This window comes from Streptomyces sp. NPDC038200 (assembly GCF_055600785.1).
In genome coordinates this window covers 55,089-110,158 of sequence record NZ_JBVJYH010000026.1, presented here as the reverse complement: position 1 = coordinate 110,158, position 55,070 = coordinate 55,089, and the positions used below count along the sequence as shown (strand labels likewise).

Genomic DNA, 55,070 nt, shown 5'->3' with positions numbered 1-55,070 from the left:
ACCGTGACGACGCCGTGCGGCCAGGCGCCTGGGTGGACCTGCGCACCGAGTTCGGCACCCGCTCGGTGGTCTGGTGGCTCAACGGCGAGCGGGTGTTCTCGGACGGGCGGGGCGTGGGACGCGCGTGGCACGCCTACCTGATCGTCAACCTCTCCGTCTGCGCCGGGCGCTACCATCCACGGCCCGCCCCCGGGACGACCGAGATGAGCTTCGAGGTGAGCAGCCTGGTGGTACGGCGCCCGCACGCGGGCGGCTCCCCGCACACGGCGGTCGCCGCCCGCGGCTCCGGGGCGGAGCCCGCGGAAGGAGGCGGAGAGCAGGAGCCGGCGGACCCGTAGGTGTCCGGGGGCGGGCCCAGCGCCGTGGTGGTGTCCACGCGTCCGCCGACGGAACCGTCCCCGGCCCGCTCTCCGCCGACGGAACCCTCCTCGGCCCGCTCTCCGCCGACGGAACCCTCCTCGGCCCGCTCTCCGCCGGCGGAACCGTCCCCGGCCCACTCGTCGGGCAGCCCTCGTTGTCCCGAGCACGCCGGCGAACGCGCAGGGAGTCCCCGGAGTGGGCACCCGGCAGTGCCCCGAACAGCTGCTTTCCGGCCGTCATCCGGCCCTGTCCCGCATCCGGCGGCCGACGGGTGCGGGAAGGGTTGGGGAGCGTCCCGGCGTGGGGCGCGCGGCCGTCGAGGAGGACCGACGTGAGCAGCAGACGGGGCACGGACGAGTGCGACGTCGTCGTCGTGGGCGCCGGTCTGTCGGGACTGGCCTGTGCCCGGGACCTGTCGGCGAGAGGGCTGCGGGTCAGAGTGCTGGAGGCCGGGGACCGGGTCGGCGGCCGGATGCGGACCGACCGGGTGGAGGGCTGTGTGGTGGACCGGGGGTTCCAGGTCTTCAACACCGCCTACCCGCAGGTGCGCCGCCGCCTGCCGCTCCGGGAGCTGCGGCTGCGCCCCTTCACCCCCGGTTTCCTGGTGCACACCGGCCGGCGGCGGCTGCGGTTCGCCGATCCGACGCGGGCGCCCCGGCAGGCGCTGCGCGGGCTGGCCGGCGGGGTGGCCGGCCCGCGTGACCTCGCGGCGCTGGCCGCGCTCACCGGCCGGGACATGCTCGCCCCGGCCGCGCTGGTCCGGCGGTCACGGGACACGTCCACGCGGCGCGCGCTGTCCGCGGCGGGCTTCAGCGAAGGCTTCGTCGAACGCTTCTTCCGCCCGTTCCTGTCCGGAGTGTTCCTGGAGGAGGACCTGGCGACCTCCAGCCGGTTCTTCCACCTGGTCTGGCGGAGCATGGCGCGCGGCACGCTCTGCCTGCCCGCCGAGGGCGTGTCGGCCGTGCCGGAGCTGCTGGCGTCCGCGCTGCCCCCCGGCGTCCTCGCCCTGGAGTCGTCGGTGACGGCCCTCACGGACGACGGTGTCCTCATCGACGGCGGGCGCGAGGTGGCGGCACGGGCCGTGGTCGTGGCGTCGAGCCCCACCACCGCGGCCGGGTTGCTGCCCGGCCTCACCGTGCCGCAGTACCGCACGGTCACCACCTACTACCACCTCGCCCCCCGCTCTCCGCTGCGGGAGCCGACCCTGCTGACGGACGCGCGACGCCGTTTCGCGAACAGCTGTGTGCTGACCGAGGTGCATTCCGGTCACGCTCCCCGGGGGTACGCGCTGGTGGCCACCTCCGTACTGGACGCGGACACCGAGGGACGGGAGCGGACGGTGCGGGACGCCCTCGCCGAGTGCTACGCGACCGACACGGGAGGCTGGGAGCTGCTGACCGTGCGTACGGTCGCCGAGGCGCTGCCCGCGATGGAGCCGGGACTGCCGCTCAGCCGCCGCACCCGCCAGGCAGCGGGGCGGTACGTGTGCGGCGACCATCGGGCGACGGGTTCGGTGCAGGGGGCTCTGGCATCGGGGGCGCGGGCGGCCCGGGAGGTGGCGGCGGACCTGTCGGGAGCGTGACGGCCTGAGGGCAGGTCAGGGCGGCCGAGGCCGCCCGCCTGTGTCACGAGCACGCAACGACCCCGCTCCGGCGCAACCGCGGGTTGGCCGGAAATCGTTTGTGCCTGCGACAGTCACAGCCCACCACTGTCCCCTCACCGTCGATCAGACAGGATCCGCCATGGCCACGCCCCGCAAGTCCGACCGTCACAGACCCGGCACCGTCCTCCGTGCGACCGTGCTGGGCGCGTCCGCCGCCGTGTGGGCGCTGACGCTCACGGCCTGCGGCGGAGACGGTTCCCCCACGGCGTCGCCCGCCGGCGGGCACACCGCGACGGCACAGCAGGGCGGCAGCGGCAGCGGTACGAAGACCGGTACCCCGACGGCCGGGGCCGAGCCCGCCGATGCTCCCAGCACAGGCGCGGGCGCAGGCACGGGCAGTGTCGGGACGTCAGCTCCCGCGGCCCCCGCGGCCGGTTCCACGGCACCGGCCCCGGCCGAGCCGGCCGCCTCCGGCGCCACGGACGGCGGCAGCGGCTGTGACCACAAGATGCCCCTCTCGCCCGACGAGGTCGCGGTCTACCGCTACACGACGGAAGGTGGTTCCCTGAGCCTCATCGTGAAGCACGGCAACTGGGGTTGCGCACCCGCGGACTCCGACGGCGCGCCGTTCGAGACCACGGGCAAGGAGACGTACCTCCCCCTGGACCAGGCGGCCTACGTCACCGTCACCAACCCCGTCGTGGAAAGCACCGAGAACCAGCGCATCGGCGTGCAGGAGTTCCTCGACTGGCTCGAGGCGCACCCGAACAGCGGCCTGGTCTTCACCTATCACCTCGGTGCCGACGGGGCGATCGACAGCCTGGAGGAAGAGTTCACCCCCTGAGGGGTCACGCGGTGGGGGCTCCTTCCCGGTCGGAGGGCGGCCACACGTAGGGCAGATCGTCGGGGACGCCGGGGAACACCGGCGCGTAGGTGTCCCGGTCCTTGCGGACGAGCGCGGACTGATGGCTGCGATGGAAGGCCTCGTCACCGAGCCACGGCGGCAGTTCCCCGGCCGCGGCGAGTGCGGACTGGTCGCGCACGGAAGCGCCGGGCCGGGCGGCCGCGTATCCGGCGATCAGCGACGCGGCACAGCTGTCCTGGTGCCCCTGCTCCCGCCACACGCGGCAGATCTCCAGTCCGTAGCGGACCAGGGCCTCCTCGTATCCGCTCCACATGCGCACGGCCGGATGCCTGCGCCAGCCGTATCCCGGGACGGTCAGGCCACGCAGGACCTGGAGCGCCTCGACGCGCTGCTTGCCGAGGCGTCGGCGGTCGAGGAGCAGGCCGGAGCGCCGGAAGTCGGAGTCGGGCAGGAACGTCTGCATGGGCGCCGTCCTGGAGGGGGTCGGGAGGTGGGCCGGCTTCCGGGTGCTGGCCGGGCGCCGTGTCGTCGTGTTCCTGGTTCCTCCTTCGGGTTCTCGCTCCCCGGGGCGGTGCCTCTTGCCGCGGTGCTCCTGCTGTGTAGGTTCGCGCACCGGCTCACGGGGCTTGCCGGGTCGCCGCGTGGTCGGCCTCGCCTCCGGCGCCGAGCAGCCCGGTCGGTGTCAGTGAGGTCTCGGCCTCCAGGCGCGGCAGGTGCCGGCGGGACAGCCGCAGCACCAGCGGCGGCAGAACGGCCCGCACCGGCTGCACCAGCCGCAGCCAGGGCGGTGCGTACACGGCTGTGCGCCGGTGTTCCACGCCGCGCACGATCCGGGCGGCGACCTCCTGCGCGTCGTGCACCCGGCGGGCCGGTGGCGGCATGTGGCCGCGCAGTTCGCGCAGCACGGTGTACCGGTCGGCGTCGCGCACCATGTCGGTGTCGGTCCAGTTCAGGTAGGCGATGCCCACGGCGACACCGTGCCCGGCCACCTCGGCGCGCAGCACGTGGGTGAAGGCTTCCACGCCCGCCTTGGAGGCGCAGTAGGCGCTCATCAGCGGCGCGGCGCCCAGCGAGGCGAGCGAGGCGATCTGCAGGTAGTAGCCGGCCGTGGACCGCAGGTCCGGAAGGAAGACCCGGGCCGTCTGGGCGCTGCCGGTGAGGTTGACGTCGATGACCCGGCGCCAGTCGGCCGGGTCCGTGTCGGTCAGCCTGCCTCCCTCCGCGATGCCGGCGTTGGCGATGACGACGGAGGGGGCACCGAGCCGGTGGCGTACCTCGCGCGCGGCCCGCTCCAGGGCCGGCAGATCGGTCACGTCCGCCCCGACGGCCAGTGCGGGCGTAGGCAGCCGTGCGGCCAGCTCCTCCAGTCGCTCCCGCTCGTGACCGAGCAGTGCCACGTTGGCTCCCCGCCGGGCGACCTCACCGGTGAGGGCGGCACCCACGCCGCGTGCGGCACCCGTCACCACGACGGTCCGGTTCCTCAGGGGGCTGCTTCGCACGGGCTTCGCCTTTCCTTCTCGGGGCGCCGGTCAGGCCCCGGTGGTCCCTGGACGCGCCGTGTGGTCGGGGTGTCCGGGGGTGCGGCGGGCCTCCTTCATCTCCGCCTCGTACAGATGGTCCCGACCCTGGGCGAGTTCGGTCACCGCGCTGCGCTCCAGCTCCAGGAAGGGCCGGTAGTAGGTGTCGTTGTAGGCCTCGACGATCTGGAACGTCCAGTGACCGGGGATCACGTTGCGGCCCAGGATCTCGGCCTCGACCTTCTCCGCCCACTCGGGATGCCCGGCTTCGCGCAGCAGCCGTACCGCCCGGTCCAGTTCGAGGTCGGCCCCGCCGGTGAGCTGGTGGAAGCTGTACAGATGGCCGCGGGCGCGCTCCGTGGTCTCCAGCGCCTTCGACAGTGCTCCGAGAGCCTCGACGGTCCGGTCGTCGACGCCCTCGGGGCGGCGGTGCCGGCGGTCGGGCCCCTCTCGGTTCTCGTTCATGCGCACTCCCTGGATGCTGTGGCCGGATGCCTGGTGTTTCTCGCTTCCTCCTCTCCCCGACGACCGGATGCGCCACCGGCTCCGCGGGTGACCGGACGCGCCGCCGGCTTTCCCGGGTGACCGGACGCGCCGCCGGCCGGGTGTCCGGTCAGCGTCTGCGTCCGGTCCGGTCCCGGCGGGCGAGGAGGCGCTGGGCCCCGGCGAGGCCGGGTGCCCGGTGGGCCCGCAATGCGGCTCGTGCGGCGTTGGCGCCGGGGGCTCCGTGCACCCCACCGCCGGGATGGGCTCCGGCGGAGGCCAGGAAGAGACCCGGGACGGGGGTCTCCGGACGCCCGGTGCCGGGCAGGGGGCGGAAGAAGAGCTGCTGGTGGAGGGCGGCCGTGCCGCCGTTGATGGCGCCGTCCGCGAGGTTGGCGTCGAGTGCCTGGAGCGTGGGCGGCGTGAGTACGCGCCGGGCGCGGACGAGGGAGCGGAACCCGGGGGCGAAGCGCTCCACCTGCCGTTCCACGCGGTCCGCCATGCGCTCGGCGTCCGCCGGTCCCCAGTCGCCGGTGATCCCCTCCTCGCCGGCGTCCGCCCGGATGTCGCGCGGGACGTGTGTGTACGCCCAGGCGGACTCGGTGCCTACGGGGGACCGCGAGGGGTCCGCCAGGGTCATCTGCCCGAAGAGGGCGAAAGGCCGGTCGGGCACCTGGTGCATGGCGATCTGCGCCGCGAAGCGGGTGAGTTCGTCCATGCCGTCGGCCAGGTGCACGGTGCCGGCCCGGCCGGCCTGCTCGGCGCGCCACGGCACCGGGCCGTCGAGGGCCCAGTCCACCTTGAAGGTGGCGAAGTCCCACTGGAATCGCCGCAGGTCCTCCAGCAACTGCGCGGGCAGGTGCTCGGGGCCGACGAGGTCCCGGTAGAGGACGGGCACGCCCACGTCGGCCAGTACGGCTCTGCGCGCGGTCACCGCCTCACCGGCGCGGGTACGCACCCCCACGGCACGACTGTCGCGGATGGTGACGCGCTCCACCCGTTGTCCGCAGCGGATCTCTCCGCCGTGTGCGCGCAGGCGCCGGACCAGCGCCTCGGTCAGGGCGCCGGAACCGCCGACCGGCACGGGGAAACCGTACGTCTGCCCCAGCATCGCCATCAGCCAGCCGAAGCCGCCGCTGCCCGCCGATTCGGGGGCCAGATCGGCGTGCAGAGCGCTGCCGGCCAGCAGCAGCCGGCCGCCCTCACCGCGGAACTCCTCCTCCCCCAGCCGGCGCACCGGAAGGGAGAGCGATCGGGCGACGCGCAGGCCCCCCGCCGCCCGCAGGGTCCACAGCAGCCGCGCCGATGCCCGGACCGGGGGGAAGGGGGTGAACAGGGCGTTCAGCAGGTCCGGGCGCAGCGACTGCCAGAGGGCGAACAGGCGCCGCCAGGCCGCCCCGTCGCCGGCGGCGAACGACTCGGCGGACGCGGCCGTCGTGTCGATCCGCCGGTCCAGCACGGCACACCGGCCGTCGCCGAGGGGATGCGCGAGCACCTGCGGCGCGTGGCTCCAGCGCAGCCCGTGGTCCTCCAGGCGGAGCGTGGAGAGGATCGGGGATGCCGCGGCCAGCGGGTAGAAGGAGCTGAAGAGATCGTTGACGAAGTCGGGATGCACGCCCCGGTCATGACGGACCGCGCCGCCCGGCTCCGGCTGTTCCTCGAGCACCTGGACGCTCCATCCGGCGTCCGCCAGCAGGTTCGCGGCCACCAGCCCGTTGGGGCCCGCCCCGATCACCACGGCGTCAGGCACGGCCGGTCCCCTCCGCGGCACGTGCCTCCGGCGCGGGCGTCTCCCGGGGTCCGTTCCCGGCGTCGTCGCAGCAGCGGGCGAGCCGGGCGAGCATGGAGCGGTGGCGCACTTGGATCAGCGCCTCCACAGCGGCGTTGTGCAGCAGGCCGCCGGCTCCCTGCAGCGGGTGTTCGTCCACGAGGACCAGGCAGTGTTCACCCCACTCCCGCAGTTCGATCGAGAAACGCGCCGTACCGAGGAACCCGGCCATGATCTCCAGTTCCAGGAGAGATCCCTCCCGGCAGTACCGGACGACGGTCTCGTTGGCGAGCCGGAGCGGGCCCAGCGGGATCTCGTACGCGATGGACGCGCCCTTCTGCGGCCAGGAGCCCTGTTTCGGCCGGGAGACACCGGTGCCGACCACCCAGTCGGCGTACCGGTGACCGTCCGCCAGTACCTGCCACACCGTGGCGGGATCGGCCTTGATCAGACGATGACGAACTGCCATGCACGCCTCCGGATCGCGAACTGGCCAGCGGCGTCTCCGGGTGCCCCGCGAGAGGGCGCCCCAACCGTCTCGCCGCCTCAGGCGTGTGCCGGCGGCCCTGCGGGCAACCGGAGGTCAGAGAAACGCCGGGACGGGGCGGGCACGCCCCTGGAGGAGGTCTGCGATGGTGTGGTGGGGCTGGGTGGTCTTGGTGGTCGCGGCGGTCGGACTGACCGTCGCGGCGACACTGTCGGTCCAGGCCAAACGCCGTGCCGGGACGGTGATCGCGGTGCGCGGAGGCCGCAGGTCCGGCCGAGGAGGTTCCAGGTGATCACCCTGATGCTCGCTTCGGACCTGGCGGGGCGGGAGGTCGTGACCCTCGGCGGCGACGCGGTGGCGCGGGTCAAGGACACCGTCTTCGACGCGGCGGCCGGCCGGATCACCGGCTTCACCCTCAGTGGCCGGGGACTGCTCGCGGGACCGCTGAAGCAGAGCCTGCCCTTCTCCGCGGTACACGCTCTGGGACCCTCCGCCGTGATGATCCCGAGTTCGGCCGTCCTCGACGACCGGGACGTGGTCCTGGGCTCCGGCGCGGCCGGCGGCGGCGCGGTGATCGGCGCACCGGTGATCACCGATCAGGGCACGGAGATCGGCACCGTGCACGATGTGGTCGTCGAGGCCGGTACCGCCGGGCACGTCATCGGCTTCGAGATCGCCGCGCACGACAACTTCGACGCCCGACGGCGCAAGGTGTTCGTCCCGCGCGGACAGACACTGTCCGTCTCCGACGAGGCCCTGGTCGTCCCCGCGCAGGCACGCCACTTCGTCGCCGACGATCTGCCCAGCTTCGGTGCCCAGGTGGAAGCCTTCCGGGCGGGCGCCCGACTGCCGGACGCGGACAGCCCCCTGAGCGTGCCGCGCGCGGACATCCCTGCAAGCGGCGAAGGAGACCGCTCATGATGCTCTTCACTCAGACCCGGGGGTTGCCCGTGATCACCGCCGAGGAGGCGGCGACCCTGGGCACGGTGGACGACCTGACCATCGATGCCCGGACCAGGAGCATCGCCTGTCTGCGCCTGTCGGGAGCGCCGAAGGACCGTGCGGTCGTCGGCTGGGGCGCGGTGGAGGCGGTGGGGCACGACGCCGTGATCGTGCGCTCGCGGGTCGCCGCCGAGTCCGGGCCGGGCGAGGTGCCGGAGCACCGCGACGCGGTCGGGAGCCGCGTCCTGACCGAGCACGGCGTGGAACACGGCACCGTCAAGGACGTCGGCTACGACCCGGGGTCGGGCAGGATCCTGACCCTCTACACGGCCCTCGGGGACATCGCGGGGGACGATCTCATCGGCCTCGGCTCCTACGCCGTGGTCGTCCGCGCCGAACGGGACTGATCCCTCGCGCGACTCCCGCACCGGGCCGGCTGCGCGCGAGGTGCGGGATTCACCCGGACGGGTCCGTGTGCGGGGGCGCGCGCCGGGCAGCCGCCGTCGTACCGGAGCCGGTTCCTCCTCCCGCGCTCCGGACGGTGGGTGCCGCGGCCGACACCCGAGCAAGCCACGGCACCCACCAGGCACCCACCGGAGCGGAACGCGACTCTGGGGCCCCGCCGGAGCGGACCATGGCCCGGTGCCTGCCGGAGCGGAACGCGACGTGCCTTCCGTCCGGGGCGGCGGGTGAGCGGAGCCGGCAGCGCACTCTCCTCGGCGGCCGGTTCCGGAATTCCCCCGGGCCGGTGGTGACGGGCGCGGGGCCGACTCGTTTGACCGACGGAACGATCAGCCTTTTTGTCCCGTCAGCCCTGAGAGTCACATGATCATGCCGAAGCGTCGGTCGCCGCTCTCCGGCCACGGCGCAGCCCGGTCGACAGCGGTCGCCGACGTCGGGTCGTCCGAGGAACACACACGCACCCCGGACTCCGGGCCCCCGCCCTCGCCCGCCCCCCGCCCGTCCCGTGGCCGCCCCTCGGGCCCGCCGCTGCAGCGCAGGCGGCGGGTGTGGGCCGTGACGGCGCCCCTGGCCCTGGTCGCCGCCCTCGGCGCGCTTCTTCTGACGGTTCCGGCCGAGGGCGGGCAGCGGAGCGAGGCCCCGCACCCGGCGGCCGGACCCCACGCGGAGCACCTGCGCCGGGCCCGTGCCGACGCGTGGACGCACACCGCACGCCTCGGTCTCGCCGTCTGGCCGGCGCGCGGCCGGCGCACCGGCGACACGGGGCTGCTCGCCCGCGCGCTGCGTGCCTGGACCGACCCGGCGTGGCGGGGCCGCCGGTCGGCGGAGCCGGGGGCACCGGCGAGGGGCCCGGGGGCCTCGTTTCGGCTGTTGTTCGCGGACGACGTCGACGGACGCGCGGTGGTCGTGCTGCAGGACGGGGTGCGCACGGTGCGCTACGGCGAGCCCCTGCACGGCGGAACACCGGAGCTGGACACAGCCCTCACCGAGGACGCGGACGTGACGACCGCAGCCGTCGTCGTGGCTCGTTCCCGCCGGTCCGTACGGCTGCTGCTGGCCCCGTGGATCACCGACGCCGCCGTCCGTGACCTGCGGGCACCGGCAACGCGGCCGCATGCCGTCACGCGCGACGGCAACGGCGTCACCGAGCCGGTCGCGGTGACCGTGGGCGGCGGGCCGTGTCGCGGTGTGCCGGTCGTACAGGTGCGCGTCTCGCCCCGGATCGCCGGGGACCACGCCCTCCTGCTCGCCGATCTGGGCGGACTGGTACCGGCCCGTCTGACGTCCGTACCCGCCACGCGGCCGGCGGTCCGGGCACGACCGCCGCGTGCGGTGACGGGCGTGGCGGACGTGCGTGACTGGGCGGCCTCGGCCTGTCGTCTGGCCGGGCTGCGCGGAAAAGGCGTACGGGGTGTCAACCACTGGGTGTTCGCCACGCAGACGCTGCCCGAGCGGTCCGGTACCGCGACCTGGGTCTGCGCCCGCGCCGACACCTGGCGGGGCACGGGCGACGTGGAGTACCTCGTCGTCGGCACGGGCGGCACCCGCGCGCGAGTCGTGGGACGCGGCCGCGACACGGCGCAGTGCAGCCGTTCCGGGCAGAACGTGCTGGCGCACACCGAGTGGCGTGCTCCCTCGGGCACCGCGTACCTGCTGGCCGCGGGGAGCCGGACGGTGACGCGTCTGGAGGTGACCGCGCCGGCGCGGAGCACCGTCGACGGCCGGCTCCTGGCGATCACGGCTCCGCGCGGCCGGCCCGTCGAGGTGACGGGCCGGCTGCCCGACGGGACGAGAATCGACTCTCCGCTCAGCCCTGACGGGCCGGGAAGCTGAGGTTCCCTCTCAATCCTGACGGGCCTCTGAGCGGGGCCTCCTGTTCAGCCCTGACGGGCCTCGAAGCGGGGCCCCCTGTCAGCCTTGACGGGCCTCGAAGCGGGGCCCCCTTCAGCCCTGACGGGCCTTGAAGCGGGGATCCCTCTTGTTGATCACGTAGGTCACTCCCCGTCGGCGCACCACCTGGGCGCCGGGGCGGGACTTCAGTGCCCGCAGGGACTTACGCACCTTCATGTCCGACTCCTCCTTCCGTCCTGCGTACCGGTCTCTTCAGCCGCGTGCGGGCGCGGTCCGGCCGTAGCGCCGTTCGAAGCGCTCGACGCGGCCCTCGGTGTCCAGCACGCGGGAGGTGCCGGTGTAGAAGGGGTGGCTCGCCGAGGAGATCTCGACGTCGATCACCGGGTAGGCGTTGCCGTCCTCCCACTGGACCGTCCGGTCCGAACCGGCGGTGGAGCGGGTCAGGAACGCGGTGCCCGCGGCCCGGTCGCGGAAGACGACGGGGCGGGACACGGGGTGGATACCAGGCCTCATGGGTTGTCCTTCCTGGGCTGTCCTGGGAACGGGGCGGACGCGGTCAGCGTTCCTCTCGGAAGGGGACGTGCTGTCCGGCCACCGGGTCGTACTTGCGCAGGACCAGCCGGTCGGGGTCGTTGAGTCGGTTCTTGCGCGTCACATAGGTGACGCCGGTCCCGGCCGTCGACTTCAGCCTGACGACGGGACGCACGGTGCTGCGTGCCATGGGGCCCTCCTTGTCCAGGACCGACACCACTGGTTGATCAGTGCATGTCAGTCACAGGGGCTACAACGGCGCCACCCCCCAGGACATTCCCGGCCGGGCACTCCATCGTGTGACCGTGACCACACGGTTTCCCGACAACTCTGGGTAGCGGCTTGCGTCGCACGGCTCGATGCGGGACTGTTGCCGGAAGACATCTGTTGTCCGTAGCAGAGAGGTGGTGGGGCGCGTCCGAGGCGCGTCCCCGCGTGTGTTCGGTACCAGCGGCTCGCCCGTAGATCCTCGCAACGCCGCGGTCAGCGTCGGCGCTGCCTGGGCTCATGCCCCGTACCCGGTGATCGTCGCGGACCGGGACGGTGACCTGGTCGAACTCAACTCCGCTGCACGGCTGTTGTGGTCGCAGGCGGTCCGAGGCGACTCGCTCCGGGACACCGTGCCGACCTGGCTGGCCGAGGCCCACGGCAGGTTCGCCGACGGCGTTCCCGACGGCACCGGAGAGGCCTCCGGCGCCGTCGCCGACCGCTTCTTCGAGGCTCACCCCACCTCCACGGACGACGGTGACGTGGTGTGGTGGCTCATCGACGACACCGACCGACGGCTGGCGGAGGCGGCCCTGGCCGGCGCCCGGCAGCGCTCCGCCCTCCTGGCCGACGTCTCCAGCCAGTTGCTGTCGACGCTGAACGTGACCCGGTGCATGGAGGCCACGGCACGCATGGCCACCGACCACCTCGCCGAGGCAGCGCTGCTCGTCGCTCCGCCGCAGGGCCGCCGGCACCAGCTGACGTACGCCTACCGCGGCGGGCCGGTGAGCCGGGTGACCGCGCCCGTGGACGTGCACGCCGTCCCCGGACTGGCCGAGGCCCTCCAGGGATTCCCGCCCGTGCCGGCGCGCTGGATCAACCCCGCGGCCCTGCCCAGCTGGGTGCGCCCGGCGGACTTCACCGAACCCGTCGGCTCCGTCATCGTCGCCCCGCTCCCCGGACACGGCGTGCCCGCCGGTGCGCTGATCCTCCTCCGGTCCAGCCGGGAGCAGGCGTTCAGCGGCGACGAGGAACTCTTCGCCCGGCTCTTCGCCGCCCGGGCCGGGGCCGCCCTGTCGGCCGCCCGGCTGTACACCGAACAGGCCTCCATCACCGCCACGCTGATGCGGGAACTGCTGCCGCCCCAGCTGGAGAGCGTGCACGGAGTGGAGTACGCGGGGGCCTACCGCCCGGCGCGGGACAACGAACGGATCGGCGGGGACTTCTACGACGTCCACCCCGGCACCGGTCCCGCCGAGGAGACGCTCGTGGTCCTCGGGGACGTGGCCGGCAAGGGCCTGGACGCGGCGGTCCTGACCGGCAAGATCCGCAACACGCTGCAGGCGCTGCTGCCGCTGGCCACCGACCACGAACGCACCCTGACCCTGCTCAACTGCGCGCTGCTCTCCTCCCACCACACCCGCTTCGCCACCCTCGTACTGGCCTCCGTCCGCCGCCTCGGCAGCAAGGTGGAGCTGCGGCTGAGCAGCGCGGGACACCTCGCCCCACTGATCGTCCGCAGCGACGGCACCGTCGAGGAGACCGCCACCCGCGGATCCCTCATCGGCGCCCTGCCGAAGGTCACCTCCGCCACCGCCCATGTGACGCTGCGGCCCGGGGAGACCTGCCTGCTGTACACCGACGGTGTCACCGAGGCCCGTGGCGGCCCGCTGGGTGACGAACTCTTCGGCGACCACCGGCTCAAGCGGATCCTCGCCGAGTGCGCGGGCATGCCTGCCGAGGCCATCGTCGAGCGGATCCAGATGCTGACCGCCCAGTGGGTGGGATCGGGCAGCCACGACGATGTCGCCACCGTCGCCATCAGCGCGCCCCGGGCCACGGATCTGACGGTGGTGGGTGGTCAGGGCCGAGCCGGCAGCACGACGTACAGGAGGAATGGGTGAGCGCTCCCCCGGCGATTCGTACCGACGCCTTGGTGGACGAGTTGTGGCAGGCCGTGACCGACGGCGACGAGTACACGGCCGTCGACGTCGTCCGCCGCGCCCGCGCCGACGGGACGGACGAGGAGACGCTGCTGCTCGACGTGATCGCCACGGTGCAGCACAGGGTCGGCGCGGAGTGGGTCGCCGACCGCCTGACCGTGGCCCAGGAACACGCCGCGACCGCCATCAACGAACGCGTGATCACCGCCCTCGTGCACGACCGGCCGCCCGCCGATGCCGCGGACCGCGTGCCCAAGGGTCGCGTCACCGTCAGCTGCGTCGACGGGGAGTGGCACGCCCTCCCCGCCCGCCTGGTCGCCGAGGTACTGCGGCTGCGGGGCTGGCGCGTGGACTTCCTCGGCGCCCAGACGCCCACCCCCCACCTGGTCTCCCACCTGCACAGCACCGGTTCCGAGGCGGTGCTGCTGTCCGGTTCGCTCCCCCCGCACCTGCCCACCGCGCACGCCGCCATCACCGCGTGCCAGGCCGTCGGCGTCCCCGTCATGGCGGGTGGTCGCGCCTTCGGCCCGGACGGCCGCTACGCCCACGCGCTGGGCGCCGACCGCTGGGCGCCCGACGCCCGTGGCGCGGCGGCCCTGCTGGAGGAGAAGCCGGCCCAGCCTCGTCCGGCGGCGGCCCGACAGGTCATGGACGACCTGCCGCATCTGACCGACCAGGAGTACACGTTCGTCGCCCAGTCCCGCGGGCGCCTCGTCCGGCAGACCCTGACCAGCATGGAGAATCGATTCGCCGCGCTGCGCGCCTACAGCGACACGCAGCGCGAGCGGACCGCGGAGGATATCGCCCACATCGTCGACTTCCTGGCCACCGCCCTGTACGTCGACGACGCGGACCTCTTCACCACGTTCCTGCGCTGGACCGCCGACGTCCTGGAGGCGCGCGGGGTGCCCGCGCAGTCGGTGGTCACCGCACTCGGTGTGCTCGGCGAGCATCTGCGGGAATTCCCGCGCTCCCTGCGCCTGATCGACGCCGGCACCGCCGCCCTGGCCGACCGTCCCCGCCACCCCGCCCCCTGCCCCCACACAGAAGCATGACCGACCTGCCACCACCCGCCCTGCGCCTCACCGTCACCCACGGAGCCCTCGGGCTGACCGTCGACGTGTCCGGCGACCTCGACCTCGACACCGGCGACCACCTGGTCGAGACGGTCACCGAGCACCTGGCCCGGCATCCCGAAGCACCGGCCGTCCGCCTGGACTTCGGCGAGCTGTCCTGGATCGACTCGGCGGGTCTCTCGGCGTTGCTGATGGTCCATCGCCGTGCCTGCACCGCCGGCTGCGCGCTGTTCCTGGACCGCCGTCCCGCCCTCCTGGAACGCCTCCTGCTCCAGACCGGCACCCTCGATCACCTCACCGCCCGGCCGGACCAGGACGAGGACGCCACCGGCGCGAACGCGACCTGAGCCGCGGCCCGGACCGGCCGGCACGAGGAGGCCGGAACCGGTACATGGCCCCGCGTCAGGAATACTTGTCCAGAGGCAACTTATGGCCCGGACGGGGTAGGAGAACCGCGCGAGGCGAGGCGGCACGGCGCCGCGTGGCCATGGACCGAGGGCACGAGGACGAAGGAATGCAGTGGGAAAGCAGGGCTACCGTGAAGGTGACCTGCCATGACCGAGTCTTCGAGATCACCGTGCGCGGCGAGGTCGACTACGAGGAGAACGACCTGCTGCAGGCCGCCTGGGCCGAGATGGAGGAAGCGGCGCTCCCCGTGACCGTGGTGGACCTCTCCCAGGTGACGTTCGCCGACAGCGGGCTGCTCAACGCCCTTCTCGACTCCCGGCGCCGCCACCGGGCGGCCGACCGCGAGCTGATCCTGCTCGGCCCCTTGCACCCGACGGTCGAGCGGCTCTTCACGCTCACGGGCACCTTGGAGCACTTCACCGTCACCGATTCCCGTGCCCGGGCCATGCGCGCGGGCGAGACCTGAGGCGTACGACGGGCGAGCGCGGGCATCCGCGAGATGCACGCACGTTCGGTGAAAGGAAGGAGAGGCCGTGTCGTTCCTCTGGGCCATCATCGCGGGACTTGTCATCGGCCTGTTGGCCAAGCTCGTCATCCCCGGACGTCAGCCCATCCCGCTGTGGCTGACGGTCCTTCTCGGAATCGTCGGCGGTATCGCGGGCAACGCGCTCGCCTCCGCCTTCGGTGTGCGGGACACGGGAGGCATCGACTGGATCCGGCACGTCCTCCAGATCGGTGTGGCGGCGGTCCTGATCGCCTTCGTCAGCCCGCTGTGGGCCCGACGGCATGCCTGATCCCCGTGCGTCCGGCCCCGTCGGCCTCGGCCGACGGGGCCGGAGCCGTGCACGGCGGACGCTCCGGGGAACCCGCCACAGGGATATCGCTTTTCTCCCCCACCGGAGGAATGGCCGCTAGCCGCTCGTCACAGCCGGCGAAGACGGCCGGTGACGGTCCCGTCCGGGTCGTCGGCCAGGGCGATACGGGCGATGATGCGCTTGCCCACCGGTTCCCGCCGCACCTCGAAACCCTGGACGATCGCCATCACGATCTCCAGCCCGTGCTGTCCGACCCGGCCCGGGTCGGCGGCCCGCGCCACCGGTAGCGCCGGATCGCTGTCCCACACGGCCACCTCGACCAGTCCGCCGACGACCCGCAGTTCCATCAGCACCGGACCCGGCGCGTACTTGCGGGCGTTGGTGACCAGTTCGCTGACGACCAGGCGGGTCAGCTCCATCGCCCGCTCCGACACCGGCAGCCCGTACTCGCTCTGTACCCGGGCGAGGAAGACCGCCGCGTGCTGCCGGGCCTCGGCGATGCACGGGCCCTGTCCGTCGAGTGGAACGATCTCCTGGATCGGCTCCGAGCCGGTCACACCCTCACCGCCAGGCCCTGACGTCACCGGCTCCATTCGCGTGCCCCCGTTCATGTGCCACGCATACCCGCCGACAGGCAGGACATGCCGGGGCCGTTGAGGCGATTGCGGCGCCCTCTCGGTGCCACGTCCTCGCGTCAGCGCACGGTGACGACCGCGTCCGTGTTCCGCCGGATCACGCGCGGCGTGTGAAGCCCTCCTGACACCGTCCACACGGCGCCTCCACAAAACGGCGCTCGCGGTGTCGGGGTGCAGGCGGTCTCGGGGTATCAGGACTTACGTGGCGCCAGAACGCCATGTATGCGCAAATCCGCAGGCAGTTGCCGTTTGACAACTATAGCCACGAGACAACAAAGTAACCGTGTCGGTCGGACGTGGGGAAGGATCTGTGATGTTCCGGTGGACGCAGGCCGCTGCGTGTCCCGGCCGCTCGCACCCGAGAGTGCCGACGGCCCGGGCGCCGCGCTCTGCGCCTCAGGCTGTCCGGCTGTCGGCGTCGTCCTCGTGTATCTGTGTGGACGCCGCGGCGCAGAACGCCTCCAGCCCCTCCAGCAGCGCGGCCCGCTTGGCGGCCGGCATCAGCGTCAGGACTTCCTGCAGCTCCCTCTCCCTGCGGGCACGCAGGTCGTCGAGGAAGGCGCGCCCTCGGCTGCTCAGGTACAGCCGCACCTCGCGCCGGTCGGCGGGACTGACCACCCGGTCCACGAAGCCGGCGGCCTGCAACCGGTCGCACAGCCTGCTGGTGGACGGCGGGGTGGAGGCGAGGGAGTCGGCGAGGGTCCGCAGGTTGATGCCCTCGTGGTGCTCCAGGATCAGCAGCACGCGCAACTGGGACGCGGAGGCAGGCGCGGTGGAGGCGCGGCCCCAGAGCACTTCCAGCAGCTCACCGGCCGTCGAGGTCACACGGGCGACCTCGTCGGGCCGGGGCACGTTTCGGAAGGCAGTCACAGTCACACTCTCGCAGGCTCTGGGACGGTTGCCAGCCTACTAGGGGTGCGAGCCGACGAGAGATGTCCTGCACGACAGACGCGGACGAACCAAGCGTCGCCATGCGGCCGGGATCCGACTAAGGATGGGTGTTTCCTTCATCGTGAACAGATTCGTGACCGCCGAACGCGCCCTGCGTACGGCGGCACCGCACCAGTTGCCCGACGCCGTGCGCCGCGTGCTCACCGAGCACTACGCGGCCACGACCGTCGAGCTGTTCATGGTCGACTACGGCCTGGCGGTGCTCCAGCCGGTTTCCGCGCCGCCGGACTCCCCCGAGCCGCTGCCCGTCCACGGCAGCACGGCCGGCCGTGCCTTCGGCTCGCAGGAGCCGTTCGCCGAGCCCGAGCGGGACGGCCTGGTCCGCGTCCATCTCCCCGTGACCGTACGGGGCGACCGGCTCGGCGTGCTGACGGTGACCCTGCCGGGCGACGAGCTCGCCGGGGACGGGCTGACGGAGCTGTCCGAGATCGCCGAAGTACTCGGCCACGAGGTGGTCGTCGCCGATCGGGACACCGATCTGTACCTGCGGGCGCGGCGCAAGGACCGGCTCACCCTGGCCGCCGAGATGCAGTGGCAGCTGCTGCCCGGCTGCTCGCGCACCGGCCCGGAGTACGAGCTGGGCGCACAGCTCGAACCCGCCTACGCGATCTTCGGTGACAACTTCGACTGGTCCGCGACCGCGGACCACCTCATGCTGTACGTCACCAACGGGATGGGCGAGGGGATAGAGGCCTCTCTGCTGACCAATCTGGCGATCAACGCCCTGCGCAACGCCCGCCGGGCGGGCCTGTCCCTCGCGGACCAGGCGGCCCTGGCCGACCAGGCGGTCTATGCGCACTACCGGGGCCGGTCCTATCTCTCGGTACTGATGTTTGATTTCGAACTCGCCACCGGGCGGGTGACGGTCGTGGACGCCGGGTCTCCGCAGATGCTGCGGCTGCGCGGCGGCGCCGTGGAACGGGTCCCGTTCGACGCCCAGCTGCCGCTCGGCATGTTCGAGGAGACCGACTACGTGGCCCAGGAGTTCCGGGTCGAGCCCGGCGACCGGCTGGTCTTCGTCAGCGACGGTGTGTACGCGGTCGCCGACTCCCAGGGCGAGGCGTACGGGGACGTCGCTCTCGCGCGGGCGATCCAGTCCACCCGGCTGCTGCCCGCCGCCGAGGTTCCGCGCGCCATCCTGCGGGAACTGACCGGCCACCGCGGCCGGCCCGTCCCGGACGACGACGCACTCGTGGTGTGCATGGACTGGCGCGGACGCTGACGGGCGGCGCGCGACCCGGATCCGTCACTCCGGGTGCGGGCCCGGCTCCGGAGCGGTCTCGCCCAGGGAGGCCAGCATCGCCCGCAGGCCCTGACGCAACGCCGCCCGGTCCTCCGGCTCCATTCCCTCCAGTACCGCGGCGAGGGCCCGCGCCCTGCGCCGGGCCACGTCGCCGAGGACACGCCGCGCTTGCGTCGTGAGGTTCAGCTGCACCTCACGACGCTTGTGCGGATGCAGTACACGCTCCAGCAGGCCGGCCGCCTCCAGCCGGTCGCACAACCGGCTGGCCGTGGGCAGCCCGATATCCAGTCGCTCCGCGAGGGCCGTGAGATTCAGGCCGGGCGCCGACTCCAGCGCCCGCAGCGCCCGCAGTTGATGCAGCGACAGCCGCAACTCCGCGCCCTGCGCCGCCAACGACCACAGGGCCGTCAGACTCTCCACGGCATCGACCAGATCCCGCGCGGCGACCTCCGTACCTTCACCCACACTCGCCCGGTCCCCACCGGGACCGCCGTGACGGGTCACGAGAACATCGCTTTCCGTAATGCCCGGGCCATGAAGACGCCCCTCTCACCTCCCGCTGGTACCCGATCGGCCCAACCGCAAGCAGGTCAGGCGGTCTCAACCCGGCACAACCCGCAGATCGGAGGCGGGGCTTGCGCACCTGGCAGGATTATGTGATCAAATCTACCGATGCGTACCCCCCACATACAGACGCATCAACCCTCCCAGTCCGACGTGTCTTCCCCCGAGCGGGTTCCCCCCGCCGCGCCGGAGAGGTCTCCCGGCCACCGGCGGCGCGGTCGCCGACGCAACCGCGCCACCGGACTGCCCACTCTGGTCAAGCTGCTGGTCTGGGTGCTCACCGTCGCCTGCCTCCTCACCCTCGCCGACCGGTGGGCGTTGCTCTACGCCGAACGCCAGGCCTCCGAGCGGCTCCAGGACCAGCTGCGGCTCACCGCCGCCCCCGAAGTACGGATCGGCGGCTTCCCCTTTCTCACACAACTGGCCGCGCGGCGCCTGGACTCGGTCCAGGTGACCGTTCCGGACGTGCCGGCCAGCAGGGTCACCCTCACCAAGGTGAGCGCCGCCGCACACGGAATCAGCATCCACGGCGACGCGCCCACCGCTGTGCGCGGCGCGCTCGTGCAGCGGGTGCACGGGCAGGTCCTGCTGTCCTTCGCCGACATGAACCGCGAACTGGGCGCGTCGGAGGTGAACTTCACCGCCCGAGGGCCGGGCCGGGTCCAGGCGCGGGGCGCGTTGCGCGTCGCGGGGCACGACGTGCGGGTGCGCGCCGACGCGCGTGTCCGGCGCGCCGGGCAGCGGGGCATCGCCGCCTCCGTGGAGGGGATGCGACTGGACATCGGCGATCTCGCGACGTACCGGCCCGGCACCGGGCCCACCGAAGGTCTGCACCTGACCCCGGCATCGGCACGCCGGCTCACCCGGGAGGCGGGGAAGATCAAGGCCCTGCTGGGCGTTCCGGAGATCGCGCACCGCCTGGGCGTGCCCGGTGGCGCGGTACGTGCCGCGCTGCGCGACGAGGACAGGCTGCACCGGCTCACCGGTGCGCCGCGCTTCCTGCGGGATCTGACCCGTGTGAACCTCGCGGACGCGGCGCTCGCCCATCCGAGGCTCATGCAGCGGCTGGGCCTCGACCTGTCCCTCCTCACCGCCCTGACCAAGCTCACCCGTCCCCGGATCGCCGACCGTTTCGCCTTCTCCTTCCAGCTCCCGAAGCCGCCCTCGGGAGATCTCCGGCTGCGCCGGGTGACGGTGGGCAGGGACGGCATCCACGCCGACGTCAGCGGGACCGGTCTCCTCCTGGGACGCTGAGACGGCCGTACCACCGGGCGCCGGCGGCCACCGCAGCGGCTCGCCCGCGGGTCACTGGTGTTCCGGGGGACGCGCCGCCGGGGCATCGTCCGCCGCCTTCCGCCGTCTCATCCGGGGCAGTCGGTCGGGCGCGTCGGCGCCCCCGTCGGAGGCCGGCGGGGGCGCCGACAGCACCACGACCTCGTCCTCGGCCGCCCATACGCGTCGTTCGGACTTGCCGGGGCACAGCCGGATGCCGTCGTCGCCGCGCGCGGGGTGCGGGGTGGGCGCGCGGTAGCCGATCGCGCAGTCGCCTTGTCGTAGCGCGGCGGCCACCACCGTGGCGAAGGACGCCTCGCGGCCGGGCAGCACGTACTGCCCGGCCGGGCGCAGGCCGAGGGCGCCGCCCCGGGTGGCGAACACCTCCTCGAACACCGGCGCGAGGGTGGGGTCCTGGGAGATCTGGGCCATCAGCAGAGCGGTCAGTTCGCCTCGTACCACCGCGTCCGAGGCCCTGCCCAGCGGGGCCAGGACCCGGCTGCGGTGCTCGCACAGCTCGGCCACCACCGGCAGCGCGCGCCCCGATTCCTCTTCCCGTGCCCGCAGCATCAGCAGGGTGACCAGGGTCCGGTCGTCGGGCCGTTCGGAGCCGGGGCCGGCGTCCGGTCCCAGCACGATGACACTGTCGTAGCCGAGGGCGTCGAAGGTGCGCACGGTCTCGGGGCGGGCCAGGTCGCCGACGTGGTGGGCGATGCGGAGCGGTCCGGCGTCCGCGCCGCCCTCGGGCGGTGGCGGCGCGACGTCGTCAGGACCGGTGACCACGTCGAGGACGGAACCCGGCCGGGCCGTGCGGCGCAGGAGGTCCACGATCAGCGGTGCCCGGCGGTTCCAGCCCAGCAGCAGTACCCGCACGGGTCCCGGGGCGCTCGGCTCCCGTGCGGCCATGGCGGTCGGGTCGACGAGTCCCCGGCAGTCCGCGGGGGGCAGGGGCGTGTCGTCGTGGGCGACGACGACCAGCCGGTCGCCGGCCCCGAGGACGCTTTCCGGTCCGGGGGTGAGAAGGGGGCGTCCGTCGGCGCGCACCACTCCGACCACGCACGCGGACTCGAAGTGCAGGGCGGTCTCCCCGAAGGTGAGCCCGGCCGGTGTCCGGGCCTCGATCACATGGAACTCGGCCCCGGCCACGTCGAGGAGGTCCCGCAGCACGGCCGGCAGCCCCGGTCGGCGAGCGGACTGCACCAGCAGCCGGGCCGTCGTCGTGTCCGTGTCCAGCACCACGCTCCGCGGTCCGGCCGCCAGCCGTGCCGCCGGCAGATAACGGCGGTCCCGCACGGCGGCCACCACCGGCGGCCCCGCTTCCGCGCCGAGCAGCGGCCTCAGCGCCAGCAGGATCCGTACCACCTCCGGATCGGCGTCGACGCCCTCGGCCGGCAGCACGAGCACCGAACCGGCCGCGCCCGGGGCGACCAGGGCGAGGGCCGCGGGGTCCGTCAGCGATCCGGTACGGCAGACCAGACGGGTCCGGCGCGGCCCCAGCGTGGCGGCGAGCGCCTCGTCCATCTCGGCCGGGTCCCGGTCGGCGAGCACGGCCACGACTCCCCGCCCCCGGCTGTCCTGTGCCGCGGCCGCTTCCGCGACGACCGTGAAGACCTGCTCCGACCAGCCCAGCACGACCGCGTGCCCGCGTTCCAGCACGGTCGAGCGGCCCCGCCGCAGCTCCGCCAGACGGTCTCCGAGCCCCGTGGTGACCACGCCCACCAGGGTCGACACGCACAGCAGGGCGATCAGGCCGAGCAGCACCGAGAGCAGCATCCGCAGCGGGGCGCCGGTCGCGACGCCCAGGCGCAAGGTCTCCGCGCTGGTCCGCCATACGGCCGTGAGCCGGCCGGACAGCGAGCGCGGCGCGTCGGGGTCCATCCACACCAGCAGCGTGCTGACGGGCACGACGACCACGAGACAGCCGAGGGCCAGCCAGCCCAGCAGCGTCCCCGTACTGCGCGCCAGCCGTCTGTCGAACAGATAACGCGCCCGGTCCCGTAACGACGACTGCTGCCGGCCCACCACATCAGCTCCCTGACATCCGCCCCAGGTCCTGTTGCAGAGTGCTGGTCCGGCGCTCACGACACGCCGCGCCACCGGGCTATTCATCCGTTCGGGAGCGTCCCGCCGGGCGCACGGTCCGAAGGATCGCCCGCCCGCGTCCGCCGGGCCGTCGGCGCAGCCGAGAGTTAACGGGCCGTTAGGTGACGGGAGCTGTACAGGAGTTGTCCAGGCATCAATCATTTGTCATGTACCTGCGACCCCGACCGGCGGGTCGCAGTCCCATGGAGGTGTGGAATGCTCCGAAGAGTCTCCGTCGGCCTGTCCGCCTCGGCGCTCGCCGTGGTCACCACCATCGCCGCCGCCACCGCCGCCGACGCCGCGCCCGCCGACAAGCCCCAGGTCCTGTCGAGCTGGACCCAGACCAGCGCGTCGAGCTACAACCTCTGGGCCGCCGCCCGGAGCAACCAGGCCGCCTGGTCCGCGTACGCCTTCGACTGGTCCACCGACTACTGCTCCTCCTCACCGGACAATCCGTTCGGCTTCCCCTTCGCCGTCTCCTGCGCCCGCCACGACTTCGGCTACCGCAACTACAAGGCCGCCGGCACGTTCAGCGCCAACAAGGCGCGCCTGGACAGCGCCCTCTACGCAGACCTCGAGCGCGTCTGCGCCACCTACAGCGGCGCCACGAAGACCACCTGCGACGGCACGGCGTGGACCTATTACCAGGCGGTCAAGGCGCTCGGCTGAGCCGTGGGCGGCCGTCGCCGTGGCGGCCGCCCACGCGACGGCCGCAGCCGGGGGACCGGGGCACCCTCGGGCGGTGCCCGCCGGGGGCCGCGTGGTGACCGCGCCGCCGCTCGGCGGACGGCCGGATCGCCGCAGAACTGTGGCCGGATCCGTCGTCTGACGGGTCGTCGAACGCCGTGATACTCGGGCTGGGCAGTCCGCCCCGTCTCACGACCTCGGAGGCCATCGATGTCTCAGACCAGTGTGCACAGCGCCGCAGTACTCGAAGCCTGGCTGTCGGGCGCGGAGAGCGCGTACGGCCAGCTCAACCCCGCCGGTCCGCTGTACGTCGGCGGGGCCGCCGCCGAGGCCGCGCTGACCGACCCGAGCGACTCCCTGTACGGCTTCTGTTCCAGCCCGAGCGGGTCGCACGGCAGCTGGTGCTGCTGACCCCTCGCTCTCCGGCCTGCGCCAGTGAACGTGCGTGACAGCGCCAGGCCGGCCCGCGGGGAACCGCGCGCCATGCCATGAGCCGTCCGCCCCGCACACCAGGGGCGGCCGGGCCAGGGCTGCCCGCGCCGTTCCCCGCGTTTTCTCCGCGCGCACCCGGGCGGGCGCGTGCCGTGGCTGGGAGCAGGGAGGGTGGAGGGTGAGCGGATCGGCACCGGGCAGGGCGGAGCAGGAGGAGTGGTTCGACGGGCCCGTACGCGGCCTCGCGCGGCCCTGGCGGGAGGACCTGGCCCGGCGGCTCACGGACGTGGACGGTCTGGACCGGGGGGAACGGGACGTACTGCTGGAGGCGGGCCACACCGCGCTGCTCAGGTCGCTGCACGCCAAGCTGGCCCGCCTGTTCCTGGTGGAGCTGCACGCGCTGCGCATGGCCCAGGGCGTCGACCCCGCGGCCGGGCCGGGCACGGCGGAAGCGGACCCGGGCATCTGGGCCGCGTTCGTCGAGCAGGCCGCCGCGGAGGGATACCTGGCCAAGCTGACCGGGCGCTACCCCGGCATCGGCTCGCGGACGGCCGCGGTGGCGGACCTGTCCGTGGCGGCCACGGCCGGGTTCGCGCAGCGGTTCGCCGCCGACCGCGCGCTGCTGGAGCCACTGCTCGGCGCAGCCGCGGGCCGGATCCATGACGTGACGTTCGGGGCGGGCGACAGCCATCGGGGCGGTCTGACGGTCAGCCGGGTCGAGCTGGCCGGCGGTACAGTCATGTACAAGCCACGTTCGTCCGAGGCGGACGTCGCTCTCGGCGCGCTGCTCGACGAGCTGTTCGCGGACTTCCCCGACGCCCCGGCACCGGACGAACGTATCCGGGTGCCGCGCACCCTCCCGCGCGAAGGCTACGGCTGGGCCGAGTTCGTCCGTCACCGCTACTGCGCGGACGACACGGAACTCGCCGCCTTCTACCGTGGCATGGGGCACTGGCTGGCCGTCCTCCGCTTCACCGGCGGCACCGACATGCACGCCGAGAACATGATCGCCTCCGGCCCGGTGCCGGTGATCGTGGACGCCGAGACGCTCTTCGACGCCCCCGCTCCCTTCCCGGCCGGCGGCCGGGGCGACGCGGTGGACGTGGCCGCGGCGGCCATCCGCCGCACCGTGCTGCGCACCGGTCTGCTGCCCGTGCGGGGCACCGGGTTCGCACTCGGCGGGGTGGACATCTCCGGTGTGGGGGCGCTTCCCGGCCAGCAGCCGTTGATCCCGAACCCGGTGATCACGGGCGGCGGCACCGCGGCGGCCCGCTTCGAGGTGGACATGGTGGCGATGCCGACCGCGGGCAACCACCCCAGCCCCTCCCCCGTGCTGAGCGCCTACTGGGACCGGATCCTGACGGGATTCCGGGAGATGACCGCGCACCTGCGCCGGCCCGGCGTCGACCCCGCCCGGCTGCTCCGCCGCTTCGAAGGGGCGTGGGCGCGGCGGATCCTGCGGCCGACCCAGGCGTACGTCGACATCGGCCGGATGCTCTGGCACCCGGCGTCGCTGCACGACGAGGCCGCGGCCGTCGAGCGGGCCCGGGACATCCTGCGGCGCAATGCCGAGGTGCTGCCGGGGGCGCCGACGGACCGGGAGACCATCGACGGTGAGATCGCCGACCTGCTGGCCGGGGACGTGCCGATGTTCGGCTTCACCGTGGACGCGACTGCCGTGCGCAGGACGGCCGAGGACTGGCGCACCGCCGACTTCGCGCTGGAGGAGTCGGTGATCCAGGACGCCCTGGTCGGCGCGTACCTGAACGAGCGTTCGCTGCCCGCCCGGGTGCGGACCGCCGCCGAGGAGCCGCACGCCCGTGACCGTGAGCGGCGCCGACGGCGGCTGGCGGCACGGATGGTGGGGCGGCTGTGTGACGGCGCGGTACGCGGCGGCGACGGCACGGTCACCTGGATCAGCCCCGTCTTCACACCGGCGGGCTGGTCCATCAGGGTGCTGCCCGCCGACCTCTACACGGGCCAGGGCGGAGTCGCGCTGGTGCTGGCGGAGTACCTCGGCGAGGTCCGGGCCGGCCGGGCGGACGAGGTGCCGGGTGTCGCGGAGAGCTTCGACGGCGCGCTGCGCGTGCTGATCGACACCGAGGAGCGGACCGCCACACCGTCGGCCGGGGCGTTCAGCGGGGCCGCGTCGCAGGTGTGGACGTGGCTGGCGCTGCACCGGGTGCTCGGGGAGGAGTGGCCGCTGGCGCGGGCCGCCGGGCGGGCCGCGCTGCTCGAAGGCCCTTTGGTCGACGACGACATCGAGGTGGACCTCCTCAACGGCGCGGCGGGCGGCATCGTCCCGTTGCTCGGGCTGGCCGCGGCCACCGGGCAGGACCGCTGGCTGGCCGCCGCCGCGCACATCGGCCGCCGGCTGGCCGGGCTGGCCACCGTCGACTCCGGTGGGGCCCGCTGGACGACCCGGCTCAACCCGGAGGGCATCGGCGGCTTCGCGCACGGCGCCACCGGTATCGGCTGGGCGCTGGCCCGGCTGGCGCTGAGCGAGGCGGGTTCCGTGGCGGAGCGGCACGCCTGGCGTGGCCTCGCCGAGCTGGCGTTCTCCTTCCAGGAGTCGCTGTGGCAGCCCGGCCAGGGCAACTGGCTGGACGTCCGCGTCGGCGCCGAGGAGGACTTCTTCACCAGCTGGTGCCACGGCAGCGCCGGGATCGGCATCGGCATGCTCGACCTCCATCGACGCACGGGCGACCCCGCCCGCCTCGACACGGCTCGGCGGGCGGCGCGCGCCTGCGCCGCCGAGGGGTTCGGCTGGAGCCACACGCTGTGCCACGGCGACCTCGGCCTCTGGCAGTTCCTCACGAGCCTGGGCCACGGCGATCCCGACGCTCTCGACGGCGAGATCCTCACCGGGCTGGAACAGCGCGGTCCGGTCGGCGGCCTGGCCCGCGAGGCGTTCTCCCCCAGCCTGATGTCGGGGCTCTCCGGGGTGGTGCACACCCTCCTGCGCATGCACCGCTCGGCTTCGCTGCCGGATCCCCTGCTGCTCGACTGACCGGCTCCGGAGCCGTCCCTCAGCCGTCGCTGGGCATCACCTTCAGCACCTTCCCCTCGCGATCCGCCTGGAGGTAGCCGGACTGCTGGTAGTCGTTGCCGAGGTACACGGACATCCCGGCGGGGGTGCCGAAGACCTTGTCCGGCGGGTTCATCACCAGGTAGCGGGAGGTCACGTGGTCGACGTTCAGTTTCTTCACGCCTTCGCGGAGCAGCGCCGGCACCGCGCCCCAGTCGAAGCCGTCCAGGGTGACGGGGGTCTTGTTGCTCGGCAGCGCCGCGCTGATGATGCCCTTCTCCACGCCCTGCCCGGCGCGATAGGTGTACGTGTCGTACTTGCTGTCGCTGCCCTGGACCATCACCTCGGCGGTGACGTACCCGGGATACACCGTGAGGCCGCCGAAGCGGTCCCGGCCGGTCTGCTTCTCGATGGCGGCGACGGCGGTGCGGATCCCGGCCGGGGTCAGCAGGTCCGTCCCACCGGTTCCGTCCTGCTCCGCGGGCGAGGCGGAGTGGGCCGACCCGCTCCTCGCCGGTGCCCCGGTGGCCGGATCCGCGGAGCCGGTGGACCCGGACGCACCGGACGCCTGGGTTCCCCCGTCCGGCAACAGCGTCCACACGAGGGCACCGGCGAGCGCCACTCCCGCGACCGGGAGCCCCACCGTCGCCCAGTGCCGTCGGCGGCCCGGCCGCACGGGCACGGCCGGGGACGGGGGACGCGCGTCCTCGGGCGGCGGTGACACCGTGTGCGCGGGGCGGGCGTCGTGCGGCCCGGAGTGCATCGAGGGCGCGGGGCCGAAGCCGGGTGTCGTCGTCGCGGGGCCGGCAGCCGGGGCGGCGGGCGGGGGCGGCAGAGGATAGGAGGTGGGCGGTTCGGCCGCACGGGCCGCGGCGTCCAGCATCCGCTCCAGCTCCGGCGTGCCGGGCCGCGCCGCGGGGTCCCGGACCAGGAGCCGGACCAGGACGTCCCGCAGCGCGCCGGCCCGGACGGGTGGCGGGATGTCCTCGCTCAGGACGGCGGCGAGCGTCGCCAGCGTCGTGCCGCGGCGCAGCGGATGGTGGCCCTCCACCGCCGTGTACAGCATCATGCCCAGCGACCACAGGTCCGAGGCGGGTCCGCCGTCCTGGCCCGAGACTCGTTCCGGAGCCATGTAGTCGGGCGTGCCGATCACCGAGCCGGTGGCGGTGAGGGCCGTCGACTCGCGGATCGCCGCGATGCCGAAGTCGGTGAGCACCGGCCGTCCGTCGGGACGCAGCAGCACGTTGGCCGGTTTCACGTCGCGGTGCTGGATGCCGGCCTCGTGCGCGGCGCGCAGCGCGGCCAGCACCTCCCGTCCGATCAGCGCCGCCTCGCCCGGATCCATCGGCCCGCGGGCGAGCCGATCGGCCAGGGAACCGCCGGTGACGAGTTCCATCACGATCCAGGGGTAGCTTCCCGGGCCGCCGTCCACGATGTGGTGGATCGTCACCACGTTGGGATGGTCGACCCGGGCCAGGGCGCGGGCCTCGCGCAGGACCCGTTCCCGCAGCATCCGCGCGGCTTCCGGGTCGTATTCGGCGAGGTCCGGATCGGGCGGCCGGACCTCCTTGACGGCCACGTTCCGGTGCAGCACCAGGTCCCGCGCCGACCAGACCATGCCCATACCGCCACCGCCGAGCCGTTTCTCCAGCTCGAACCGCCCGTCGACAACGCGTCTGCCGCTGTTGTCGCTGCCCGCTTCACTCATGCGCGGGAGCTTAGTTGCCGCCGCCGACAGCCATGACACCAAGGAGGCACCGGGAAACCCGGGCCCGGTCCGCGCGCCCGGTCCGCGCGCCCGGCACGGCCGAGGCGGCGGCCGAGGCGGCGATCCCGGCGCGCAGGCCGCGCCATCGGTCGGCTACCGCGCCGGGAGGAGCACCCCGGGGTTGAGGACGCCTGCCGGGTCCAGAGCGGTCTTGGCCGCGGACAGCGCGGCGGCGAAGGGTTCGGGGCGCTGGCGGTCGTACCAGGGCCGGTGGTCGCGTCCGACCGCGTGGTGGTGGGTGATCGTGCCGCCGGAGGTCTCGATCGCCTCGGACACCGCGGCCTTGATGTGGTCCCACTGGGCCACCATGTCGCCCCAGCGGCCGGGTGCGTACACGCCGAAGTACGGCGCGGGGCCGTCCGGGTACACGTGGGTGAAGCGGCAGGTGACCACCCCGTCGGTGCCGGTGGCCTCGCGGACGGCCTGCCCGGCCGCCTCCGTGACCGCCCGGTGCAGCGCGGGGAAGGTGTCCCAGGTGCACGCCGTCTCGAACGTCTCGGCGATCACCGAGTGCCGGGCCAGCGCGTCCCGCTGGTAGGGCATCCGCAGGAACGACGAGCGCCAGGTGTCCGCGGCGGAGCCGGCGCCCGGCCCTCGGCCGGAGTCCCCGCCCGGCTCCCCGCGGGTGCCGGCGGAAGGTTCTCCGCCGTGGTCGCGGCAGAGTTCCACGGCCCGCTCCAGGCTGTGGTGCACCGGATGGTCGGCGGACTCGAAGCCGAGGACGAGGAGGCCGCCGTCCACGCCCACGCCCGCGTTGATCAACGACTCGGCGGGGTCCAGGAGACGGCAGTTCGCCGGGTGCAGCCCGCTCTGCGCGATCGCCCGGGTGGCGGCCACCGCCGCCGCGTGGTCGCCGAACCGCACCGCCGCCCCGGCGCGCCAGCGAGGGCGTTCCTGCACCCGCATCCATGCCTCGGTGATGACGCCCAGCGTTCCCTCGCTGCCCAGGAAGAGGCGGTCCGGGGACGGTCCCGCGCCGGAGCCCGGCAGCCGCCGGGACGCGCTGACCCCGCTCGGGGTGACCACCCGCATCGACTCGACCAGGTCGTCGATGTGCGTGTGCAGTGTCGCGTAGTGGCCGCCGGCGCGCGTGGCGAGCCAACCGCCGAGCGTGGAGAACTCGAACGACTGCGGGAAATGACGCAGGGTCAGCCCGTGCGACCGGAGCTGGTCCTCCAGGTGGGGGCCGAACACGCCGGCCTCGATTCGCGCGGCCCGGCTCGTCCGGTCGATCTCCCGTACCCGGTCCATGCGCTCCAGGTCCACGGTGACCACCGCCGGGTGGCCCTCGCACCGCGGCTCCACGCCGCCGACCACCGAGGTGCCGCCGCCGAAGGGCACCACGGCGATGCCTGCACGGGTGCACCAGTCGAGGAGGTCGGTCACGTCGCGCTCGTCGCGGGGCCGGGCGACGAGGTCCGGGACATGGCGCAGCTCCCCCTGCAGGTTGCGTACCACGTCCCGGAACGCCTTGCCGTGCGCGTGGGCGGCGCGGTCGGCCGGTTCGGCCGAGCACAGCCCGGCGAGCGAGGCCGGCGCGCTCACCCGGGGCGCGGGCAGGCCGAGCGAGGCGACGGCGGGCGGTTCGTGATCGGTCAGGTCTCCCGGCATCAGCGCCCGCACGCGGGCCAGCAGCGCCTGGAGTTCGGCCCCGTGCAGCGCGTCCTCCACGTTTCCCCATCCCCACCACGACCGTGTCATGAAGCCGCACTCCCCTGAATTGACCGATGGGTAAATTACTGATGGGTCATATCGTGGGCTACAGTGGTCCGCATGGGCAAGGCCGGCACCAAGGGCGTCTCCCGCGCGGAGCGGGAGCGGCAGATCGTCGACGTGGCCGTGGAGGAGTTCGGCAGGCACGGCTACGCGGGCGTCTCCGTCACCGCCGTCGCGCAGCGCGCCGGCATCTCCAAACCGCTGGTCTACAGCTACTTCGACTCCAAGGACGGGCTCTATCTCGCCTGCGTCCACGAGATGGGCGGCCTGCTGGTGGACGCCGTGGCCGCGGCCCGGTCCCGCAGCGGGTCCACCGGCCACGCGCTGGACACCCTGGGCGCACTCTTCACCGCGGTCGAGCGGCGCCGGCACGCCTGGTCCGTCCTGTACGACCCGGCCCTGCCGCCGCTGGGCGAGCTGCGCGACGCCGTACGTCTGTACCGGGGACGCCTGGCCGCCATGGGCGCCGCGGGTGCCGCCCAGCTCCTCAGCCGCGCCGGACACGACGACCGGCTCGACCACGAACTCCTCAACGAGGTCTGGCAGTACGCCGTGACCGCCGTGATGCGCTGGTGGTCGGACCACCCCGACCAGAGTGCGGCCGAGATGACGGATCGCTGCGCCCGCCTGCTCACCGCGCTGGGCACCGGCTGACCTCCCGCACCCGCTCGAAGATCACCCCGGGGTTCGAGGACGGCGGACGGTCCGGACGGACACCCGTCCATCCGCGGGTGCGGACCCCGCCGGGCGGCGGGGGTGATCCGGCCACATGCCGGATGGTTGAATCAGCACCGTTCCTGAACTCTGGTGACTGATGGAACACCTCTCTGCGCCGGCCAGGCCGTCCACTACAGCAGTGGGCGACAGTGTGCCGCGCGCCGCCGACGGTCCGGACGTCCGGGCTCGGTCCCGCGCGCGGCCTCCCGCTCGTGGGCTCGAACGCCGAACGTGGCGGCTCGGGTCCGGCGGTGGGACGCCGGCTCTCCAGGGGGTACCACCGGTAGGGAGGACCCGGCCGCTCCGGCGGCACTCGGGTCCGCCGTCCCGGCCGAGCCCGCCCGCTCGATCAGACAACCGGGCCGGCGGTGCGCCGTCCCGATCGCAGAAGGAGGTCGGATGGTGACTGTGCGACTGACGATGCTGTGCGCGTCCACCGCGCGAGACAGCCGTGACCGGGTCTTCGGGGACGACGCCTTGAGCGAGCGCGGCCGGCGTGAGCTGACCGCCGCGAAAGCGGCCCTCTCGTCGTACGCGCCGGTCCTGCGGGCGCCCTCCATCCTCTGCGCGCAGACCGCTGACGCCCTCGCGGTCGAAGCCACACCCGAGAACGCCTTGCGCGACCTGGACTACGGCCTCTGGGACGGCCGGCCGCTCACGGACATCGCGGCCGAGGATCCCTACGACTTCTCCGCCTGGCTGACGGATCCCGCTGCCGCTCCGCACGGCGGCGAGTCCGTCGGCCGGCTCTGCCTTCGGACGGCGGACTGGCTGCACGCCCTGCCCGCCGGCACACGGCCCGTCCTCGCGATCACCGAAGCCTCCGTCATCCGGGCCGCGCTGGTCCACGCCCTGTCGGCGCCCGACCGCGCGTTCTGGCACCTGGACGTGCCGCCGCTGGCCACGGTCACGCTCACCCGGCACGACGGCCGCTGGAACGTCCGGCTCGGCCACCTGGCGGTCCCGCCGCAAGGGCAGCCGGCCGACGACTCCGTGCCGGTCGCGGTGCTGACCCGGCCTGTCACGCGACAGCACATGTGCCTCACCGGGCAGCCCTGACCCGACGCTCGCGTCCCGGTGGTCGCCGCGGCCAGGTGATCACGGCCGGGACGAGGCGACCCGCCGACATCCCAGGAGACACGGCACACCGGCACCCGAAGGACGCCCCGCCGTCCGCCCCCGAACCGACCGCCATGCAGGCCACGGCGCCCGCACCGGACGCGCCCGGCGGCAGAGTCGCCCCTGACGTGGTAGGAATCGAACAGGGCCGGATAGAGGCTGGAGCACACGTGATCCGGGTACTGGTGGTCGACGACGAAGCCCTGATCCGCCTGGGCTTCGAGCGCATCCTCGACGCCGCCGACGGTATCGAGGTCGTCGGGGCGGTGTCCGGCGGTCAGGCACTCCGGACGGTCCGCGAGACGCGTCCCGACGTCGTCCTGCTGGACATCCGCATGCCGGACGTGGACGGGCTCACCGTCCTGCGCGAGATCCGCGCCCTGCCGGAGCCTCCGGTGGTGGCCATGCTGACCACGTTCGACATGGACGAGTACGTGGAGACGGCACTGCGCTCGGGCGCTGCCGGATTCCTGCTCAAGGACACCGATCCCGAGGCGCTGCCGCTGGCCGTGCAGAGCCTGGCCCTCGGCGGCACGGTGCTGTCGCCCAAGGTCACGCGGACGGTGGTCGACGGCTATCTGAGCGCCGGGGCGCCCGAACACCTGCCGAGGGCCATCGGACGGCTCACCGACCGCGAACGGGAGGTGCTCGTCCTCATCGCCGAGGGCCTGTCGAACGCCGACATCGCGGCCCGTATGCACCTGAGCACCGGTACGGTCAAGGATCACGTCAGCGCGATCCTCACCAAGCTGGAGGTCAGCGGCCGGGTCCAGGCCGCCCTCTTCGCCCAGCGCGCCGGGCTCCTCGCCGAGGGCACAGGATGACCCGCCGGCCGTCCCCACTGCTCCTCGACGGCGTGGCGGTGGCCCTGGCCCTGCTGGACGTCTGGGCCCACTGGGACATCGACGAACCGATGCGGATGGCCTGCGGACTGGGTGCTGCCATGGCCCTGCTGCTGCGCCGGCGGCGACCGCTGCTCACCTTCCTCCTCACCCTGCCGGCCGTCCTGCTGTCCGACGCCGTCTTCGCCTGCCTGGCCGCGCTGTACACGCTCGCGTCCCTCGGCCGCCCCCGGACGCTGCTGGTCCTGGGCGCCCTGGCCTTCGCGTTCAGCGACATCACGTCCCTGCCGTCGACGACCATCGATCTGACCAAGGCCTCGACGGTGATCGCGCTGGGCTACAGCGCCGCCACGGCTGCCGCCGCCGTCTTCCTCGGACAGCTCGTGCAGACCCGCCGTGACCTGTCGCTGCGACTGACCGAGATCTCGGAGGCCCGGGACCACCAGCAGCTGCTGACCGCGCAGGCCGCCCTCGCCAAGGAACGCGCGCAGCTCGCGCGCGAGATGCACGATGTCGTCTCCCACCAGGTCAGCCTGATCGCCGTCCACGCGGGCGCACTGCAGGTCGGCACGAACGACCCGGACGTCAAAGAGGCCGCCGCGACGATCCGGCGGCTGAGCGTGCAGACGCTCGACGAACTGCGCCACATGGTCGGCGTCCTGCGTGCCTCCGTCGGCCGCCCCACGGAACTGACCCCGCAGCCGGCGCTCACCGACATCCAGCGGCTGGCCGACAGCTGCGGCATCGAGGCCGAGCTGAAGACCGACCTGCCCGAAGGCCTTCCGGCCACCGTGCAGCGCGCGATCTACCGCACGGTCCAGGAGGCGCTGACCAACACCCGCAAACACGCCCCGGGCGCCACCGCGTGCGTCGAGCTGTCGCACATCAGCGGTGCCGTCCAGGTCCGGGTGACCAACACCGCGCCGACCCAGCCGGCCCTCCCCCTGCCCAGCGCGCACCACGGCCTGATCGGTCTCCGCCAGCGCGCCGAGCTGCTCGGCGGCTCCATGTCCGCGGGCCCGACGGGCGACGGCGGTTACGAAGTGCGCGTGGTGCTTCCCGCGGAAGTCACGGATTGAGCGGCCCGGGGCCCGCGCCGCCCGGCACGGCCGTCTCGTGGCGGGCGCGCGTCGCGGGCGGTCCGAACGGGGCGCCAGGTGGCGACCAGAGCCGCGGCCAGCAGCAGCTCGGCGATGTCACCGCCGTAGTACATGATCTCCGCGCCTCCCTGGACCTGGCTGATGGGCGCGTGGATGTCGGCCCAGAAACCGCCGTAGATCAGCTGTGAGATCACGGCGTGCGCCGCGACCGCGACACCGAGGTACACCAGCCGTGCGCGGACGCCCGGACGGAAGGGGGCGGGGTCGGGCCCGGCGATGACGTAGGCGAACAGCGAGCCGGACAGCAGGAAGTGCGCGTGCAGCAGCCAGTGTGCCGCCGGGTTGCTCGTGGTCGCGTTGTAGAGGGGGGTGAAGTAGAGCAGGGCCAGGCTGCCCGTGGACAGCGTCAGCGCGACCACGGGCCGGGCGATCACGCGGGCGGGCGGACTGTGCAGGACAGCGGTCAGCCGCCGGCCCCGGGCGGCGGGCAGCGCGCGCAGGAGCAGGGTGACCGGGGCGGACAGGACGAACGCGAGCGGCGCGTACATGCCGACGAGCATGTGCTGAACCATGTGGCCGCGGAAGTCCTCATGGGCGAAGGAGGCCACGGGCGGCAGCAGCGCCAGGCCGAGCAGCAGGACACCGGTCAGGAACCACGCCGTCCGCCCGCGGCTCCAGCCCAGGGCGGGACGGGCGCGGCGGGCCCGGTGGGCCAGCAGCAGATAGGCACAGGCAGCGGCGGTCAGGGTGAGCGCGGGCAGCAGCGTCTCCGGGAGAGTGCCGCCCGCCGGGTGCCCGGGTGCGGGCATGTGGTGCCCCATCAGGTGCGCCGTCCGTCACGCGGCCCGGCGGTGGCGTCGGGGTCGAAGGGCCGGCCGGTGCGCCGGAGCAGGTGACCGCCGGCGACCAGCAGGGCGCCCAGGACGAGGAAGCCCAGGTCCCACCAGACCTGGCCGTCGCCCGCGTGCACGTGGTGGATGCCGAGGATGTGGTGGTCCAGCACCCCTTCCACGAGGTTGAACAGCCCCCAGCCCACGAGCATCCAGCCCCACAGGACCCGGGAGGTCCACACGCGCAGCCGGCTGTGGGTGACCCGGGAATACAGGACGGCGAGGCCGAGCAGTACCGCGATCCAGCACACGGTGTGGAAGACGCCGTCCCACAGGGTGTTCATCTCCAGGCCGGAGACGGTGTGGGGGTTGTAGTACTGCACGCCGATGTGGTCCTGATTGGTGCTGCTGAGCATGTGATGCCATTGCAGCAGCTGGTGCAGCAGGATGCCGTCGACGAATCCGCCCATCCCCACGCCGAGCACGATGCCCGGCAACCGGAGACTCGCCGGGTGTGGGATTCCGGCCCGGGCCTCGGCCGCCGCGGTGTCCATCGCTTGTCTCCGCTCCTGCACCCTGGGTGCGCCGGGAATGTTCCAGAAGCAGGTTCCCTTCCCCAGGGCCCTCACCCCGCGCCGATTCCGCCATCCGGCCCCGCCGCGCACGGGGCTGCCGCGAGGCCGCGTCGCACGTGACGACCTCCGACCCCATGGCCCCGCCGGTCGCGCGTCACTGCCGCGCGAAGTGTTTCCTGAGCCACGTGAGCAGGGCCGCGAACGCCGGGGTCATCGCGGCGTCCGACTGCTCCAGGACCCTCACGCGGTTGCCGTCCTCCACCGTGATCGTGTAGCTCATCGCATCCCTGGCGCGGCCGTCCCGGTCCTCCTCGGGCGTCGAGCCGGCGGCCGCCAGCAGCCCGGTCAGGTCGGCCGCGGCGGTCTCGGGCAGGGCATCCGTGTCCAGCACCTGGGGCGGGCGGCGGAGGTTGACGGCCGCCGCCAGCCCGCCACAGGTCTCCAGCGTCACCTTCACCTGGCGGCCTTCAGCGCGGCCACTTCCTTGGCCAGCGCCGCGACCTTGTCGTTCAGCGCTCCGACCTGCTTGGCGAGGGCCGCCGAGCCGTCCATCCGCCCCGCGCCGCCGTTCCCGTTGACCGCGAAGCTCCGCACCCGGGCGACTCCGGTCGGGACACCCTTGACCGGAACTTCGACCTCCTGCCACGCCGACAGCACGGCCGACTGCTCAAGGCTCCCGGCGCCGAACAATTCCCCGGCCTTCTGGAAGGTGGTACCCGCGAAGTCCTGGAACTGGTCCTCGGCGCTGGATGCTTTGAGGGATGCGTACCAGATGCTGCCGGCCGCCTCCCATGCGAAACCGCCGATGCGCACGGCCGTCAGGAAGAACGCCTTGTTCGGAATGCCGGAGTTGAAGTGCACTCCGCCGAAATCTCCCCGCTTGGTGTCGGGCAGGTGGATGAATTTGCTCATCCGGTCGGGCTGGGGATCCTTTCCGAACTTCGGATTGTTGAACGCGTGCCCCGGGTCCTTCATCGACCGCAGGGCATCGCCGCCGATTCCCGGGGTCCACACGTCGGCCCCGATCAGCCAGTCCGCCTCGTCGGCCGTCTGCTTCAGCGACCACTGCTTGACCAGCGTCCCGAAGACGTCGGAAACCGACTCGTTCAGGGCCCCGGACTGATTGTGGTACACGAATTCCGAAGTGTGGTCCGTGACTCCGTGCGCCATCTCGTGGGCGTTGACTTCGAGGGATCCGGTGAGGTCGCCGAACTCCTTGCCGTCGCCGTCACCGAAGAGCATCTGCCGTCCGTCCCAGAACGCGTTGTTGACCTGGAACCCGAAGTGGACGTACCCGTCCAGGCGCATCCCCCCGTCGTCGATCGAATTACGCTGGAACACCTCCTTGTAGAAATCGCGTGTGAGGCCCAGTGCGTCGAACGCCTGGTTGACGGACGGGTCCGCCGACTCCGGGCCGTCCTCCGTCCTGACCAGGACGGCGTGGGCGAGGAATTCCTCCTGTTCGCAGTCGAAGACGGTGCGCCGGCCGTCGCCGGGCGCGGCCGCGCCGGCGAAGGACGCCCGGATCGCTCGCTCGCCCCGCAGGCGGGCAGTGACCAGCAGGGTGTCCAGTGCGGCCCGGCGTTCCTCACTGTCTGCGCTGTCGAGGAGCTTGTCGAGAATGTACGGGGGGATGATGCAGTTGATGGGGCGCGTCCTGCTCATGGGACACCTCCTGAGCGAGAGGACGACGGCTGGGCATGCGTCGTGTCGACGGCGTGCCCGGCTGTTCTCAGATCACCGCTCATCGCGTTCAACCATTGACGCGAGGACAGTTTTCGACGTTCAACAGGGCGGGGCCGCGGACATGCCGCGGATGCCCGCTGGTGCGGCAGCGACGGGAGAGGCGTTCGGCATGGACCGTCCCCCGATGTCCAGCGGTGCTGACACGCTGGTATCACCAGTCTCCCGCCGTCCGTGGTGACTGGCAAACGCAACCACCGGCGCGCGTTCCGGGGCGTCGCGGACAGAGCCGGATCCGCACCGTGCCGTCCTCCGTGGGCGGGCCCCCTCGCTCCTTCAACTCGCGTCCGGCAGCCCGCCCGGACACCCTGCCCTGTCGGCCTCGGCAGCCTGGTGCCGCGCTTCGAGGGCGTTGTACTCGCGCACCGCTGTCAGCCACCGCCACGGCTGGATCTCGTCCAGACCGAGGCCCGGACATGCCAGCCGGTGCGGGATCCGGCATGTGGAGCCGGGCCGGGGCTCGTCCAAACCACCGTTCCAGGCAGTGCCGTTGCCGTCGAGATGCCAGCGGTGGCCGCCGGGGACCAGGTGGGCGGGCACGACGAGGCGGGGTTCGAGGAGCACGTGCTGCCCGGTGTAGGTGAGCCGGCGCTCACCGGTGAGCCCGCAGTGGGGACAGACGGGCGGGTGGGGCGGCTCGGGCCCGGTGGCACCGTCGATGGCGGCTTGGGCCCGGTCGGCGTTCTCCCACGGCGCGGGTGCGCCGGCGGGCGGCTGCCAGGAGGCGTCCGGGCCGGCGGCGGGTAACGGAACGATGCTGTCGTCGTGGTCGGTGTCCCCCATGCTGTCGAGCGTGCGGGCCCCTGCCCGGTGGGGGGGGAGGGCGCGATCCGGGCGCATCAGGTGCAGGCATGCGCGGCGCGCGGGCGCTGTCTGCGGCTCGGGAGTCCCGCGGGACACCGGGGACCGCTGCGGCTACGACTCCACGGCAGCCGTGCCGGCCCAGTGGGGCCGACCGCCGCTCGCGGCCCACGGCACGCGCGCCGGCCTCGGCGCGTCCCGCGCGTCCGCCTCGACGCCCGCTCCGTCCTCTGTTTTCGGCCCCGGTCCGGGGGCCAGGGCGTTCCGGAGCCGCTCCAGCTCGCTGTCGCACAGCGCCCGGGCCTCGCGGTGACCGTCCGGCGCGGTGTGCTCGCGTGGTCCCGCGGGCAGTCGCGCGCGGTCCAGCCACTCCCGGTAGGCCGGCGCGTCACGGGCCACCGCCCAGTAGGCCTCCTCCAACTCCGGGTAGGCGTCGTCCAGATCGGCCTCCGTACGGGCCGCCAGCAGCAGGCGCACGCCGATCGGGTCGCCCTCCAGGGGACGGATCGCGCAGTCGGGACGGGGATGGGCGGTCGGCTGGCTGACCGTGACCACCTCGCCGATGGCGGCCAGCGAGTACGCGGTGAGGTAGTCGCCGTGCAGGATCTCGGCATCCAAGCGCGCCGCACGCAGCACCCGGCACAGGGCGTCCCATTCACCGTCCACCGTGGAGTCGACCATCCACCGGTCCCCCGCCAGGTCGGCAAGGCTCACCTGCCGCCGTGACGCCGCCGGATGGTCCGCGGCGAGCGTGACGAACTGCGGTTCGCGCTCGACGAGCACACGCAGCCGGAGTCCGGCCGGAATGCGCAGGGGACTGCCCTCGACCTCGTGCACGAAGGCCATGTCGAGCCGGCCCGCGGCGACCATGCCCAGCAGGATGTTGGCCGACACGTTCATCTGCAACGTCGGTTCGATCCGCGGCACCCGGGCCCGCAGCAGACGCAGCCAGCCCGGGATCGCGCGACTCGCCGTGGCACCGATGCGCAGCTGGAACCCGCCCGCGGCACGGGCGGCGGCCGCCCTGGTCTCCGTCACGATCGCGGCGAACTCCGCCACCAGCGGCCTGGCCCTGCTCAGCACCGCCAGTCCCAGCGGGGTGGGCCGGCAGCCGGTCCGGGCGCGCACGAAGAGCTGGGCGCCCAGCGTGTTCTCGATGCGCCGCAGCTGGGTGCTCAACGAGGGCTGCGCCATACCGAGTTCCCGGGCCGCTTTGTGCAGACTGCCGGTGTCGGCGATGGCGCAGAGAACGCGCAGGTGCCTCACCTCCAGCTCCATGGAGGGAGCCTAGGGCGGGCCGCACCACGACACCAGATGTTCAAGTTCCAACGAATGCGGACGAGTCGGCCGCCGATAGCCCGGTGCTATCCCCGATTGCCATCATCCGCCGCCCCGTTGCTCTGTTCGACACTCACTGGCAACCGATCGTTCCACCCCACAGAACGAGTAGGAGCCCCCCCATGGCGTCGTTCCGCAAGAGCACCGGGTCGAAGAGCTCCAGGAGATTCCTGGCCCTCGCGCTCGGTCTCGGTCTGGCCTCCGCCGCGCTCGGCACCGCGAGCCCGGCGAGCGCCCAGGACACCGCCGAAGCCCCCGCCCACGCCCCCACCGTCGGCTACACCGGCGCAGCCGAGAGCGCCGGCAACAAGGCGTTCTACGACGCCGTCCTGAACGCGGTCGCGAAGAGGCAGGCCGCCCAGCCCTCCCTCAAGGTGGTGACCGTCTACTACAACGCCGGGCAGGCGCCGAGCTTCCGCTCCCAGATATCGAGCGCCGCCTCCATCTGGAACAGCTCCGTGTCCAACGTCAAGCTCCAGGCGACCTCGGGCTCGGGCGACTTCGCCTACTACGAGGGCAACGACTCGCGCGGGTCCTACGCCTCCACCGACGGCCACGGCCGCGGCTACATCTTCCTGGACTACGCGCAGAACCAGCAGTACGACTCGATCCGGGTCGCCGCCCACGAGACCGGCCATGTGCTGGGCCTGCCCGACCACTACAGCGGCCCGTGCAGCGAACTGATGTCCGGCGGCGGCCCCGGCACCTCCTGCACCAACCGGTACCCGAACTCCACGGAGCGCGCCCGGGTCAACCAGCTGTGGGCCAACGGCCTCGCCAAGGCGCTCGCCCGGGTCGGCGCGACGCGCTGACCCCGGCGCGAGGGGCCGGCTGACGCCTCTCCCCACAGCTCAGCCGTCCCGGCGGTGCGGACCGCGGCGCCGACCGCGGTCCGCACCGCTGCCTGTACGGCCGGCCTCGCCGCGCACGGGCGGCCGTACAGTGCGTCAGTACGGCGCCGGGAGCGGCGTACGGGTCGCTTCCGTCAGGGGCCGCCCGTCGCCCGTGCCCGCGCGGGCGGGCGCGGCGGTGCGTCGAGCCCCGCGGGGACGCGTTCCAGCACGCCGCCCGCGAAGACGTCGTACAGCGGCAGCGTTTCGAGGTGGACGTAGCCGATGTGGCAGTCGCACACGGCCAGCGGGCAGGGGCGCGGGCGGAGCGCCGCCCGGTAGGAGCCGTCGTAGAGGTTGCCCAGTTCGGTGCGGACGAAATGGCAGCGGCGGACGGTGCCCTCGCCGTCGACCGAGACGACCGACTCGCCGGTGCGGCACGGGAGTCCGGCACTGGCATGCGGACGGCGGCTGTACGGGAACAGCGGGTCCAGGTCCGTCCAGGCGGCGGCGTCCGCGTCGGTGTAGGTGTGGCCCTCGGCCGCGTTCACCCAGAGGTACACGTGGTCGGGCAGGTCGGCGCGCAGTCGGCGGGCCTGGTCCAGGTGGTCGGGCAGGCCGACGATGCCGACGCTGTGGCGGATGCCGCGCTCCGCGAGATCACGGCACTTGGTCAGGAAGCGGTCGTACGGGGTCTGCCCCGGATGGTACGTGCACCACAGGGCCATGGTGTCGGGGTCCGCCTCGCCCAGCCAGTCCGTGCGGCAGCTGAGGTTGGTCTGGATGGCGACGCGCCGTACGTGCGGCAGGTGTGACAGGTCCACCAGAGCCCGCCGGTACCAGGAGCGGACCAGCCCCTCGCCCCACGGCGTGAACAGGACCGACAGGCGGTCGCCGGTCTGGGCGGCGGCCCACGCGGTGAAGCGGTCCAGCGCCGCTCGGTCCGCGCGCAGCCGGGCCGTGCTGTCGCGCCGCTTCGCGAACGGGCAGTAGGGGCAGTCGTAGTCGCAGGAGGCGAGCGGGCCGCGGTAGAGGATGGTCAGGTCCATGCGCGGCCTACTTGCGTGCGTACGCGGCCATCGCGGCCCGTACGGCCGGGGAGAACAGCTCCGGGCCTATCGCGTCGGAGTGCGCCAGACCGTCCGCCGTCAGACGCAGCCGCCGCGGATCGCCTTCCGGCTCCAGCCAGCCGCGGTCGGCGAAGCGGCCCAGCTCGGGACCGAAGTCGTCGGCGGGTTCGCTGCCGAAGCGCGCCCGGTAGTCGGTGACGGTCAGGCCCTCCGCCTGGAGCAGCGACTGCACGAGATGGCGACGGCGGGCCTCGTCCGGTGTCATACGGCGGCCGTACTCCGCGTGGGCGAAGTCCGCGGCGGGACGGGCCACGTAGTCGTCGATGATGGCGCGGATCTCGTGCATGTCGACGGCGTAGTCGAAGGAGTAGTGCAGACCGGCGGTGTACGAGCGGGCGCCGCAGCCGAGGCCGATCATGCCGTCGGTCTGGCAGGCGTAGTCGTCCGCGCCCTGGGACGGGGCGTCCGCGCGGCGGAACATGCGCATCGAGTGCTGCGCATAGCCGTGCGCGAGGAGGTGGTCCCGTCCCAGGCGGTAGAGGCGCAGCCGTTGCTCGTCCCAGACCGGATCGGGGCCGGAGCGGCGGCGGTCGAGGCCGGTGAGGGGGCGGACGTACAGGGGGTAGAGGTACAGCTCCTCGGGGCGCCAGGCCAGGGCGGCGTCCAGGGAGCGCAGCCAGGTGTCGTCGGTCTGGCCGTCGATCCCGTAGATGAGGTCGATGTTGAGGACCGGGATGCCCGCGTCCCGGATCCGGGCGAGGGCGGCCTCCACGTCCTTGCGGCGTTGCGGACGTACGGCCGCGCGGGCCTCGGTGTCGTCGAAGCTCTGCACGCCGAGGCTGAGCCGGGTGGCGCCCCGTTCGGCGAGGACCGCCAGACGGTCGGCGGTGGCCGTCGCGGGCGAGGCCTCGACGGAGAGCGGAACGGCCCGCAGGTCGGCGCCCATCCGGTGCTCGGCTATGTCGCACAGTCGCTGGAGTTCGGCGGCGGTGAGGAAGGTGGGGGTGCCGCCGCCGAACGCGGCCGTCGCGAATCGGACGTCGTCCGTGTCACCGAGGGCCGCGCGGACGGTCGTCGCCTGACGCTCCAGGGCGTCGAGGTAGGCGGTGGTGAGGCCCTCGGGGGCGCCGATCCGGGTGAACAGGTTGCAGAACCCGCAGCGGACCTCGCAGAAGGGCACGTGCAGGTAGAGGGAGAGCGCGTCCTTCGGCTCCCGCGCCCACAGGTCGGCGAGCAGGGGGCGGTCGGTCAGCCGGCGGTAGGCGGTCTTGTGGGGGTAGGCGTAGACGTAGCTCTGGTACGGGCCGGCGTCGGTGGGCCGGAGGACGAGGGTCATCGGGCGGCCTCGGCGGGCGTGGGTTCCTGGTCCTGGGGGGAGGCCGTGGGTTGCCGGTCCCGCGCGGGCGCTGTGGGTTCCTGACTCTGCGCGGGGTTCTCGGGTTTCTGGTCCTGCGCGGGGGCCTTGGGTTCCCGGTCCTGCGCGGGGTCGAGGAAGAAGTGCGCATAGGGCACGGTCCACACGGATTCATGGCCGAGGCGGTGTCCGGTGTAGCCGCCGTCCCCGTAGGCGGTGCCGTGGTCGGAGCAGACGATGGCGAAGCAGCGGCGTCGGCTGCTCGCCGCGGCGAACAGCCGGCCGATGTGCCGGTCCACGTACTCCAGCGCGGCGGCGTGCGTCGCGCGGGTGTCGCCCGCCGCACGGGTGGCGCCGGGGAGGTGGAACCAGTTCGGCTGGTGCAGAGCAGACACGTTGACGAAGAGGAACAGGCGCTGGTCGGCGGGGAGCCGGCGCACGACGTGCTCGGCGCGCGTCACCTGTGCTTCGAAGGACGTGGGTGACGTGACGCCGAAGTCCGGCTCCCAGTGGGACTCCTGGAACAGTCCGGGCAGCACCGAGCCCAGCGGTCCCTGCTTGTTGAAGAAGCCCACTCCCCCGATGCACACCGTGTGGTAGCCGACCTGGGCGAGACCCGAGACGAAGTCCGGCGTGTCGTACACGAACGTGCCGTCGGCGGTGGTCTCGCTGCCCGCGAAGCGCGCGGCGAACAGACGCGGGTGCGGGCCGGGGGCCGCCGGTGTCGGCAGGAAGCCGGCGAAGACGGCCTGGTGGGAGGCGTAGGTGAAGCTGCCCGGGGCGTGCCGCTCCTCCCAGCGGCCGCCGGGGAGGTGGCGCGCCAGGTTGGGGAGGCGGCCCGCCGCCGCCAGCTCGGCCGCCACGTCGTGGCGCAGGGTGTCGAGGGTGACCAGGAGGAGGTCGTGGCTGCCGACGATCCGGTTCATGTCCGGTTGCCCGGCGCGGCCCGAGGGCGGCTGCGAAGGCGTCGGGTCAGGCGATCGCATGAGCGGTCCCCGTTTCGTTCTCGTGCGGGTGGTGCGGGAGTCGCGGGTGGTGCGACTGGTGCGACTGGTGCGGAAGATGGTGCGGATGCTCTGGTGGCGTGTACCGGGCGACGGCGGCCGCGACCTGCGCGGCGTAGGTGTCGAGGCCCTCGGCGCCGCTGCCGGGCAGACCGGTGAGCCGGGGCAGCAGGTCACCGAAGGCATTGACCTCGCCGACGGCCACCCGGCGCCACCCGGTCGCCGGCAGCAGGTCCACTCCGACGCACAGGGAGCGCGGGAAGCAGGCCGCGGCCTGCTCGCACACCCCCAGGAGGTCGGCCCAGCGGACGCCCGCCGTCTCCGCGGCGGCGCGGGCGGCGTCGAGGTCTCCCCGCCGGCCTCCCAGGTGGAGGTTGGTCAGCGGTGAGGCGCCGGTGCGTACGACGGCGTGCGTGGCCTTCCCGGCCACCACGACGATCCGCAGATCGGCGGGGCGCCCCCGCTGGGACGCCTTGGGCAGCCAGCGCTCCAGGTGCAGGCCGTCGGGGGCCAGGGTGTCGACGACGGCCGCGATCTGTCGTTCGTCGTCGTAGCGGCGGACCCGGAGCGAGTTGAACAGCCGGCCGTCCGGGGCGAGTTCGACCGAGGTGGTGGCCCGGATCCGGCCCCCGCCCGCCGACTCGATCGCGAGCACGCCGGACGCGGACGAGCCGTGCGCGAGCTTCACGAACAGGCGCGGCATCCGGTGTTCGCGCATCAGCGTGCGCACGTCGTCCCAGCCGCGCACGGGCGGCGCGTCCGTCCCGGAGGTGGGTGAGTACGGAACGGGCACGCCGGCGGTGGCCAGCACGGCGTGGCAACGGCGCTTGTCGAACAGGACGGCGAGTTCGTCCGGGTCGTCCAGGCGGATGCCGCCGCGCAGGCCGCGCAGCACGGACATCAGCGCGGTGTACCAGCGGGCCGAGCCCTCCACCCGGGTGGGGTCCTCGGCGCCCCGCAGCAGCCGGTCGACGTCCGCGTTCTCGCCCGGGGAGTCGAGCCGGACGAGTTCGTCGGCGGCGAACTCGGCTCCGCCGGTGCGCAGCACGTCCGCCCAGGCGAGCAGGCGCGGGGCGGGCAGGCCCGCGGCGCGCACCGCCTGGTCGAAGAGTGCCACCCGGCGGTTCTCGGGGTTGCCGACCACCGCGAAGCGCGCCGCGCCGCCCTGTCGCCCCCGGGCGGGTCCGGGTCGCGCTGTCACTCACTCACCCACGGACACGTAGCGCCACACGGTGCCGTCGTCGTCCCGGTCGTCACAGGCGTCGTCGCGGTCGAGGTTCAGCGCGACGCCCGCGGGCTCCAGGATCTGCCGGATGCGGTCCAGCAGGGGTTCGGTGATGTAGTGGTAGTGCAGGTCGAGCCGTTGCAGGTGGGTGAGGGGCTGGCCGCCGAGGAGGGCCGCCGCGCCGTCGTCGGTCAGGACGCCCATGGAGAGGTCCAGCGTCTCCAGACGGGCCACCACCGGAGCGGACGCGACGGCCGCGGCGACGGCGTCCTGCATCTCGCTGTTGCGCAGCGCGAGATGACGCAGGCGGGGCAGCCGGGCCCCGGACAGGATGGGCTCCAGGTCGGCGGCCTCGCTGTCACCGCCGTAGTCGGGCGTGCCGAGCCACAGGTCCAGGTGCTCCAGCGCGGGCAGGTCGCTGGCGCCGACTCCGCGCACGACCTCCACGGGCAGCCCGCCCGTCTCCATGGTCAGCCGGCGCAGCCCGGTGTGCCGCAGCGCGGGGAACTTCAGGCCCGATCCGCCGCGGACACCGAACTCCGCCAGGTCGGGGAAGCCGGCCAGGAGCGGAGTGACGTCCGTCTGGTTGATCCAGGAGATCTCGCACTCCTCCGACTCCATGTCGCCCAGGAATATCGCGCGCAGGGCGGGGAGACGGTCCCGGGCGGCCAGCAGCGCCTCGATGACGGTGGAGGGGTCGGTGTCGTACGCCTCCTGCCAGGCACCGACGATCAGCGCGCGCACCCGCGTGGTGTCGACCGCGTCCAGGAAGCGGGCGAAGGCGCTCTCCCACTGCTCTTCGGGCTCGTAGACGTCCGTGGCGATGCGCCAGGCGAACGCGTCCGGTTCTGGCAGGTCCTTCTGCCGGTCCGGGCCCGGGAACGTGTACACGGGCAGCCCGTGGAAGGCGTGCGGGGTGTCACCAAGGGTCATGCGGCTGCTCCCAGAGCTGGTTGATCGCGGGCTGATGTCCGCAGTTCTACCAACAGGCACTGACAACGCCGGACGGCGGGGCGGTTCCGGAGCCGCTGTCAGTGGCAGGCCCTAGCGTCGTCGTCATGGGAGCGGTGCGGTGTGCGCCGCCGCGGAGGGGAGTGTGCATGTACCGGCAGGGAGACGCCCTGCTCGTGCCCGTGGCCGACGAGGCGGTTCCGGCTCATGTGGCGGGCGCGCCGCGGGAGCGGAGGGACGGGCGGGGCCGGCTGGTCCTGGCCCTGGGCGAGGTCACGGGGCACGCGCATGCCGTCGTGGGACCGGGTGATCTGGTGCGGGAGCCGGGTCCGTTCGGGCCGATGCTGCTGCATCTGCCCAAGGGTGGCCGGGTCGTGCACGAGGAGCACGCGCCGATAGCGCTGCCCGCGGGGTGGTACCGGGTGGTGCGACAGCGGGAGTACGTACCCGGTTCCGTGCGGGTCGTGGCGGACTGAGAGCCGGGGAGCGACAGGTGACGCGGGTGGAGGCGCAGACGGTGGCGCGGGCGGAGGCACGGGTGGAGGCGCAGACGGTGGCGCGGGCGGAGGCACGGGTGGAGGCACGGGTGGAGGCGCGTCGGGAGGCCGGGTGGGACGTGGTCGAGGAGTGGCGCGCGTGGGCCGCCTCCACGGCGCCCGCCGACCGGGAGAGAGCGGAAGCGGGGATCCGCGCCGCCTACCGGCAGGCGGGGCTGCTCGCGCCGGAGCGCGTGGTGTGGGCGGGCTCTCCGTGCGAGGGGGTCACGGTGGTGCGGGCCTTGCCGGACAAGGGGCCGAGTGTGCGTGAGGCGGTGCGCAGCGCGCCGTGGGCCGAGGAGCGAAGGCGCCTGCACACGGAGTTGGGCGCGGCGGGATGGGCGGCGCGGTGGGCGGCCACCGGTGGGCGGCTGTGGGATCTCACGCAGGCGCTCGTCGACCGGATCCGGGCGGGTGTGCTGGACGAGCTGGGCGAGGACGCGGGGGTGAGGCTCGCGCTGCTGGACGCGGTCCTGGGGCAGCACGACGCGCCGTGGCTCGCGGCGTTCGACGGCCGGCAGGGCCCCCTGCACGGGCTGGCCGAGGTGTGCCGCAGCGCGGGCTGGTGGTGGCCGTTCGAGAAGGTGGCCGTCGTCTGCGAACGGCCCTCGGCGCTGCACCGGGACGAGGCGGGCCGGCTCGACCGCGGCGACGGTCCGGCACTCGCCTTCCCCGACGGGTTCGCGCTGTACGCGTGGCGGGGCATGCCGGTCCAGGCGTCCTTCGTGAGGGAGCTGGGCACGCTCACGCCGGACCGCATCCGGGCCGAGGAGAACGCCGAACTACGCCGGGTGATGCTGGAGTTCTACGGCTACGACCGCTATCTGGCCGACTCCGGCGCGCGCCCGGTGCACACGGACGAGACCGGCACGCTGTGGCGGATCGACCTCGACGGGGACGAGCCGGTGGTGATGGTGGAGGTGCTCAACTCCACGCCGGAGCCGGACGGTTCGCGCCGCACGTACTGGCTGCGGGTGCCGCCGACGACGCGGACGGCGCGGCAGGGGGTGGCCTGGACGTTCGGGCTGGACGCGTCCGTGTACGCGCCGCTGCGCGAGACCTGACCCGACCGCGTCCGTGCGGCGGTGTCCGGTCGCGGGCCGCCTGTCCCGGCCGGCACGCTCCTCGGCCGGCACGCTCCTCGGCCGGCCGCCGAGCGAGCCCGGATCGCAGCTCCGGGCAGGCCCCAGCGGCGTTCGTCGGTGTCCCCGGCCGATCCGGGCTCCGCCGTCGAGCGGTGCCCGGTGTCCCCGGCCGATCCGGGTTCCGCCGTCGAGCGGTGCAGGGCGGCCGTGGCGCTGTCCGGCAGGACCTTGTTCACCAGGCCCTGTGCCTTGGTCTTCAGGGACCGTGCGCATGTACGACGGCTCGGTCCCCCGGCACGGGATCCGTCCCGTACACCTCGGCCCGCCGTCCGGGCGGCTTCCGTAGCAGGCTGGGGTATGTGTGCCGGTGGGCGCCGGGGGAACCTGGTTCGCCCGGGTGCGGCTTCCTGGTGAGAGGAGTCCCAGGTGACAGCGTCGACGTCAGCGGCAGGCGGTCGGGAGCCGGGCGCTCAGGAGGAGGGCTACGAGCCGGACCCGAACCGGTGGCACGCCCTGTGGGTCACCTTGGTGGCCGGGTTCATGAGCTTGCTCGACGTCACGATCGTGGCGGTCGCCCTGCCCACCATCCAGCGCGACCTGCACGCGTCCCCCGCACAGGTGCAGTGGGTGGTCTCCGGATACGCGCTGACCTTCGCCCTGGCCCTCGTCACCGCCGGCCGCCTGGGCGACGCCCTGGACCGGCGCCGGATCTTCCTGCTGGCGCTCAGCGGCTTCGTGCTGTTCAGCGCGGCCTGCGGCGCGGCCCCGGACATCACGCTGCTGGTGGTGGCCCGCCTCGCCCAGGGGCTGGCGGCCGGCTTCATGGCTCCGCAGAACTCGGCGCTCATCCAGCAGATGTTCCGCGGCGCCGAGCGCGGCCGCGCCTTCGGGTTCTTCGGCGCCACCGTCGGGATCTCCTCCGCCGCGGGACCGATCACGGGCGGAGCCATCCTCGCCCTCGCCTCCGGCGAACAGGGCTGGCGGTGGATCTTCTACGTGAACGTCCCCATCGGCATCCTCGCCGTTCTCCTCGGCCGCCGCCTCCTGCCCCGCACACCGCGTTCCGAGCGGGGTGGCCAGGTGGACCTGCCCGGCGTCCTGTTGCTCGGCCTCGGCGTCCTCGCGCTCATGTATCCGCTGGTCCTGGCGGATTCCGGCGGCCTGAGCCGGGTGTGGTGGCTGTTCCCCGCCGGTGCCGCGATCCTCGCCGTCTTCGTGCAGTGGCAGCGTCGGCTCCTCGCCCGGGGCGGCCAGCCGCTGCTCGACCCGCGTCTGTTCAGCACCGTGCGCGGCTATGCCGTCGGTGCCGGCATCGGCACGCTGTACTTCATCGGCTTCAGCGGCGTCTGGCTGGTCTTCGCCCTCTTCTACCAGCGGGGCCTCGACTTCTCCCCGCTCCGGTCCGGCCTCGCCGTGACCCCGTTCGCGCTCGGCTCGGCGAGCGCGGCCGTGCTCTCGGGCCGGCTGGTGGACCGGTACGGGCGGGTGCTCACCGTGTGCGGCCTCACGGGCGTGATCGTCGGCCTGGGCGGCGCCGCGCTGCTGCTCCGCTTCGCGCCCCTGCACCTCGCTCCCTGGATCGCCGCCCCGGTGCTGTTCCTCGGTGGCGTCGGCAGCGGCTTCGTGGTCTCCCCCAACATCACCATGACCCTGCGCGATGTGCCCGTGCGCATGGCGGGCGCGGCGGGCGGCGCCCTGCAGACCGGGCAGCGGCTGGGCGCGGCGTTGGGGACCGCTGCCCTGCCCGGCCTGTTCTACCTGGTGCTCGGCCGGAGCCACGACTATCGCGGTGCTCTCGTCACCGCCCTGAGCGCCGCCCTCGTCGGCATGGCGGCGTCCCTGGCACTCGCGACGTTCGACTGGCGTCGCGACCGGCGGACCAGCCGACCGCACCGGAAGTGCCCGGACGAGGTCGCCAACGACCCCATGCACGCCCGGCAGACCTGACCGGCCCGGGACGCCGGGGTCCCGGGACGCCCAGCCGTGCCGACCCGACCGGCCCGGGACGCCGGGCCGTGGCTCGGCACGCTGTCCCGGGCCGTGGCCGGAAGGGCCCGTCGGGTCTCCGTGCGGCTTCACGCCGAGGGGCACGGGGCGTGCGGACCGTCCTGTGTCAGCCGACGCGCCGGAGGGCGTCCGGCGTGAGGTCCGCCAGGGTGGGATAGCCGTCGACGGCCATGAGCAGGTCGGCTTCGGCGAGCAGGGACCGCAGGACGTGGACGATGCCGTCGGTGCCGTCGAGCGCCAGGCCGTAGGCGTAGGGGCGGCCGACACCGACGGCGGTCGCTCCCAGGGCGAGGGCCTTGACGATGTCGGCGCCGGACCGGACGCCGGAGTCGAACAGCACGGGGAGGTCCCCGGCGGCCTCGGCCACGTCGGGCAGGCAGTGCAGCGCGGGCAGTCCGCCGTTGGCCTGCCGGCCACCGTGGTTGGAGCAGTAGATGCCGTCCACGCCCGCGTCCCGCGCACGGCGGGCGTCGTCGGGGTGGCAGATGCCCTTCAGGATCAGCGGCAGGTCGGTGATCGACCGCAGCCAGGGCAGGTCGTCCCAGGTGAGGGGGTTTCCGAAGATCGTTGCCCAGTGCATCACCACGGCGGCCGGATCGTCCTCGGGGGACTTGGCGAGACGGGAGCGGAAGACCGGGTCGCTGGTGTAGTTGGCCAGACAGTGCCCACGCAGCTGGGGGAAGTTGCTGACGGCCAGGTCGCGGGGGCGCCAGCCGGTGATCCAGGTGTCGAGGGTGACCACGATGCCCTTGAAGCCTGCGGCCTCGGCCCGGTGCACGAGGCTTTCGGCCAGCTCCCGGTCGGTGGGCGTGTACAGCTGGAAGAAGCCGGGGGTGTCACCGAACTCGGCGGCCACCTGTTCCATCGGGTCGACGGTCAGGGTGGAGGCGATCATCGGTACGCCGGTGCGGGCGGCGGCGCGGGCGGTGGCCAGGTCGCCGTGGCCGTCCTGGGCGCACAGCCCGATCACACCGACCGGCGCCATGAACACCGGGGACGGCAGGCGCATGCCGAACAGGTCGACCGACAGGTCCCGCTGACGGGCGCCGACCAGCATGCGCGGGACGAGGCCCCACTGCTCGAAGGCGGTGGCGTTGGCGCGCTGGGTGTACTCGTCCCCGGCACCGCCGGCGACGTAGGACCGGACGGACGGGGGCAGCGCGGCCTGGGCCCGCGGCTCCAGCTCGGCGTAGTTCATCGGCAGCCGCGGTACCACGCCGTGCAGTCCGTTGAAGTAGATCTCGTTCTGGTAATCGGCGAACGTCATGATCCCGTCCTCATGCCTCGGGCCCGTCGCGTGCGGGCGTGCTGGCCCCTACGGTGCAAGACCGGGCATCCGCACCACGCGGGAACGCAGGATTCTCGCCATGGGGCCGAGGGAAATGCGGGAAATCGCGCAACCGCTGAGCGAGGACGACCTCGCGCTCATTCATGCGCTGCGGCTGCGCCCCGGAGCGTGCTCCCGCCGCGCAGCCGGTCCAGTTCGGCGCCGATCTCCCGCCGCAGCCCGGCGTGCTCGGGGCCGAGCCGGTACCGCTCGTCGCTCCACCGGTCCGGCGGATACAGCCACACGGGCTTGCCCACCAGCTCGGGCGGCTCCCACTCGAACCGCGGAAAGACATGGGCGTGCAGGAACGGGTCCGTGTTCCCGAGGATCTCCAGGTTGACCCGGCGGAAGGCGGAGTCCAGGCGCCGGCAGGCCCGCTCGACCGCCTCTCCGAGTCTGTCCATGTCGGACAGGAACGCCAGCCGCTTTCCCTTCGGCAGGTCGGAGAGGCGCTGCACACCGGGTTCGTCCGCCAGGAGCACCGAGTAGCCCGGCAGGAACTGTACGTCCCCGACCACCGCGAACCCCGCTTCGAGCCGTCGCAGCACCATCGGGTTCTCGCCCCGCAGTGCGGCCCCGATCCGATCCGTCCGCCAGTCATCAACCATGGCCCTAACCTAACCACTCGTCACCACCACCCCGTTGTCGGCCCCGCGTACTTCGGCGGCCATCAGGGTGGCCCCGGGACGTGTCGAGCGGTCTGCGCGCGCACGGTTGGCCATGCTGGCCCGGAGCGGCACCCTCAGCGGCGACAAGGAGCACTGCATGCCGAAGGACCCGGTCGAACGATTCCTGACGGCGCTGGACCCCGACCACCGGGAGACCGTCGGCGCGCAGCCGCGCGAGGAACAGGAACGGCTCGCGGCGGCGTGGGAGCGGGAGCTGGAGGCGGACGACGAGCTGGACACCCTCGACGAGCTGTCCCCGCCGGCCGCGGAGGCCGAGGCGGCCCGCCGCGTCCTGGAGGGCCGAACCGAGCAGGACCGCAACAGGCGCTAGGGTCGGCCGGGTGACACTCTCCACTCGAGAACGTGAGCTGTTTCTGGCGGAGCCTCACATCGGCGCCCTGTCCGTCGTCGAGCGACCGGACCGCGCTCCGCTCACCGTGCCCATCTGGTATCAGTACACGCCGGGTGGCGAGCTGTGGGTGCGTACCGGGCCCGATTCCAGAAAGGCACGGGCCATCCGGTCGGCGGGGCGCTTCAGCCTGATGGTGCAGCGCACGGAACCCAGCGTGCGCTACGTGTGGGTGGAGGGACCGGTCACCAGGACGGTCCCGGACAGCCACGAACGGTCGCGGGAGATGGCCGCGCGGTACCTGCCGGAGGAGAAGGTCGCGGCCTTCGTGGAGTACGACCGCACCCGGCTCGGTGAGCACGTCGTCATCTGCATGCGGCCCGAACGCTGGGTCTCCGCCGACCTGGGCGCCTTCTGAGCCTGAGGGGGTGGGGAGACGGTCGGACCGGTGCGGGGTGCCGCGGACCGGGCCCGCTCAGCGGGCTCCGGCCGCAGGCCCGGCCGGCGCCGGTGTGCGGGCCGCGGCCCGGTGGTTCCTGCCGCGCCGGGTGAGACCCCAGGGTTTGAGGACCGAGATCGCCGTCATGAAGACGTAGGCGCACAGCGACACGACGGGGCCGGGCAGGAGGTCGCGGAGGCCGGGCGCGGGTCCGCCCGCGGCCACTGCGGCGATCGCGGAGTTCACCCCCGGTCGCAGCGCGAACGCCGTGGCGGCGGTCGCGGCCAGGGTCAGCCAGAACTTCGTCCAGACCCAGCGGTGCCGGGCCAGGCCCCACTGCGTGCCCACGGACAGCGGTACGCCGCTCAGCAGGGTGAGGAACGCGAAGGGCAGCAGCAGCCAGTCCGCGAAGAGCTTCATCGCTCGCACGGACGCCTCGGCGGTCAGCGCCGATCCGGTCGTGGTGGCGGTGACCGCCAGGGCGAGCAACCCGAGCGTGAGTCCGAGCCAGCTCGCGGAGACGGCGACGTGGACGACGAGAAAGGCCCGGCGTGCGGGTCGGGTCAGCTTCATGGGCACCACGGTGCCGGAGCGGATCGGCGGGGGCGTCCGGTGGCGGGAGTAACCCGGTGTACTCGCCGGGGCGTACGCGCCACGCCGGACCGGTCAGCCGTCCGCGGCCGTCAGTGCCTCCAGGGCACTGGCCTGGGTGCGCCAGTCCCTCTGGTCGGGTGTGGTGCCCGCCCAGCGCTCGCCGAGGCGGTTGAGGGCGTCCCGGTCGGTGCTCCAGACCGCGTCGGCCTGCTTGCCGAGCCAGGCGCGGTACACGGCGGATCCGGTGGCGTCCGCGAGGTCGGCGAGGTGCCGTACGAAGATCCCCTTGAACTGCTTCTGGTTGTCGTCGCAGGTGTTCGCTCCCGTGTCGCAGGATTCGGTCAGTACGCCGTCCCGGGTCAGTTCCGGCGCGGTGATCGCGGCGTCGGCCAGCCGCCTGGCGGTGTCCAGGTAGTGGGTCTCGCGTGTGGAGCGCCACATCTCGGTGAAGGCGCCGATGGCCAGGCCCTGGTTGTAACTCCACACGGTCTGGCCGTTGTTGCCGCAGCCTGCGGTCAGCCCGTCGTTGACCAGCCCCCGGGCATTGATCAACCCGCTGTCCAGGTACCACGTGGCGGCCGTCTCGGCCCGCGCGCCCCACACGGTGTCACCGCTGATCCGCTGGTGCAGCGAGGCCGTCAGCCACACGTACAGTCCGTTGGTCACGGCGTTCTTGTACGTGCGCTCCCGGTCCCACCACACGCCGCCGCCGCAGCTGCCCGGGTCCCAGAACTGCCGCACGTAGTCGGTGATGGTGACGGCCGCGTCGAGGTACCGCCGCTCGTGCGTGTGGTCGTACGCGGTCAGCCAGGCCACCGCCCACCAGGCCGCGTCGTCGACGGCCCGGCTGATGAAATGCCCCTCGACGGGGTCGGAACTGCGGGTTCCGGCCGGGAAGACACCGTCGTTCCGGTCGAAGGTGCGGGCGATCACCCAGTCGTAGTCGTGCCGTCCGGTGCGCTCGGCGAAACCGACGAGCGCGGTGAGCGCGGCGGCGGAGTTCCACCAACTGCCCTGCCACCAGCCCTCGTAGGTGTGGTACGACGCCATGAGCGCGTCGGCCGCGGCGCGCGCCCGGGTCGGCGCGGGTCTGGCCCAGGCGGTGCAGGCGCCTTCCTGGTGGGCGGCCTCGCGGCCGCAGGCGCGCACGGCTCCGCCGAACATCAGGCCGCGGGGGTCCCGGGTGGCGAACAGGGCGGTGCGGGTGGTGGTCGCTCCGGACGGCACCGCGGTACGGCCGAGGGACGAGCCGTCGGGCCAGGTCACGCCCTCGTCCCAGGAGCGGTCGAGCCAGATCTCGTCGCCCGTGCCGCCGTGCTCGACGACGCCCCACGCCGTGCCGTTCCGCTGGTCGACGTGGAGACTGATCGAGCGGCCGAAGAGGGTGGCCGAGGGGACCGGGCGGTCGTCGCCCGCGGCGCCGGCGGGGTCGGCGCCGTCGCAGGCCGTTCCGTCGCACACCGCGGGGTGGACCCAGTCGGTGCAGGTGACGCCGGCGGCGTCGCCGCAGGCGCGGATCCAGCCGCGCCGGCGCCCCACCGGGTCGGTGATGTTGTACATGAGCGTCCGGGTGCCGGTCCAGGTGCCGGGAATGCTCGCCTTGCCCAGCAGCGGCTCCCAGGTGGCGCCCCGGTCCCAGGAGCGGTCCAGCCAGACCGAGTCACCGGACACACCGTTGTCGATGCTGCCCCAGGCCATGTCGTCCGGGTCCGAGACGTGCAGGCGCAGGACACGGCCGTGGGGGTGCCGGTCCGGCACCGGGAAGGTCTCCTGCCGTGCCTGAGAGGGGTCGAGAGTGTCGCATGCCAGCGCGCAGACCCGCGCCGCGGCCCGGGAAGGCGTGGGCAGAGCGACCAGCCCGGCCAGGGCGACGGCCAGGGCCAGCAGGCCGCCGAGCATGCGGTGTCCGCGCACCGGCATGACGTGCTCTCCTCTCCGTCGGAGGGTTCGGGAGCGGTCGTCAGGGCGCCCACGGGGCCTCGACGGCCCAGGTGGTGTCCTCGGTGAAGGTGCTCGGGTTGTCCCAGGTGTGGGGGCCGCCCCGCTGCGCCAGCCAGAGTTCGGCGTCGATGTGCCGCAGGTACTGGCCGGGGAAGCCGGCCGCCGACAGCCTGATGCCGCCGTTGCCCTGCACCGGACACCATGTCGCGTCGGCCCGGTACAGCGCGGAGTCGTCGCCGGCCTCGCGACGGACGCGGAATTCGCGGTGGCGCAGGTATTCGCCGGGGTAGTTGCGCGACTCGAAGGAGTAGCAGAGCTTGTTGGCCAGGCCCGGCCGCACCTTCCAGGTGGCGTCCTGCTTCAGCAGGACGCTGCTGTTCGAACCGACCGCCTCGGTGTAGCCGAGACCGTCGTAGTGGCGGATGTAGCGGTCGGTGTAGCCGGGTGTCGTGACGCGGATCGAGACGTACTGCTCCAGCGGCAGCTTCACCGGCGGGCCGATGGTGCGAGAGGCGGCGATGAGCGCCTGGTTGGCCGCGCGGACACGGGACGCGTCGACCTTGACGACCTGGCGGTCGTAGGTGATCAGCCCGTTGGTCTCGTTCTCGACGTCGGTGATCTGTGTGTAGACGGAGGCCGAGAGGCCGCCGGCGGGCATGGCGTTCTCCCGGATGCCGTCGAGCAGCCCCACGAGCCGGTCGTCGAGCGCGGACAGGCTCGGCTGGTCCTCGTAGCTGAACCCGCCACCGGGGTACCACTCGTGACCGGAGACCCGGTAGCCGAGGCCGCCGTACTCCCCCAGCACCGAGGCGCGCCCCGACTCCGTCGGTGTGTTGCCCGGCCCGACGTAGTTGTGGTTGTCGACCACGTCGCCGTTGCCGCCGTCCTCGGCGCCGCAGCAGTTGACGCCGCTCATGTTGTCGACCAGG

At 73.3% G+C, this 55,070-nt stretch carries 55 protein-coding genes and 1 pseudogene (2 of these 56 cut by a window edge); 26 read left to right on the top strand and 30 right to left on the bottom strand.

Annotated features, from left to right (window positions below):
- The 3 genes from ACZ7KF_RS36920 to ACZ7KF_RS36910 all read left to right on the top strand — a co-directional run.
- Positions 1-338, top strand: the final stretch of a protein-coding gene (locus ACZ7KF_RS36920) for a LamG domain-containing protein (RefSeq protein WP_471085420.1). 457 nt of this gene lie to the left of the window's left edge; the window shows 338 of its 795 coding nt (coding positions 458-795); the start codon falls outside the window, past its left edge; its stop codon occupies positions 336-338.
- A gap of 353 nt (positions 339-691) precedes the next feature.
- Positions 692-1,942 carry an FAD-dependent oxidoreductase gene (locus ACZ7KF_RS36915; protein ID WP_471085417.1) on the top strand — a complete coding sequence of 417 codons (1,251 nt, stop codon included), beginning with the start codon at positions 692-694 and terminating at the stop codon, positions 1,940-1,942.
- Positions 1,943-2,102: 160 nt separating this feature from the next.
- A complete protein-coding gene (locus tag ACZ7KF_RS36910) occupies positions 2,103-2,807 on the top strand; it encodes a hypothetical protein (RefSeq protein WP_471085414.1) in 705 nt (234 codons plus the stop codon).
- Between the two features lie 4 nt (positions 2,808-2,811).
- Here the strand turns inward: ACZ7KF_RS36910 and ACZ7KF_RS36905 are convergent, their stop codons facing one another.
- The 5 genes from ACZ7KF_RS36905 to ACZ7KF_RS36885 form a co-directional block, all read right to left on the bottom strand.
- Positions 2,812-3,291: an MSMEG_6728 family protein gene (locus tag ACZ7KF_RS36905; RefSeq protein ID WP_471085412.1), complete on the bottom strand. Its 480-nt coding sequence runs from the start codon at positions 3,289-3,291 to the stop codon at positions 2,812-2,814.
- 154 nt (positions 3,292-3,445) lie between these two features.
- On the bottom strand, positions 3,446-4,327 hold the full coding sequence (locus ACZ7KF_RS36900; protein WP_471085409.1) for an SDR family oxidoreductase: 882 nt from the start codon (positions 4,325-4,327) through the stop codon (positions 3,446-3,448).
- Between the two features lie 30 nt (positions 4,328-4,357).
- Positions 4,358-4,810, bottom strand: coding sequence for a hypothetical protein (locus ACZ7KF_RS36895; RefSeq protein WP_471085406.1), 453 nt, complete (start codon positions 4,808-4,810; stop codon positions 4,358-4,360).
- 148 nt (positions 4,811-4,958) lie between these two features.
- Positions 4,959-6,578 (bottom strand): phytoene desaturase family protein, encoded by a 1,620-nt coding sequence (locus ACZ7KF_RS36890; protein ID WP_471085403.1) that lies wholly within the window; start codon positions 6,576-6,578, stop codon positions 4,959-4,961.
- A complete protein-coding gene (locus ACZ7KF_RS36885; protein WP_471085400.1) occupies positions 6,571-7,065 on the bottom strand; it encodes an SRPBCC family protein in 495 nt (164 codons plus the stop codon). Before ACZ7KF_RS36885 ends, ACZ7KF_RS36890 begins: the two co-directional genes overlap by 8 nt.
- Positions 7,066-7,371: 306 nt before the next feature.
- Between ACZ7KF_RS36885 and ACZ7KF_RS36880 the strand changes: the two genes are divergently transcribed.
- From ACZ7KF_RS36880 to ACZ7KF_RS36870, 3 genes are all read left to right on the top strand, one after another.
- Positions 7,372-8,004, top strand: a complete 633-nt coding sequence (locus ACZ7KF_RS36880) for a PRC-barrel domain-containing protein (RefSeq protein WP_471085397.1) — start codon at positions 7,372-7,374, stop codon at positions 8,002-8,004.
- Entirely contained in the window at positions 8,001-8,432 is a 432-nt protein-coding gene (locus tag ACZ7KF_RS36875) for a PRC-barrel domain-containing protein (protein ID WP_471085394.1), read from the top strand. The genes ACZ7KF_RS36880 and ACZ7KF_RS36875 overlap by 4 nt, the downstream gene beginning before the upstream one ends.
- 610 nt (positions 8,433-9,042) lie before the next feature.
- Complete coding sequence (locus ACZ7KF_RS36870) at positions 9,043-10,320, top strand: hypothetical protein (RefSeq protein ID WP_471085391.1); 1,278 nt, start codon at positions 9,043-9,045, stop codon at positions 10,318-10,320.
- A gap of 111 nt (positions 10,321-10,431) precedes the next feature.
- On the opposite strand, the gene ykgO is transcribed toward ACZ7KF_RS36870, so the two are convergent.
- From ykgO to rpmG, 3 genes are read right to left on the bottom strand one after another with little or no spacing between them, the layout of a single operon-like run.
- Positions 10,432-10,554 carry a type B 50S ribosomal protein L36 gene (ykgO, locus tag ACZ7KF_RS36865; protein WP_471085388.1) on the bottom strand — a complete coding sequence of 41 codons (123 nt, stop codon included), beginning with the start codon at positions 10,552-10,554 and terminating at the stop codon, positions 10,432-10,434.
- A gap of 36 nt (positions 10,555-10,590) precedes the next feature.
- Positions 10,591-10,851 (bottom strand): type B 50S ribosomal protein L31, encoded by a 261-nt coding sequence (locus ACZ7KF_RS36860; protein ID WP_471085383.1) that lies wholly within the window; start codon positions 10,849-10,851, stop codon positions 10,591-10,593.
- 43 nt (positions 10,852-10,894) lie between these two features.
- Positions 10,895-11,059: a 50S ribosomal protein L33 gene (gene rpmG / locus ACZ7KF_RS36855; RefSeq protein WP_471085380.1), complete on the bottom strand. Its 165-nt coding sequence runs from the start codon at positions 11,057-11,059 to the stop codon at positions 10,895-10,897.
- 247 nt (positions 11,060-11,306) lie between these two features.
- Between rpmG and ACZ7KF_RS36850 the strand changes: the two genes are divergently transcribed.
- The 5 genes from ACZ7KF_RS36850 (at position 11,307) to ACZ7KF_RS36830 (ending at position 15,297) form a co-directional block, all read left to right on the top strand.
- A complete protein-coding gene (locus ACZ7KF_RS36850; RefSeq protein WP_471085377.1) occupies positions 11,307-12,980 on the top strand; it encodes a PP2C family protein-serine/threonine phosphatase in 1,674 nt (557 codons plus the stop codon).
- Entirely contained in the window at positions 12,977-14,074 is a 1,098-nt protein-coding gene (locus tag ACZ7KF_RS36845; RefSeq protein WP_471085374.1) for a cobalamin B12-binding domain-containing protein, read from the top strand. The genes ACZ7KF_RS36850 and ACZ7KF_RS36845 overlap by 4 nt, the downstream gene beginning before the upstream one ends.
- Positions 14,071-14,442, top strand: coding sequence for an STAS domain-containing protein (locus ACZ7KF_RS36840; protein ID WP_471085371.1), 372 nt, complete (start codon positions 14,071-14,073; stop codon positions 14,440-14,442). Before ACZ7KF_RS36845 ends, ACZ7KF_RS36840 begins: the two co-directional genes overlap by 4 nt.
- 167 nt (positions 14,443-14,609) lie before the next feature.
- Positions 14,610-14,969, top strand: coding sequence for an STAS domain-containing protein (locus ACZ7KF_RS36835; RefSeq protein ID WP_471085368.1), 360 nt, complete (start codon positions 14,610-14,612; stop codon positions 14,967-14,969).
- A gap of 67 nt (positions 14,970-15,036) precedes the next feature.
- Positions 15,037-15,297 carry a GlsB/YeaQ/YmgE family stress response membrane protein gene (locus ACZ7KF_RS36830; RefSeq protein ID WP_471085365.1) on the top strand — a complete coding sequence of 87 codons (261 nt, stop codon included), beginning with the start codon at positions 15,037-15,039 and terminating at the stop codon, positions 15,295-15,297.
- A gap of 128 nt (positions 15,298-15,425) precedes the next feature.
- On the opposite strand, the gene ACZ7KF_RS36825 is transcribed toward ACZ7KF_RS36830, so the two are convergent.
- Both ACZ7KF_RS36825 and ACZ7KF_RS36820 read right to left on the bottom strand, forming a co-directional pair.
- Entirely contained in the window at positions 15,426-15,911 is a 486-nt protein-coding gene (locus tag ACZ7KF_RS36825; RefSeq protein ID WP_471085435.1) for an ATP-binding protein, read from the bottom strand.
- Between the two features lie 438 nt (positions 15,912-16,349).
- Positions 16,350-16,829: a MarR family transcriptional regulator gene (locus ACZ7KF_RS36820; RefSeq protein ID WP_471085362.1), complete on the bottom strand. Its 480-nt coding sequence runs from the start codon at positions 16,827-16,829 to the stop codon at positions 16,350-16,352.
- Positions 16,830-16,965: 136 nt separating this feature from the next.
- On the opposite strand from ACZ7KF_RS36820, the gene ACZ7KF_RS36815 reads away from it, so the two are divergent.
- Positions 16,966-18,126 (top strand): PP2C family protein-serine/threonine phosphatase, encoded by a 1,161-nt coding sequence (locus tag ACZ7KF_RS36815; RefSeq protein ID WP_471085359.1) that lies wholly within the window; start codon positions 16,966-16,968, stop codon positions 18,124-18,126.
- A 24-nt stretch (positions 18,127-18,150) separates the two neighbouring features.
- Here the strand turns inward: ACZ7KF_RS36815 and ACZ7KF_RS36810 are convergent, their stop codons facing one another.
- Positions 18,151-18,651: a MarR family winged helix-turn-helix transcriptional regulator gene (locus ACZ7KF_RS36810; RefSeq protein WP_471085357.1), complete on the bottom strand. Its 501-nt coding sequence runs from the start codon at positions 18,649-18,651 to the stop codon at positions 18,151-18,153.
- A gap of 213 nt (positions 18,652-18,864) precedes the next feature.
- Here ACZ7KF_RS36810 and ACZ7KF_RS36805 point away from each other — a divergent pair, with 213 nt between their 5' ends.
- On the top strand, positions 18,865-19,965 hold the full coding sequence (locus ACZ7KF_RS36805) for an LmeA family phospholipid-binding protein (protein WP_471085354.1): 1,101 nt from the start codon (positions 18,865-18,867) through the stop codon (positions 19,963-19,965).
- A 51-nt stretch (positions 19,966-20,016) separates the two neighbouring features.
- Here the strand turns inward: ACZ7KF_RS36805 and ACZ7KF_RS36800 are convergent, their stop codons facing one another.
- Positions 20,017-22,005: a CASTOR/POLLUX-related putative ion channel gene (locus ACZ7KF_RS36800; RefSeq protein ID WP_471085351.1), complete on the bottom strand. Its 1,989-nt coding sequence runs from the start codon at positions 22,003-22,005 to the stop codon at positions 20,017-20,019.
- A 276-nt stretch (positions 22,006-22,281) separates the two neighbouring features.
- Here ACZ7KF_RS36800 and ACZ7KF_RS36795 point away from each other — a divergent pair, with 276 nt between their 5' ends.
- From ACZ7KF_RS36795 to ACZ7KF_RS36785, 3 genes are all read left to right on the top strand, one after another.
- Positions 22,282-22,734: a phospholipase gene (locus tag ACZ7KF_RS36795; protein WP_471085348.1), complete on the top strand. Its 453-nt coding sequence runs from the start codon at positions 22,282-22,284 to the stop codon at positions 22,732-22,734.
- Positions 22,735-22,962: 228 nt separating this feature from the next.
- Positions 22,963-23,163, top strand: a complete 201-nt coding sequence (locus ACZ7KF_RS36790) for a DUF6229 family protein (RefSeq protein ID WP_471085345.1) — start codon at positions 22,963-22,965, stop codon at positions 23,161-23,163.
- A gap of 199 nt (positions 23,164-23,362) precedes the next feature.
- Positions 23,363-26,194, top strand: a complete 2,832-nt coding sequence (locus tag ACZ7KF_RS36785; RefSeq protein WP_471085342.1) for a type 2 lanthipeptide synthetase LanM family protein — start codon at positions 23,363-23,365, stop codon at positions 26,192-26,194.
- A 19-nt stretch (positions 26,195-26,213) separates the two neighbouring features.
- Here ACZ7KF_RS36785 and ACZ7KF_RS36780 read toward each other — a convergent pair whose 3' ends face one another.
- Positions 26,214-27,920: a serine/threonine-protein kinase gene (locus ACZ7KF_RS36780; protein ID WP_471085339.1), complete on the bottom strand. Its 1,707-nt coding sequence runs from the start codon at positions 27,918-27,920 to the stop codon at positions 26,214-26,216.
- A 153-nt stretch (positions 27,921-28,073) separates the two neighbouring features.
- Positions 28,074-29,681, bottom strand: coding sequence for an FAD-binding oxidoreductase (locus ACZ7KF_RS36775; protein ID WP_471085336.1), 1,608 nt, complete (start codon positions 29,679-29,681; stop codon positions 28,074-28,076).
- Between the two features lie 72 nt (positions 29,682-29,753).
- Here ACZ7KF_RS36775 and ACZ7KF_RS36770 point away from each other — a divergent pair, with 72 nt between their 5' ends.
- The 4 genes from ACZ7KF_RS36770 to ACZ7KF_RS36755 all read left to right on the top strand — a co-directional run bounded on the left by ACZ7KF_RS36770 (position 29,754) and on the right by ACZ7KF_RS36755 (position 33,453).
- Complete coding sequence (locus tag ACZ7KF_RS36770) at positions 29,754-30,350, top strand: TetR/AcrR family transcriptional regulator (protein WP_471085333.1); 597 nt, start codon at positions 29,754-29,756, stop codon at positions 30,348-30,350.
- 462 nt (positions 30,351-30,812) lie between these two features.
- Positions 30,813-31,472: a histidine phosphatase family protein gene (locus ACZ7KF_RS36765; protein WP_471085330.1), complete on the top strand. Its 660-nt coding sequence runs from the start codon at positions 30,813-30,815 to the stop codon at positions 31,470-31,472.
- A 230-nt stretch (positions 31,473-31,702) separates the two neighbouring features.
- A complete protein-coding gene (locus ACZ7KF_RS36760; RefSeq protein WP_471085327.1) occupies positions 31,703-32,356 on the top strand; it encodes a response regulator in 654 nt (217 codons plus the stop codon).
- Entirely contained in the window at positions 32,353-33,453 is a 1,101-nt protein-coding gene (locus tag ACZ7KF_RS36755) for a sensor histidine kinase (RefSeq protein ID WP_471085324.1), read from the top strand. The genes ACZ7KF_RS36760 and ACZ7KF_RS36755 overlap by 4 nt, the downstream gene beginning before the upstream one ends.
- Here ACZ7KF_RS36755 and ACZ7KF_RS36750 read toward each other — a convergent pair.
- The 6 genes and pseudogenes from ACZ7KF_RS36750 to ACZ7KF_RS36725 form a co-directional block, all read right to left on the bottom strand.
- Entirely contained in the window at positions 33,411-34,283 is an 873-nt protein-coding gene (locus tag ACZ7KF_RS36750) for a cytochrome c oxidase assembly protein (RefSeq protein WP_471085321.1), read from the bottom strand. The two genes, ACZ7KF_RS36755 and ACZ7KF_RS36750, sit on opposite strands and share 43 nt — an antisense overlap.
- Before the next feature lie 11 nt (positions 34,284-34,294).
- Positions 34,295-34,858: a DUF2243 domain-containing protein gene (locus ACZ7KF_RS36745; RefSeq protein ID WP_471085319.1), complete on the bottom strand. Its 564-nt coding sequence runs from the start codon at positions 34,856-34,858 to the stop codon at positions 34,295-34,297.
- A 175-nt stretch (positions 34,859-35,033) separates the two neighbouring features.
- On the bottom strand, positions 35,034-35,336 hold the full coding sequence (locus tag ACZ7KF_RS36740; RefSeq protein ID WP_471085316.1) for a protealysin inhibitor emfourin: 303 nt from the start codon (positions 35,334-35,336) through the stop codon (positions 35,034-35,036).
- Complete coding sequence (locus ACZ7KF_RS36735) at positions 35,333-36,544, bottom strand: M4 family metallopeptidase (RefSeq protein WP_471085313.1); 1,212 nt, start codon at positions 36,542-36,544, stop codon at positions 35,333-35,335. Before ACZ7KF_RS36735 ends, ACZ7KF_RS36740 begins: the two co-directional genes overlap by 4 nt.
- 354 nt (positions 36,545-36,898) lie before the next feature.
- Complete coding sequence (locus ACZ7KF_RS36730; protein ID WP_471085310.1) at positions 36,899-37,405, bottom strand: DUF6083 domain-containing protein; 507 nt, start codon at positions 37,403-37,405, stop codon at positions 36,899-36,901.
- A gap of 375 nt (positions 37,406-37,780) precedes the next feature.
- Positions 37,781-38,701 (bottom strand): annotated as a pseudogene (locus ACZ7KF_RS36725) (LysR family transcriptional regulator); the annotation flags it as partial.
- Between the two features lie 182 nt (positions 38,702-38,883).
- Between ACZ7KF_RS36725 and snpA the strand changes: the two are divergent.
- Complete coding sequence (gene snpA, locus ACZ7KF_RS36720) at positions 38,884-39,573, top strand: snapalysin (protein WP_471085307.1); 690 nt, start codon at positions 38,884-38,886, stop codon at positions 39,571-39,573.
- Between the two features lie 173 nt (positions 39,574-39,746).
- On the opposite strand, the gene ACZ7KF_RS36715 is transcribed toward snpA, so the two are convergent.
- The 5 genes from ACZ7KF_RS36715 to ACZ7KF_RS36695 are packed head-to-tail and all read right to left on the bottom strand — an operon-like array spanning position 39,747 to position 45,177.
- On the bottom strand, positions 39,747-40,640 hold the full coding sequence (locus ACZ7KF_RS36715; protein WP_471085304.1) for an STM4011 family radical SAM protein: 894 nt from the start codon (positions 40,638-40,640) through the stop codon (positions 39,747-39,749).
- Positions 40,641-40,647: 7 nt separating this feature from the next.
- Positions 40,648-41,997: an STM4012 family radical SAM protein gene (locus tag ACZ7KF_RS36710; RefSeq protein ID WP_471085302.1), complete on the bottom strand. Its 1,350-nt coding sequence runs from the start codon at positions 41,995-41,997 to the stop codon at positions 40,648-40,650.
- A complete protein-coding gene (locus ACZ7KF_RS36705) occupies positions 41,994-42,941 on the bottom strand; it encodes an STM4013/SEN3800 family hydrolase (RefSeq protein WP_471085299.1) in 948 nt (315 codons plus the stop codon). Before ACZ7KF_RS36705 ends, ACZ7KF_RS36710 begins: the two co-directional genes overlap by 4 nt.
- Before the next feature lie 46 nt (positions 42,942-42,987).
- Positions 42,988-44,220 (bottom strand): STM4014 family protein, encoded by a 1,233-nt coding sequence (locus tag ACZ7KF_RS36700; RefSeq protein ID WP_471085296.1) that lies wholly within the window; start codon positions 44,218-44,220, stop codon positions 42,988-42,990.
- Positions 44,221-45,177: an STM4015 family protein gene (locus ACZ7KF_RS36695; protein ID WP_471085293.1), complete on the bottom strand. Its 957-nt coding sequence runs from the start codon at positions 45,175-45,177 to the stop codon at positions 44,221-44,223.
- Positions 45,178-45,344: 167 nt separating this feature from the next.
- Here ACZ7KF_RS36695 and ACZ7KF_RS36690 point away from each other — a divergent pair, with 167 nt between their 5' ends.
- The 3 genes from ACZ7KF_RS36690 (at position 45,345) to ACZ7KF_RS36680 (ending at position 48,763) form a co-directional block, all read left to right on the top strand.
- The gene (locus ACZ7KF_RS36690; protein ID WP_471085290.1) at positions 45,345-45,671 is read left to right on the top strand and encodes a hypothetical protein; all 327 of its coding nucleotides are present in this window, start codon (positions 45,345-45,347) and stop codon (positions 45,669-45,671) included.
- A 98-nt stretch (positions 45,672-45,769) separates the two neighbouring features.
- Positions 45,770-46,795, top strand: coding sequence for a DUF6745 domain-containing protein (locus ACZ7KF_RS36685; protein ID WP_471085432.1), 1,026 nt, complete (start codon positions 45,770-45,772; stop codon positions 46,793-46,795).
- 447 nt (positions 46,796-47,242) lie between these two features.
- The gene (locus ACZ7KF_RS36680) at positions 47,243-48,763 is read left to right on the top strand and encodes an MFS transporter (protein WP_471085287.1); all 1,521 of its coding nucleotides are present in this window, start codon (positions 47,243-47,245) and stop codon (positions 48,761-48,763) included.
- 166 nt (positions 48,764-48,929) lie between these two features.
- On the opposite strand, the gene ACZ7KF_RS36675 is transcribed toward ACZ7KF_RS36680, so the two are convergent.
- Together ACZ7KF_RS36675 and ACZ7KF_RS36670 are read right to left on the bottom strand one after the other, a co-directional pair.
- On the bottom strand, positions 48,930-50,090 hold the full coding sequence (locus ACZ7KF_RS36675) for a lactate 2-monooxygenase (RefSeq protein ID WP_471085284.1): 1,161 nt from the start codon (positions 50,088-50,090) through the stop codon (positions 48,930-48,932).
- A 158-nt stretch (positions 50,091-50,248) separates the two neighbouring features.
- The gene (locus ACZ7KF_RS36670) at positions 50,249-50,758 is read right to left on the bottom strand and encodes an HIT family protein (protein ID WP_471085281.1); all 510 of its coding nucleotides are present in this window, start codon (positions 50,756-50,758) and stop codon (positions 50,249-50,251) included.
- A gap of 157 nt (positions 50,759-50,915) precedes the next feature.
- Between ACZ7KF_RS36670 and ACZ7KF_RS36665 the strand changes: the two genes are divergently transcribed.
- The gene (locus tag ACZ7KF_RS36665) at positions 50,916-51,149 is read left to right on the top strand and encodes a hypothetical protein (RefSeq protein WP_471085278.1); all 234 of its coding nucleotides are present in this window, start codon (positions 50,916-50,918) and stop codon (positions 51,147-51,149) included.
- 10 nt (positions 51,150-51,159) lie between these two features.
- Positions 51,160-51,585 carry a pyridoxamine 5'-phosphate oxidase family protein gene (locus ACZ7KF_RS36660; protein ID WP_471085275.1) on the top strand — a complete coding sequence of 142 codons (426 nt, stop codon included), beginning with the start codon at positions 51,160-51,162 and terminating at the stop codon, positions 51,583-51,585.
- 57 nt (positions 51,586-51,642) lie between these two features.
- Here the strand turns inward: ACZ7KF_RS36660 and ACZ7KF_RS36655 are convergent, their stop codons facing one another.
- The 3 genes from ACZ7KF_RS36655 to ACZ7KF_RS36645 all read right to left on the bottom strand — a co-directional run.
- Positions 51,643-52,179 (bottom strand): DUF2269 domain-containing protein, encoded by a 537-nt coding sequence (locus ACZ7KF_RS36655; RefSeq protein WP_471085272.1) that lies wholly within the window; start codon positions 52,177-52,179, stop codon positions 51,643-51,645.
- 93 nt (positions 52,180-52,272) lie between these two features.
- Positions 52,273-54,120, bottom strand: coding sequence for a glycoside hydrolase family 76 protein (locus ACZ7KF_RS36650; protein WP_471085269.1), 1,848 nt, complete (start codon positions 54,118-54,120; stop codon positions 52,273-52,275).
- A gap of 40 nt (positions 54,121-54,160) precedes the next feature.
- Positions 54,161-55,070: the end of an AbfB domain-containing protein gene (locus ACZ7KF_RS36645; protein ID WP_471085429.1), read on the bottom strand. Its footprint extends 1,382 nt past the window's final position; 910 of the gene's 2,292 nt are visible here — the last part of the coding sequence; its start codon lies beyond the right edge, outside the window; the stop codon is at positions 54,161-54,163.

Excerpts from the sequence above, each read along its gene's own strand:
- ACZ7KF_RS36910 (WP_471085414.1), top strand. The coding sequence starts at position 2,103 with ATGGCCACGCCCCGCAAGTCCGACCGTCACAGACCCGGCACCGTCCTC.
- ACZ7KF_RS36905 (WP_471085412.1), bottom strand. The coding sequence starts at position 3,291 with ATGCAGACGTTCCTGCCCGACTCCGACTTCCGGCGCTCCGGCCTGCTC.
- ACZ7KF_RS36895 (WP_471085406.1), bottom strand. The coding sequence starts at position 4,810 with ATGAACGAGAACCGAGAGGGGCCCGACCGCCGGCACCGCCGCCCCGAG.
- ACZ7KF_RS36885 (WP_471085400.1), bottom strand. The coding sequence starts at position 7,065 with ATGGCAGTTCGTCATCGTCTGATCAAGGCCGATCCCGCCACGGTGTGG.
- ACZ7KF_RS36875 (WP_471085394.1), top strand. The coding sequence starts at position 8,001 with ATGATGCTCTTCACTCAGACCCGGGGGTTGCCCGTGATCACCGCCGAG.
- ykgO (WP_471085388.1), bottom strand. The coding sequence starts at position 10,554 with ATGAAGGTGCGTAAGTCCCTGCGGGCACTGAAGTCCCGCCCCGGCGCC.
- ACZ7KF_RS36860 (WP_471085383.1), bottom strand. The coding sequence starts at position 10,851 with ATGAGGCCTGGTATCCACCCCGTGTCCCGCCCCGTCGTCTTCCGCGAC.
- rpmG (WP_471085380.1), bottom strand. The coding sequence starts at position 11,059 with ATGGCACGCAGCACCGTGCGTCCCGTCGTCAGGCTGAAGTCGACGGCC.
- ACZ7KF_RS36840 (WP_471085371.1), top strand. The coding sequence starts at position 14,071 with ATGACCGACCTGCCACCACCCGCCCTGCGCCTCACCGTCACCCACGGA.
- ACZ7KF_RS36835 (WP_471085368.1), top strand. The coding sequence starts at position 14,610 with ATGCAGTGGGAAAGCAGGGCTACCGTGAAGGTGACCTGCCATGACCGA.
- ACZ7KF_RS36825 (WP_471085435.1), bottom strand. The coding sequence starts at position 15,911 with ATGGAGCCGGTGACGTCAGGGCCTGGCGGTGAGGGTGTGACCGGCTCG.
- ACZ7KF_RS36795 (WP_471085348.1), top strand. The coding sequence starts at position 22,282 with ATGCTCCGAAGAGTCTCCGTCGGCCTGTCCGCCTCGGCGCTCGCCGTG.
- ACZ7KF_RS36790 (WP_471085345.1), top strand. The coding sequence starts at position 22,963 with ATGTCTCAGACCAGTGTGCACAGCGCCGCAGTACTCGAAGCCTGGCTG.
- ACZ7KF_RS36780 (WP_471085339.1), bottom strand. The coding sequence starts at position 27,920 with ATGAGTGAAGCGGGCAGCGACAACAGCGGCAGACGCGTTGTCGACGGG.
- ACZ7KF_RS36775 (WP_471085336.1), bottom strand. The coding sequence starts at position 29,681 with ATGACACGGTCGTGGTGGGGATGGGGAAACGTGGAGGACGCGCTGCAC.
- ACZ7KF_RS36770 (WP_471085333.1), top strand. The coding sequence starts at position 29,754 with ATGGGCAAGGCCGGCACCAAGGGCGTCTCCCGCGCGGAGCGGGAGCGG.
- ACZ7KF_RS36765 (WP_471085330.1), top strand. The coding sequence starts at position 30,813 with ATGGTGACTGTGCGACTGACGATGCTGTGCGCGTCCACCGCGCGAGAC.
- ACZ7KF_RS36755 (WP_471085324.1), top strand. The coding sequence starts at position 32,353 with ATGACCCGCCGGCCGTCCCCACTGCTCCTCGACGGCGTGGCGGTGGCC.
- ACZ7KF_RS36750 (WP_471085321.1), bottom strand. The coding sequence starts at position 34,283 with ATGCCCGCACCCGGGCACCCGGCGGGCGGCACTCTCCCGGAGACGCTG.
- ACZ7KF_RS36745 (WP_471085319.1), bottom strand. The coding sequence starts at position 34,858 with ATGGACACCGCGGCGGCCGAGGCCCGGGCCGGAATCCCACACCCGGCG.
- ACZ7KF_RS36735 (WP_471085313.1), bottom strand. The coding sequence starts at position 36,544 with ATGAGCAGGACGCGCCCCATCAACTGCATCATCCCCCCGTACATTCTC.
- ACZ7KF_RS36730 (WP_471085310.1), bottom strand. The coding sequence starts at position 37,405 with ATGGGGGACACCGACCACGACGACAGCATCGTTCCGTTACCCGCCGCC.
- snpA (WP_471085307.1), top strand. The coding sequence starts at position 38,884 with ATGGCGTCGTTCCGCAAGAGCACCGGGTCGAAGAGCTCCAGGAGATTC.
- ACZ7KF_RS36715 (WP_471085304.1), bottom strand. The coding sequence starts at position 40,640 with ATGGACCTGACCATCCTCTACCGCGGCCCGCTCGCCTCCTGCGACTAC.
- ACZ7KF_RS36710 (WP_471085302.1), bottom strand. The coding sequence starts at position 41,997 with ATGACCCTCGTCCTCCGGCCCACCGACGCCGGCCCGTACCAGAGCTAC.
- ACZ7KF_RS36705 (WP_471085299.1), bottom strand. The coding sequence starts at position 42,941 with ATGAACCGGATCGTCGGCAGCCACGACCTCCTCCTGGTCACCCTCGAC.
- ACZ7KF_RS36695 (WP_471085293.1), bottom strand. The coding sequence starts at position 45,177 with ATGACCCTTGGTGACACCCCGCACGCCTTCCACGGGCTGCCCGTGTAC.
- ACZ7KF_RS36690 (WP_471085290.1), top strand. The coding sequence starts at position 45,345 with ATGTACCGGCAGGGAGACGCCCTGCTCGTGCCCGTGGCCGACGAGGCG.
- ACZ7KF_RS36675 (WP_471085284.1), bottom strand. The coding sequence starts at position 50,090 with ATGACGTTCGCCGATTACCAGAACGAGATCTACTTCAACGGACTGCAC.
- ACZ7KF_RS36670 (WP_471085281.1), bottom strand. The coding sequence starts at position 50,758 with ATGGTTGATGACTGGCGGACGGATCGGATCGGGGCCGCACTGCGGGGC.
- ACZ7KF_RS36665 (WP_471085278.1), top strand. The coding sequence starts at position 50,916 with ATGCCGAAGGACCCGGTCGAACGATTCCTGACGGCGCTGGACCCCGAC.
- ACZ7KF_RS36655 (WP_471085272.1), bottom strand. The coding sequence starts at position 52,179 with ATGAAGCTGACCCGACCCGCACGCCGGGCCTTTCTCGTCGTCCACGTC.
- ACZ7KF_RS36650 (WP_471085269.1), bottom strand. The coding sequence starts at position 54,120 with ATGCCGGTGCGCGGACACCGCATGCTCGGCGGCCTGCTGGCCCTGGCC.